At 47.0% G+C, this 57,671-nt stretch carries 43 protein-coding genes, 1 tRNA gene and 5 pseudogenes (2 of these 49 cut by a window edge); 19 read left to right on the top strand and 30 right to left on the bottom strand.

Annotation, left to right across the window (positions count from 1 at the left end):
- Together ACIDITHRIX25_RS99380 and ACIDITHRIX25_RS99385 are read left to right on the top strand one after the other, a co-directional pair.
- Window positions 1-86, top strand: the 3' portion of a protein-coding gene (locus ACIDITHRIX25_RS99380) for a zinc ribbon domain-containing protein (protein WP_201731835.1). Its footprint begins 1,390 nt before the window's first position; only the last 86 of its 1,476 coding nucleotides appear in the window; the start codon falls outside the window, past its left edge; it ends in the stop codon at window positions 84-86.
- Window positions 87-272 carry a hypothetical protein gene (locus tag ACIDITHRIX25_RS99385; protein WP_201731836.1) on the top strand — a complete coding sequence of 62 codons (186 nt, stop codon included), beginning with the start codon at window positions 87-89 and terminating at the stop codon, window positions 270-272. It begins immediately after the preceding gene.
- Window positions 273-848: 576 nt separating this feature from the next.
- Here the strand turns inward: ACIDITHRIX25_RS99385 and ACIDITHRIX25_RS99390 are convergent.
- Window positions 849-2,006 carry an aminotransferase class I/II-fold pyridoxal phosphate-dependent enzyme gene (locus ACIDITHRIX25_RS99390; RefSeq protein ID WP_200891327.1) on the bottom strand — a complete coding sequence of 386 codons (1,158 nt, stop codon included), beginning with the start codon at window positions 2,004-2,006 and terminating at the stop codon, window positions 849-851.
- Window positions 2,007-2,218: 212 nt separating this feature from the next.
- Here ACIDITHRIX25_RS99390 and ACIDITHRIX25_RS99395 point away from each other — a divergent pair, with 212 nt between their 5' ends.
- Window positions 2,219-2,512, top strand: coding sequence for an EthD family reductase (locus ACIDITHRIX25_RS99395; RefSeq protein WP_052607006.1), 294 nt, complete (start codon window positions 2,219-2,221; stop codon window positions 2,510-2,512).
- Window positions 2,513-2,866: 354 nt separating this feature from the next.
- Here the strand turns inward: ACIDITHRIX25_RS99395 and ACIDITHRIX25_RS99400 are convergent, their stop codons facing one another.
- From ACIDITHRIX25_RS99400 to ACIDITHRIX25_RS99410, 3 genes and pseudogenes are all read right to left on the bottom strand, one after another.
- Window positions 2,867-3,205, bottom strand: a complete 339-nt coding sequence (locus tag ACIDITHRIX25_RS99400; RefSeq protein WP_201732140.1) for a chloride channel protein — start codon at window positions 3,203-3,205, stop codon at window positions 2,867-2,869.
- A 310-nt stretch (window positions 3,206-3,515) separates the two neighbouring features.
- Window positions 3,516-3,824, bottom strand: a pseudogene (locus tag ACIDITHRIX25_RS99405) (chloride channel protein); the annotation flags it as partial.
- Between the two features lie 94 nt (window positions 3,825-3,918).
- Window positions 3,919-4,305: a hypothetical protein gene (locus ACIDITHRIX25_RS99410; protein WP_201731838.1), complete on the bottom strand. Its 387-nt coding sequence runs from the start codon at window positions 4,303-4,305 to the stop codon at window positions 3,919-3,921.
- Window positions 4,306-5,171: 866 nt separating this feature from the next.
- Here ACIDITHRIX25_RS99410 and ACIDITHRIX25_RS99415 point away from each other — a divergent pair.
- From ACIDITHRIX25_RS99415 to ACIDITHRIX25_RS99440, 6 genes and pseudogenes are all read left to right on the top strand, one after another.
- Window positions 5,172-5,341 (top strand): annotated as a pseudogene (locus ACIDITHRIX25_RS99415) (IS1595-like element ISAxf1 family transposase); the annotation flags it as partial.
- A 288-nt stretch (window positions 5,342-5,629) separates the two neighbouring features.
- Window positions 5,630-6,043, top strand: coding sequence for a hypothetical protein (locus ACIDITHRIX25_RS99420; RefSeq protein WP_201731839.1), 414 nt, complete (start codon window positions 5,630-5,632; stop codon window positions 6,041-6,043).
- On the top strand, window positions 5,970-7,127 hold the full coding sequence (locus ACIDITHRIX25_RS99425) for a Mu transposase domain-containing protein (RefSeq protein ID WP_201731840.1): 1,158 nt from the start codon (window positions 5,970-5,972) through the stop codon (window positions 7,125-7,127). The genes ACIDITHRIX25_RS99420 and ACIDITHRIX25_RS99425 overlap by 74 nt, the downstream gene beginning before the upstream one ends.
- A 35-nt stretch (window positions 7,128-7,162) precedes the next feature.
- Window positions 7,163-7,890: pseudogene (gene istB, locus ACIDITHRIX25_RS99430) on the top strand (IS21-like element helper ATPase IstB).
- Entirely contained in the window at window positions 7,887-8,264 is a 378-nt protein-coding gene (locus tag ACIDITHRIX25_RS99435; RefSeq protein ID WP_201731841.1) for a hypothetical protein, read from the top strand. The pseudogene istB and the gene ACIDITHRIX25_RS99435 overlap by 4 nt, the downstream one beginning before the upstream one ends.
- A gap of 1,081 nt (window positions 8,265-9,345) precedes the next feature.
- Window positions 9,346-10,186: pseudogene (locus tag ACIDITHRIX25_RS99440) on the top strand (IS1595 family transposase); the annotation flags it as partial.
- A 53-nt stretch (window positions 10,187-10,239) separates the two neighbouring features.
- Here ACIDITHRIX25_RS99440 and ACIDITHRIX25_RS99445 read toward each other — a convergent pair.
- The 8 genes from ACIDITHRIX25_RS99445 to gnd all read right to left on the bottom strand — a co-directional run bounded on the left by ACIDITHRIX25_RS99445 (window position 10,240) and on the right by gnd (window position 21,249).
- Window positions 10,240-10,620 carry a DUF302 domain-containing protein gene (locus tag ACIDITHRIX25_RS99445; protein WP_160291680.1) on the bottom strand — a complete coding sequence of 127 codons (381 nt, stop codon included), beginning with the start codon at window positions 10,618-10,620 and terminating at the stop codon, window positions 10,240-10,242.
- A gap of 157 nt (window positions 10,621-10,777) precedes the next feature.
- Window positions 10,778-12,349 carry an acetolactate synthase large subunit gene (locus ACIDITHRIX25_RS99450; protein ID WP_201731842.1) on the bottom strand — a complete coding sequence of 524 codons (1,572 nt, stop codon included), beginning with the start codon at window positions 12,347-12,349 and terminating at the stop codon, window positions 10,778-10,780.
- A complete protein-coding gene (locus ACIDITHRIX25_RS99455) occupies window positions 12,350-13,669 on the bottom strand; it encodes an FAD-binding oxidoreductase (protein WP_052604057.1) in 1,320 nt (439 codons plus the stop codon).
- Window positions 13,670-14,035: 366 nt separating this feature from the next.
- Window positions 14,036-15,811, bottom strand: a complete 1,776-nt coding sequence (locus tag ACIDITHRIX25_RS99460; RefSeq protein ID WP_201731843.1) for a matrixin family metalloprotease — start codon at window positions 15,809-15,811, stop codon at window positions 14,036-14,038.
- A 1,153-nt stretch (window positions 15,812-16,964) separates the two neighbouring features.
- The gene (locus ACIDITHRIX25_RS99465) at window positions 16,965-17,867 is read right to left on the bottom strand and encodes an ROK family protein (protein WP_052604048.1); all 903 of its coding nucleotides are present in this window, start codon (window positions 17,865-17,867) and stop codon (window positions 16,965-16,967) included.
- 71 nt (window positions 17,868-17,938) lie between these two features.
- On the bottom strand, window positions 17,939-19,390 hold the full coding sequence (zwf, locus tag ACIDITHRIX25_RS99470; protein ID WP_052604056.1) for a glucose-6-phosphate dehydrogenase: 1,452 nt from the start codon (window positions 19,388-19,390) through the stop codon (window positions 17,939-17,941).
- Between the two features lie 99 nt (window positions 19,391-19,489).
- Window positions 19,490-20,176: an HAD family hydrolase gene (locus ACIDITHRIX25_RS99475; RefSeq protein ID WP_052604047.1), complete on the bottom strand. Its 687-nt coding sequence runs from the start codon at window positions 20,174-20,176 to the stop codon at window positions 19,490-19,492.
- Window positions 20,177-20,229: 53 nt separating this feature from the next.
- Complete coding sequence (gene gnd, locus ACIDITHRIX25_RS99480) at window positions 20,230-21,249, bottom strand: phosphogluconate dehydrogenase (NAD(+)-dependent, decarboxylating) (RefSeq protein WP_052604046.1); 1,020 nt, start codon at window positions 21,247-21,249, stop codon at window positions 20,230-20,232.
- 1,657 nt (window positions 21,250-22,906) lie between these two features.
- Between gnd and ltrA the strand changes: the two genes are divergently transcribed.
- On the top strand, window positions 22,907-24,148 hold the full coding sequence (ltrA, locus tag ACIDITHRIX25_RS99485) for a group II intron reverse transcriptase/maturase (protein WP_201731844.1): 1,242 nt from the start codon (window positions 22,907-22,909) through the stop codon (window positions 24,146-24,148).
- A gap of 189 nt (window positions 24,149-24,337) precedes the next feature.
- Here ltrA and ACIDITHRIX25_RS99490 read toward each other — a convergent pair.
- From ACIDITHRIX25_RS99490 to ACIDITHRIX25_RS99510, 5 genes are all read right to left on the bottom strand, one after another.
- A tRNA-Pro gene (locus ACIDITHRIX25_RS99490) sits at window positions 24,338-24,414 on the bottom strand.
- A 148-nt stretch (window positions 24,415-24,562) separates the two neighbouring features.
- Entirely contained in the window at window positions 24,563-24,976 is a 414-nt protein-coding gene (locus ACIDITHRIX25_RS99495; protein WP_052604045.1) for a response regulator, read from the bottom strand.
- 69 nt (window positions 24,977-25,045) lie between these two features.
- Window positions 25,046-26,146, bottom strand: a complete 1,101-nt coding sequence (locus ACIDITHRIX25_RS99500) for an ArsA family ATPase (RefSeq protein WP_201731845.1) — start codon at window positions 26,144-26,146, stop codon at window positions 25,046-25,048.
- Between the two features lie 9 nt (window positions 26,147-26,155).
- Window positions 26,156-27,061, bottom strand: a complete 906-nt coding sequence (locus ACIDITHRIX25_RS99505) for an ArsA family ATPase (RefSeq protein WP_201731846.1) — start codon at window positions 27,059-27,061, stop codon at window positions 26,156-26,158.
- Window positions 27,062-27,141: 80 nt separating this feature from the next.
- Window positions 27,142-28,029, bottom strand: a complete 888-nt coding sequence (locus ACIDITHRIX25_RS99510; RefSeq protein WP_052604042.1) for a DUF929 family protein — start codon at window positions 28,027-28,029, stop codon at window positions 27,142-27,144.
- 529 nt (window positions 28,030-28,558) lie between these two features.
- On the opposite strand from ACIDITHRIX25_RS99510, the gene ACIDITHRIX25_RS99515 reads away from it, so the two are divergent.
- Both ACIDITHRIX25_RS99515 and ACIDITHRIX25_RS99520 read left to right on the top strand, forming a co-directional pair.
- The gene (locus tag ACIDITHRIX25_RS99515; RefSeq protein WP_201731847.1) at window positions 28,559-29,353 is read left to right on the top strand and encodes an alpha/beta fold hydrolase; all 795 of its coding nucleotides are present in this window, start codon (window positions 28,559-28,561) and stop codon (window positions 29,351-29,353) included.
- 187 nt (window positions 29,354-29,540) lie between these two features.
- Entirely contained in the window at window positions 29,541-30,563 is a 1,023-nt protein-coding gene (locus ACIDITHRIX25_RS99520; RefSeq protein ID WP_201731848.1) for an NUDIX hydrolase, read from the top strand.
- Between the two features lie 140 nt (window positions 30,564-30,703).
- Here the strand turns inward: ACIDITHRIX25_RS99520 and ACIDITHRIX25_RS99525 are convergent, their stop codons facing one another.
- Both ACIDITHRIX25_RS99525 and ACIDITHRIX25_RS99530 read right to left on the bottom strand, forming a co-directional pair.
- On the bottom strand, window positions 30,704-31,483 hold the full coding sequence (locus tag ACIDITHRIX25_RS99525; RefSeq protein ID WP_201731849.1) for a P-loop NTPase: 780 nt from the start codon (window positions 31,481-31,483) through the stop codon (window positions 30,704-30,706).
- A 23-nt stretch (window positions 31,484-31,506) separates the two neighbouring features.
- Window positions 31,507-31,932: a metal-sulfur cluster assembly factor gene (locus tag ACIDITHRIX25_RS99530; protein WP_201731850.1), complete on the bottom strand. Its 426-nt coding sequence runs from the start codon at window positions 31,930-31,932 to the stop codon at window positions 31,507-31,509.
- A 332-nt stretch (window positions 31,933-32,264) separates the two neighbouring features.
- Between ACIDITHRIX25_RS99530 and erpA the strand changes: the two genes are divergently transcribed.
- Window positions 32,265-32,630: an iron-sulfur cluster insertion protein ErpA gene (gene erpA, locus ACIDITHRIX25_RS99535; protein WP_052604038.1), complete on the top strand. Its 366-nt coding sequence runs from the start codon at window positions 32,265-32,267 to the stop codon at window positions 32,628-32,630.
- A gap of 543 nt (window positions 32,631-33,173) precedes the next feature.
- Here the strand turns inward: erpA and ACIDITHRIX25_RS99540 are convergent.
- The 5 genes from ACIDITHRIX25_RS99540 to ACIDITHRIX25_RS99560 all read right to left on the bottom strand — a co-directional run bounded on the left by ACIDITHRIX25_RS99540 (window position 33,174) and on the right by ACIDITHRIX25_RS99560 (window position 39,222).
- Complete coding sequence (locus ACIDITHRIX25_RS99540) at window positions 33,174-33,848, bottom strand: winged helix-turn-helix domain-containing protein (protein ID WP_052604036.1); 675 nt, start codon at window positions 33,846-33,848, stop codon at window positions 33,174-33,176.
- Window positions 33,849-35,189 (bottom strand): glutamine synthetase family protein, encoded by a 1,341-nt coding sequence (locus ACIDITHRIX25_RS99545; RefSeq protein ID WP_200891150.1) that lies wholly within the window; start codon window positions 35,187-35,189, stop codon window positions 33,849-33,851.
- 1,678 nt (window positions 35,190-36,867) lie between these two features.
- On the bottom strand, window positions 36,868-37,986 hold the full coding sequence (locus ACIDITHRIX25_RS99550) for a branched-chain amino acid aminotransferase (protein WP_201731851.1): 1,119 nt from the start codon (window positions 37,984-37,986) through the stop codon (window positions 36,868-36,870).
- Between the two features lie 517 nt (window positions 37,987-38,503).
- Entirely contained in the window at window positions 38,504-38,680 is a 177-nt protein-coding gene (locus tag ACIDITHRIX25_RS99555) for a hypothetical protein (RefSeq protein WP_160291677.1), read from the bottom strand.
- A 32-nt stretch (window positions 38,681-38,712) separates the two neighbouring features.
- Window positions 38,713-39,222 (bottom strand): hypothetical protein, encoded by a 510-nt coding sequence (locus ACIDITHRIX25_RS99560; protein ID WP_052604034.1) that lies wholly within the window; start codon window positions 39,220-39,222, stop codon window positions 38,713-38,715.
- A gap of 191 nt (window positions 39,223-39,413) precedes the next feature.
- On the opposite strand from ACIDITHRIX25_RS99560, the pseudogene ACIDITHRIX25_RS99565 reads away from it, so the two are divergent.
- Window positions 39,414-40,275: pseudogene (locus ACIDITHRIX25_RS99565) on the top strand (IS1595-like element ISAxf1 family transposase).
- Between the two features lie 121 nt (window positions 40,276-40,396).
- On the opposite strand, the gene ACIDITHRIX25_RS99570 reads toward ACIDITHRIX25_RS99565, so the two are convergent.
- On the bottom strand, window positions 40,397-40,921 hold the full coding sequence (locus ACIDITHRIX25_RS99570; protein ID WP_052604033.1) for a GNAT family N-acetyltransferase: 525 nt from the start codon (window positions 40,919-40,921) through the stop codon (window positions 40,397-40,399).
- Between the two features lie 771 nt (window positions 40,922-41,692).
- On the opposite strand from ACIDITHRIX25_RS99570, the gene ACIDITHRIX25_RS99575 reads away from it, so the two are divergent.
- The gene (locus ACIDITHRIX25_RS99575) at window positions 41,693-43,513 is read left to right on the top strand and encodes an NAD+ synthase (RefSeq protein WP_082058367.1); all 1,821 of its coding nucleotides are present in this window, start codon (window positions 41,693-41,695) and stop codon (window positions 43,511-43,513) included.
- Between the two features lie 830 nt (window positions 43,514-44,343).
- Entirely contained in the window at window positions 44,344-45,282 is a 939-nt protein-coding gene (locus ACIDITHRIX25_RS99580; protein ID WP_201731852.1) for a sigma-70 family RNA polymerase sigma factor, read from the top strand.
- 116 nt (window positions 45,283-45,398) lie between these two features.
- Here the strand turns inward: ACIDITHRIX25_RS99580 and ACIDITHRIX25_RS99585 are convergent, their stop codons facing one another.
- Window positions 45,399-46,205, bottom strand: a complete 807-nt coding sequence (locus ACIDITHRIX25_RS99585) for a thioesterase family protein (RefSeq protein ID WP_052604030.1) — start codon at window positions 46,203-46,205, stop codon at window positions 45,399-45,401.
- A gap of 547 nt (window positions 46,206-46,752) precedes the next feature.
- Here ACIDITHRIX25_RS99585 and ACIDITHRIX25_RS99590 point away from each other — a divergent pair.
- Window positions 46,753-48,297, top strand: coding sequence for an MFS transporter (locus ACIDITHRIX25_RS99590; RefSeq protein ID WP_201731853.1), 1,545 nt, complete (start codon window positions 46,753-46,755; stop codon window positions 48,295-48,297).
- A 529-nt stretch (window positions 48,298-48,826) separates the two neighbouring features.
- Here ACIDITHRIX25_RS99590 and ACIDITHRIX25_RS99595 read toward each other — a convergent pair.
- The 4 genes from ACIDITHRIX25_RS99595 to ACIDITHRIX25_RS99610 all read right to left on the bottom strand — a co-directional run bounded on the left by ACIDITHRIX25_RS99595 (window position 48,827) and on the right by ACIDITHRIX25_RS99610 (window position 53,735).
- Complete coding sequence (locus tag ACIDITHRIX25_RS99595) at window positions 48,827-49,651, bottom strand: HAD family hydrolase (RefSeq protein ID WP_200891149.1); 825 nt, start codon at window positions 49,649-49,651, stop codon at window positions 48,827-48,829.
- 170 nt (window positions 49,652-49,821) lie between these two features.
- Complete coding sequence (locus ACIDITHRIX25_RS99600) at window positions 49,822-52,101, bottom strand: Zn-binding domain-containing protein (protein WP_213333471.1); 2,280 nt, start codon at window positions 52,099-52,101, stop codon at window positions 49,822-49,824.
- 300 nt (window positions 52,102-52,401) lie between these two features.
- Window positions 52,402-53,076, bottom strand: a complete 675-nt coding sequence (locus ACIDITHRIX25_RS99605; RefSeq protein WP_052604027.1) for a potassium channel family protein — start codon at window positions 53,074-53,076, stop codon at window positions 52,402-52,404.
- On the bottom strand, window positions 53,073-53,735 hold the full coding sequence (locus ACIDITHRIX25_RS99610) for a potassium channel family protein (protein ID WP_201731855.1): 663 nt from the start codon (window positions 53,733-53,735) through the stop codon (window positions 53,073-53,075). The genes ACIDITHRIX25_RS99605 and ACIDITHRIX25_RS99610 overlap by 4 nt, the downstream gene beginning before the upstream one ends.
- A gap of 129 nt (window positions 53,736-53,864) precedes the next feature.
- Between ACIDITHRIX25_RS99610 and ACIDITHRIX25_RS99615 the strand changes: the two genes are divergently transcribed.
- Window positions 53,865-56,288, top strand: coding sequence for an amino acid permease (locus ACIDITHRIX25_RS99615; RefSeq protein ID WP_052604025.1), 2,424 nt, complete (start codon window positions 53,865-53,867; stop codon window positions 56,286-56,288).
- 196 nt (window positions 56,289-56,484) lie between these two features.
- Window positions 56,485-57,671, top strand: the beginning of a protein-coding gene (gene topA / locus ACIDITHRIX25_RS99620) for a type I DNA topoisomerase (RefSeq protein ID WP_201731856.1). It continues 1,591 nt past the right edge of the window; the window shows 1,187 of its 2,778 coding nt (coding positions 1-1,187); it begins with the start codon at window positions 56,485-56,487; its stop codon lies off the right edge, out of view.

The following is a 57,671-nucleotide window of genomic DNA, read 5'->3' on the forward strand; positions in this document are numbered from 1 at the left end:
AATCAAGGATCCAAGATCACCAGATCGACCGGTTCACTCCCTACACGGAAGTGAGAAAGATTCTTGACGCGAGGTTCCTACGCTAAATGGAAAGCCGGAACATCCTCGAAGATGCCAAGGATAGCGCTCACGGCAGGACTCCAAGGATACCACGACAACGCGAGTTGGACGTGGGAGGTGTGCAACCACCGACTCGCCCTAGTTCTGTCCCCGTGGATGGGGCAGAACACGCAAAGGCGTCTGGAGAGCGAAAACAAAAGAGGTGCATATGAATGTATATGTATTTCGGAGCGGGTTGAAGAGAGACTCGATAAGCCTCTCTAGCTTCTAATTTAGCTTGTCGGTGTGAGTTTGTCAGAGCCCCTCTCGTGGCCTTCGAACAAACTCAGGTAAACTCATTTGAGGGTAATGACTATTTCCATAACTAACTTTCTTCTTGATTTTTCCGGACCTAGATAAATGAAGACAAAAATGCTGTTATTGGCTCGCCCTAGAGAGACGAAGGATCTCACTCCCAAGAAAGAGACTTTATATTTTGGCCTCTTAGATCCAAGGCAAATGACGATGAAGCGGCTCAAATGAGAGTAAAAGGGCTAAGAAACCTCTGGATGTTGACTCCAAAAGACCTCTGTTTTATTGGCCTTTATTTTATTGGCCTTTATCGGTGAGGGCTAGTTGCCAAATAGGATAAATAACTCTATTCTATTTGTGATTGTTTGGGCTGATCTTTGCCTCAAATCAAATTGCGAGAGAGCTAATCCCCACTCGGACTGGTTAGGTCGGGGTCATCTTCTTTATCCTTAGAGAGCATCTCAATATATGAACCTGGGCGAACTGAGAAAGCTCTCTTACTTGATCACCTTCAGGCGCTCCATGGCTTCAGAGATAATCTGTGGCCTCTTGCTGAAGGTCCACCTCAGGAGCTTTGATCCATCACTTGGTCTGGCGTAGAAGGTGGACGATGGAATAGCGACCACCTGTGCTTTGTGGGCTAGTTCCATGCAGTAATCGAGTGCATTTAGATCTGTCTTTGGTGAGATATCTGTGGTGACAAAGTAGGTTCCGTCCGATTTGATCGGATCTAGACCGAAATCTCGGAGACCGTCGATGAGAATCTCTCGAGATGGAGCCAATTGTGGCGCGATCATATCAGCGAAATAACGCCCTTTTGAAAGGGCGAATGCGATTGCTACCTGAAATGGCGCGCCATTTACGTAAGTTAGAAACTGTTTTGCTGTTCGGACTGCCCCAACGAGTTCGCTAGGTCCGGTAATCCATCCTATCTTCCACCCGGTAAATGAAAAGGTCTTGGCTCCGGAGGAGATTGTGAGGGTGCGTTGAGCCATTCCATCAAAGGTTGAAAGTGGATAGTGGGCTCCCCTGAAGATTATGTGTTCGTAGACTTCGTCTGTGATCGCCACAATGTCGTGTTCTATTACAACCCGGGCAATCTGACTTAATTCCTCACGAGAAAAGACTTTGCCTGTTGGATTGTGAGGCGAATTGATTAAGATTGCACGAGTTTTTGCTGTTATGGCATTACGGAGTTCTTCGGGGTTGAAGCTCCAATTTGGCCCAGAGAGGGTAACTGGAACGACTCGAGCACCGGCCATAGCGATTGTGGCCGAGTAAGAGTCGTAGGAAGGGTCAAAGACGATGACCTCATCTCCCACCTCACACAGGGCCAAAAAAGTAGCTGCTATCGCTTCGGTGGCACCTGCGGTAATCAAAACTTGATCGTTTGGATCAAGGTCAATAGAGTAGTAAAGCTTTTGATGCAGAGCTACCCCAGCGCGTAAATCGGCGATTCCAATGCCAGGAGGGTATTGGTTATGCCCCTGGTTTATGGCGTCAATGGCAGCTTTTGCTATTTCATGGGGGCCATCTGTATCTGGAAAGCCCTGGCCGAGGTTGATTGAGTTAGTCTCAATCGCTAGGTTTGACATGGTCGCAAAGATGGTGGTTCCAAAGCCCTGAAGGCGAGAGTTCAAATATGGAAGTCGCATTGACATTCCATGAATCTTATTCGTTGCGCCTTGCTAGCGTTGCCTAAATATAGAACGAAATGGTTCTGTAACGCTCAAAGTGTCGACGCGGTCTTCGCAGGAGGATTTTAGCCAGCCGACCTCGATGGTAATGTGGTAAATTTCAAATTGGCCAATATCTATAGACCACTTCGATGAGTTTTGGATTATCAGGATTAGGAGAGAGAATATCTATGGTTAAGTTGATTGCAATCTGGTCAAAACCTTTCGATGTCGATGGTTTTGAGGAGGATTATCTGTCGAATCACCTACCGATTGCCACCTCGATGGAGGGGCTAGTTTCAGCTGTCGGAGCCAAGGTCTTACTCGGCGAGGGATACAGAATTGCAGAGCTGACCTTTGAGTCGATGGAGTCTCTAGGTGCGATCATGGGTTCTGCATCGGGACAAAAGCTTAGTGAAGATTCAGATCGCCTTCAAAAGAAGTTTGGCGTGAAACTGACAACTTTGATAGCCGACTATTCCTAAGCGAGATCAAAGCTTGGTGGTGGTTTCAATTGGCGCTCGATGCGAGCCCTTTTGTAGCCACCAAAGAAAATTACCTAGTTAGTTACCCAGTTAGATTGATGGGACTTTTTAAACAACCGTTCCGTGATCTCCCCAGGGTGCGGGTCCCGAGCTTGATGTGGTTGCTGATGGGTCACAGTTTGAGCTTGGAGAACCTTTGCCTTTGCAACTGAGAGGATCTCTTTAGGTGTCGTTGTTGGGCGACATTTTTCCCAGCATTGGTAGGCGGTGGTGTGGCTTAGCTCTGGCTTATCTCCTTCTTGGGAAAGTTTAGGAGTTTGAGATAGATTCGCTTCGGTCATGAAGCTGTGACACTTAGATGGTTGCATCAAAATGCGACACTATGACGGAGGCGATTCCGATGGTGAGTATGGTAGGTGTGAGCGCTGAAATGCTATTAGTCAACTCGGCGACCATTATCATCAATGCGATTGGGATTCTTGCTATGCTGCCAAAGCAGGCACTCATTCCTACAATTACCCATGGTGTTGGAGAGAGCCCCATGGAGGGCACCAGGTGATGGAAGAGGCTCCAAAATGCACCACCTGTAAAGGTGCTAATTACCTTTCCGGGCCCAAAGGCTCCACCGGATCCGCCGCTTCCGATTGATAGCGAGGTTGCTATGATTCTAAGAAATGGAGTAGCAACGATTATCTATAAGGGAATCGAAGATATCTCTTTTTCATAGCGCAGCTTCTGTAACATAGCGCAGCTTCTGTAACATAGCGCAGCTTCTGTAACATAGCGCAGCTTCTGTAACATAGCGCAGCTTCTGTAACATAGCGCAGCTTCTGTAACATAGCGCAGCTTCTGTAACATAGCGCAGCTTCTGTAACATAGCGCAGCTTCTGTAACATAGCGCAGCTTCTGTAACATAGCGCAGCTTCTGTAACATAGCGCAGCTTTTGGATTCATCCATATCCGGTTCCCAATACCTCCGGGGCAATAAGTGCGAGTGATCCCACTAGTAATCCGCCAAGAGATGGGCGTAATATCCGGGAAAATGGCAGCTTCTTTGCAAGGGCAATTGTACGATAAAATACCTTCGAGTAGGCGCGATTCCTATCAAAGCACAGACGACACCGAAGATTGCGAAATATAAAAGAGAAATCGGTGAATTGACGAGATTTGATGCTGGAATGGAAAAGATTGGGTGGCAGCCCGTAGTGGTTCCAAAGATTGCATATGCGATTGACGATGAGATAAGACTAGGAATTATAGCGCTATATTCGAAGTCTTTGCGGTCGATTATCTCCGCCGCCATGATTGCTCCGCCAAGAGGTGCTTAAAAGATTGCACCAAGTCCAGAGCCCACGCCGATCGAGACAGCCAATCGAGCATCAGCCTCATTTAGGTTTAGGCTACGACTAGGGATCCAAAGCCAGCAGAGATCTGGGCCGTTGGTTCCTCTCGACCACCAAAGCAGCCACTACCAATTGTTTTGCAGATGCGATGATTTTTACGATTACGGTTCGAACCGCTATCGAGCGTGGATTGTGGTGTATGGCTGCATCGGTTCCGTAGCTCTCAGCCTCGGGCGCGAAACTAAAGACTATGAGACCTGAGATCAGTCGGCCTAATCCAACGATAAGGGGGATCAAAAACGGATGGATAAACGAGCTTGATCCTGAGTTGTTACCTTCTCCAGCTGGAGTGGGAATGGAGTATGACCACAGTTCTTTCAAGAAGATAAAGGTACCAAGCTTCAAAGCCTGATAGAAGACGATTGCACCTAAGCCCGAGACGACTCCCACTTAGACCGCAAGCATAAGTTGTCTGGCTAGTTGTGATTTAGAGTTGAACCATTTTGCAAGAGAGTTAGCGGGTATCGGGCTTTCTTTGAAGTCTGACAATGCAATGGTCCTTGAGTTTTTCGCTGTGTAAAGCTTATTGTGAAATAAGGATTTTGGGGTGGTTTTAGGGATTCGATTTACATATAGGAATCCTTGGCCTCTGTCATCTGGAATTTATTTGAGACTTTATAGTACTAGGTATGGGGTGTTTTTTTTATTTGCCTTATCGTCTGGCGTAATTTGATGTAAATTGTAGGACGAGCGAGATATCGGCTCAATATTGAATCGTATATTTGCTATTGCCTCTAACAATGGCCCCTTGTAATTACTGGGTGCGATCACTGGATGAATCCATATTCATAGTGCATAGACGATTCTGGTGGTTGCATTTATTGAGCGTAATTGACCTTAGTGATTTCAATAAAAAATAATGAAGTTGTCTATATCTAGGGGTTTGACGTAGTGAATGATTTGATTACATGAGCATTTCTAGAAACCGTATCAAGGAATGGTCATACTGACTAAAGCAGTGGATCGCGATTTAAACAGAGTTATATGGAAAAGTTGGCTTTTGACCAACATGGGCACTTTATTTTGGAGCGGCAGGCAGCTAGTTTATCTGTTTTCATTTGAGATTGCATGAATTTTGAAAAGTTGCAATATGGCATAGATATTAGATCCAACTCGGTTTGGATCGCGGCGGATGCGATTTTGAGAGATTTTAGATCAATTCAAAACATACTTATCAAGTTTCGTAAGTTTCGCCTTCACCGAGACCAGATTGGAGTTAATCCTTAGTAGAACAGATGTTCGATAAAGCTGTCTTGGTGGATATCTCAGGCTTTATGGTACGCTTCGCTTCAGAGGGAGCATGTGAAGATCATTTGATCAAATTGCTTATGCTATGAGGGATTTAGATGCCCAAAGTGTGACTCTGACCAATTTACTTTAGTAAGGCCAAATCATTTCAAGAAATGCAGCATCTCGAGCTCCACTTTTGTCAACGGCCATTTGAAAATGCATGAATATGGCCATTTGGCATGAATGAATATGGCCACGAAAATTGCATACAGGATGACCGCCTAGCGTGACGGCCCACTCTCGGGTCCCCCGGACCCGAGAGTGGGCACGCAAAGGCGGTCTGGCTATCACTTTTTGAGAAAAAAGAAGAATGAAGGCCCTTATCTTGGGGCATTATGGATTTATCCAGTTCCTAATGCCAAGAAAGGGCCCAAAGTGAAGGATAGCAAAGAATCCATGGAAATTATTGAGGCTTACGATCTTTTTGGATCGTATAACGGAGCAGCGCAGTTCGTTGGCTGTTCTCCTAATACCCCTAAAGAAGTATGTTCAAGCAAGAAATGCCGGACAACTGATACGACAGGGTCAATATGAGAGGCGTCCTAAGGCCACCGATAAGTACGCTGGCGTAATTGAGGAAGCCGTTGACAAGTCTAAGGCTAAGGTCCGGGCTAAGGCGATCCATGTCAGGCTGGTGGCGCTAGGTTATAACGGTTCAATTCGAAGCACTAGAAGAGCTGTAGCTACAGCCAAGGTCGCCTGGAGGAAATCTACGCAAAGAATCTTTTGGCCTTGGATTGCCGAGATGGGGAAATGGGCACAGTATGACTTTTCTTCATGGTCCTGTGATCGATGGGAAAAAGACCACACTCTTTCACTTCTATCTCCCTTTCTCTAAGGTGAGGATCGTTAAATGGATCCCGGATCAGTCACTGCCCAATGTGATTATGGCCTTAGATTACTGCTTTAGGTACATAGGGGGTATTCCGGCTTATGTACTCACCGACAACGCTAAGACTGCTGCGGTGAAGCATATCGCAGGGGTGGCTGTCATTAACCCCAAGATGGTCTCCTTCGCTAGTGCGTATGGCTTTAGTATCCAAACTTGCGTTGTCTATGATCCAGCATCAAAAGGTGGAGTAGAAGCTGCAGTTAGGGTGGCAAAAGAAGATATCTGCCCAAAAGACACCAACCTCGTTCAAAACTACAGGAACATCGCTGAACTTGAAGCTGCATGTGCCGCCTATACCACTTCTATCAACTCCGTTGTCCACTCAACCTCAGGCAAGATCCCATCAGTGGTACTTCAATCTGAGGCTATGACATTTCATAGCCTTCCTAAAGTGCCTTATCTCGGTGCTTATGGAGTGATGCGCAAGGTAGAGCCAAAGATGCCCATCGTTAGGTTCAACCACTGTGGTTACTCGGTACCAGCGAAATATCGTCGCGAAGTAGTCTATGTTCGCAGCGTTGGGGAAGAAGTGGTCATCGTAGCCCAGGAAGAAGCTGGTGGATATGTTAACGAAATAGCTCGCCATGCAAGAGGAGAAGCTTTCAGCTATGTCATTGACGATTCTCATAAGGAACCAGATCATCCCAATGGCCCACTTGTGAGGATGCCGATTCCGACCAATGAAACTCAGGCTAAGTTTCTTTCAATTACACCTGATGCTAGCCAATGGCTCATTAGGGCTTGTAATAGTGGAGCCAGCGGTATTGAAACCTCGATAGCAGATCTAGTGGGCTACGCCAATAATGAAGTCTCCTCTTCAATAATTGAGGAGTCACTTCGTCTTGGAGCCTTCAATCACTCGGTAATAGCTGATCTCTTGGTAATTCACAAAAGGTCAGCTCGTAGTGGAACTAAGGCCACTTCACCACAGAGTTCCAAACCACAGAGTTCTAATGGTGCATCTAGCTCACCACAGGGTCCCTATGGTGCATCTACTGACGCCTGGTCCAAACTTGCGGCGGTGTCATAATGGCCGATAATATAATCCAAGACGAGATCGAAGCTATGACCAAGCGTCTTAGGCTTCCTCATATTAGGCGGAGCTACTATGATTTAGCTCTTTCGGCCCGAGCACAGCGATGGGATCCCATGGAGATGATCCGGCTGCTATTGGAAATCGAGCTAAAAGGCAGAAATGCTTCTACGTTAGAGATTCGCCGCATAGCAGCGAATCTCCCCTCCAATCGAACCCTAGAGGGGTTTGACTCATCCATATCATCGATTCCAAATAGAACCATTATGGGATTGTCCAACTTGGAGTGGGTAAGACTAAAGAGAACTTACTGGTTCTTGGTCCTCCTGGAACGGGTAAGAGCTTTCTGGCGGAGGCACTTGCAAGTGCTGGAATCGAAGCAGGTTTCAGGGTAGCTTGGTACACCCCTGAAACTCTGTGTCGTTATATGGATATAGCTAAGGCCACTGACACCTTGGCGAAGATGATGCTCAAATTGATGAGAATGGATTTGATTGTCATTGACGACCTAGGAATACTTCCTATGAACTCTATGGAATCAGAGTCTCTCTATCGGGCGGTCGATGCTTGTTATGAGAAGACTTCAATGATTGTGACCTCGAATTACCCTATAGCGTCCTTCGACGAGATCATCACGCCTAGATCTCTCGCTGCAGCACTTGTTGATCGTCTGGCTCATCATGGCCATCTCATAGAAACCAAAGGAGACTCTATTCGCCTTAGCCAAGCTCTTTCGGGTAAAGGTGTGGTGCCACTATGAGCCAGAGACCAGCGTTAGATGATCCCTCCTATCACAACGATAGAGAGGCGTTAGATGATCCCTCTCTAAAGAAGTCCTGTCCTATCTGTGGAGGTCAATTTGTCTCAATCGGTCGACGCATCTATTGTTCGGCAACTTGTAAACATAGAGCCTATCGAAGACGCCATCAAGGATTGGTGAGCAATGCCATAGTTGGAATAAGTAAACCTCGTCGAAATATCAGTATCTATGAGTGTCCTTCTTGTGGAGTGCACGAACTCGGCATACAACGCTGTAGCGATTGTGGAGTCTTCATGACTCGCGTTGGCATTGGCGGGCTGTGCCCTCACTGCGACGAGCCTCTCGCAGTAGGCGAACTCATGGGAGAGATATAGAGATAACACTCTTAGAAACCCAGTAATAATCAAATAAGAGCCCAACCAAGGCCTAACATAGTCCTTGGTTGGGCTCTATCTATATAGGACTCTATCCGTGTAGTGCTCTATCTATATCGGCGACTATCAGGACGATTGATATATCCATTCGGTTTCTCGATTGATAGCTGCTGGTGCCCTACTGTCACCAGACTCGGAGAAATCTCCGTTCCTCATGAATCAAATGACCACACATGGATCTCACGCTTTAGACCCCACACTTTAGAGAACTAATGACGATATGTCTTAGCTCTTGACCAAAGAGAACCAACAAGGATAGCGAATCGTCACCATATAGACAAAGCCCACGGGATCCAACCCTTGTCGCGAATGTTCCACGATCTCATTGATTCGCCATGTCAACTGATTCGCCATGTCAACTTCATGCCCAAGAGCTGATGGGGCCAATTTGTTCGATTGCAAGCAAACCTATCGTCGCTCTATCGTCGCGTAACGGGCCATTGGGGTTCACGATGGAGCCTCTTGGTTGGCTTGGGTAACTTGCGGTGCCGTCAATACTCGCTAGTTCTCTAGAATCTAGAATCTAGAACCTCCACCTATCCAGGAACGTAATGGGGGTTATTGAGTTGTGGACGATTGCTACGCAAACGAAAGTTGAAATGTGGAAAACGCTTCGCGTTTACGCACAATCCAACGATCTTCGCCCACGAGGCTCTTTCAACCTGTAGCTACTACCCATAAAAAAGAATAATAAAGAGATCTTTTCCAAGTCGCCCTCAACGAAATCTCAACCCTATCTAAAAATCACACTGCGCCTCGATGGAGCACTTTCATCTAATCGACAATTAACTCCTCTTGGATGCAAGTTGGAGTAGTTAATAGACCTTTGCGACCAAAGGTTACATTATTTCACCTCCTCGACAAGAAATGCCCATAGAAGGACCGAATGAAATAGCTACTGTAATAGTAAAAAAAGCGGCCTCAGATAAACGCGAGCTGTGGTAAAATGTGCAAAAGTGATGGCCACTTGTATGCATTCTTCGTGTCCACCAACTTGCAGTTCTCAATGGCCAGTAACACACTTTTTCAATGTAAATCTTGTCGACGTCAAACTAGCGTTACCTCCGGGACTATCTTTCATCGAAGTCATATCTCTTTTTCCTAGTGGTTTTCTGCTATCTATCTATTGTCCAACGACAAGCGTGGTCTTTCAGCTACTACCTCCCCCAGCCATCAGAGCCCTTGCTAAATTCGTTCAAGTATCTTATTCGACTGGCTGGTTGATGCTAAATAAGCTACCTAAGGCAATAGCTGAGCGTAATGGCTGAGCGTAATGGCTGAGCGTACCGGCTGACCGAGATGGTTTATACAAACTTGGAGAAAACGCCTGAGTAGATGAGTTCTTTTTAGGTGGTGAGAGCCATGGCGAAGGCTAACGAGGAAAGGGAACAAAACAAACCAATGTTCTAATTGGAGTATCGATTAGCAATGGTGCTCCTACTCATTGCTTCATGGAAGTAATCAAAGATACCACTGCTAAATCACCCAAAGATGTTTTTGTGAGACGTTTAGATTCTAATACCAAGCTGATAAGTGATGGTAACCCAAGTTACGGGGTATGTGCTGAAAGACCTTGGACTAGCGCATTTTAGTCACTTTATCCAAAGACGAACAATCACATGTAACATTCAAATGGCTCAAGATCCTCAATTGTAAACTCCAAGAAATTTATCGACGGAACCTACCACGGACTCACCAAGAACATAAGCAACTTATGCCTCGAGGAATTCGCATACCGATTCAACGCAAGGCACTTTGAAATGTCCTTGGTAGAGCGACTTCTCAATACATGTGTGTTTGCGTCTCCACATCCGCTACTCCGCGAATCTGATTCCAAAATGGCTCTTGCTTACGAAACTTGATAAGTATGATTCAAAATGGCATCTCTTTAATGTGTGGTCAAGTGATTATATGGTCAAGAGCCAATAACAGATGTGATCGCATCCTCCAAAAGAGTCCGAGCTTGACTTCCAAGGGTCTCCAACTCTGGGGTTGACATGATCTTTAGTGGGTCCAACCCCGTGATTTGAATCCCCTCGGTAACTTCTTCTAATACAACATTGCAAGGTACGTAAAGCGCGACGGAGGTGTCGATCTCTAAAGCTTGGTTTATAAGTTTTGGATTGCAGGCGCCTAAGACTTTCATAGGGGGCCTCTGGACTCCTAGTTTCTCTTTTAATGTAGCAGATATGTCGATCTCAGTGAGAACGCCGAAACCTGATTTTGAGAGGGCAATACGCACCTCGGCCTCCACTTGCTCCATGGTTCCACGGACTATCTTTTGAAGTTCGGCCATCTTTTTCTGCTTTCGTTGAAGGTTTTTTGAAGCTTGCTTTACTAAACCAATCGTAGACCTCATTTATTCGAATAAAAAGTTTCACCTCAAACGGTGGGTTTGGCCGAAGTGCGCGGTTGAAAATAGTTAATACCAGTTAGTTAGTAATATTTCGAGATCAGGAGATGCCAGGCGGAAGAATCGCTTCAATCAAAAATGGCCCAACGCTGTCAAAGGAGTGGGTGATAGCTTTTGCGAGTTCGGATACGGTTCGAACTGTTAGCGACTCTACCCCCATTGCTTGGGCGAGTTGGCTAAAACTGATGGAAGGAGGTTTGAGCTCCAACATGGCTCGCGCGCTGGGACTGGACTCTAGCGCTCCGACCTTGGCCAATTCGAGTTCAAGGATGGCGTAGCTTTGGTTATTAAATAGGACCGTTGTAACGTTTAGCTTTTCGCGGGTTTGGCTCCAAAGCGCTTGAAATGTGTAGATCGCAGAACCATCAGCCTCAAGGCAAAGTACTCGAGAATTTGGGTCTGCTACGGCTGCTCCGGTCGCCAATGGAAGGCCCTGGCCAATTGCGCCTCCGGTCAAGGTCAGCCACCTGTGGGCAGGTGCGCCTTTGGTAAAGGATGGCAGAAAGAGACCTGAGGTATTTGATTCGTCAACTACTATCGTACCTTCCCTTAACAGCGCGCCTATGGTTTGGGCTGCTTTTGTTCCCGTAAGATCCCCGTCGGGAAGTTCTGGAGTTTGATAGGCAACCTTGGCAAGTGGGGTCTTTGCCCCTAAATAGTCACACAACGCGTCTAGCTTTTCTAACAAGTTTTCATTGGGAGCTATAAAATGGTGCACCGTCGCGTTCGCTGGAGCTAGTTGACTTGGTGTATTGGGATAGGCGAAGAAGGAGACGGGCTCGTTTGCGTCGATTGTGATTACGTGACTAGCGTTAGCAAGTTGTGCGACAGCCATTTCGCCCAGATATGCTAGGCGGTCGATGGAGAGAAGGTCCCCTCCGCGTTCGAGGACCGAGGGAAAAGTCTCTGCCAATATGGAGACATTGTATAGGGAAAGAATCTTTGAAATTGACCTAAGCCCCCCAGCGCTAAGTGCTTGGCCGCCTAGCAGCAGCATTGTTTCGTTGCCACGTTCTAGGAGTGCTTTCATCTCGGTAAAGCCGATCGTCTCGATTGTCTCGACCTCTTTGTTCCAAAGTTCCCTCCCAAAGTCCATCGATTTTTCTGGCGTGAGCTCATTCCAGCTGGCATCGGCTGGAACTATGACAGTCGCGATTCCACGTTGATCCATGGTCGCAGCTTGGAGGGCTAATTGTGCGGCCGGTTCTACTTGGTTCGGCGTTTTGGGCGTGACTACAAATTTTGAAAATGACTTTGCAATTCCTTCGATGTCACTAGTCAAGGGAGCGTCATAGGCTAAGTGGGTGGTTGCGTGATCGCCAACGACGTTAATTATCGGAGTCTTTGCTCTGCGTGCATTGTGGAAGTTGGCGAGAGCATTTCCCATGCCTGGGCCAAGATGAAGAAGGGTTGACGCAGGTCTTTTGGCGATTCTCCCATATCCGTCGGCGGCCCCACTGGCTACGCCTTCAAAGAGGCATAGAACGCCTCGCATCTTGGGTACCCTATCTAAAGCGGCCACAAAGTGCATCTCAGAGGTGCCTGGATTGGTAAAGCAGACCTCGACTTTGTTAGCTACAAGGGTGTTTAGGAGTGATTCGGCACCGTTCATTTAAAGGACCTTTCCCGGGTTTAGGATCCCGTTGGGATCGAATGCGTACTTTATTCGTCGCATTAGTTCTAGTTTTGTTGGATCTTCTAGATCCAGGAAATATGGACGTTTAGCAGTTCCGATACCGTGTTCAGCGGAGATAGCGCCACCTAAGTCGAGTCCAATTCGATAAAGTTTCGACATGATTGATCCTTTGATGGCATGGTCGTTTTCAAATATCGAGAGATGGATATTGCCATCGCCTGCGTGACCAACTGCGCTAATAATCGTTCCATATTCTTGGGCTATTAGGTCTATCTGATCCATGAAGTTTGGAATTTGTGCTCTTGGCACGACGATATCTACTATATCGGTCGCGCCAAGTTCTTTTGTAACCCAGAATGCTGCTTCTCGGACCCGTAAAAGGCGCAGTGCCTGACTTTTGGACAGCTCATAGACGTCCAGAGCCCCATTTTCAATCATTTGGTTTGATATGATCAGCTGTTGTTTTTCGAGGCCCTCTGGGTCTGCTTCTTCGAGCATGCAAATTAAATAGGCACGAGCCTCATCTTGGATGGCTTTTGGCAACCCTAAGTCGAGCCCTTCCCTAGATGCCATTACCTTCAACCCCACGGCATCTACGTATTCGAGTATTGAAGGTGTGCAATTGGATCTAAGTATTTCAGGTATAGCCACTGAGATAGACGAGAGTTTGTCAAAGGGGATCAGCAATGTCACTGAGGCCTGTGGTATTGGCGTAATGGCGACTATAACCTTCGTTACGAGGGCTAACGTTCCTTCGGATCCGATTACAAGTTGTGTTAGGTCATAGCCAGATGATGATTTGACGAATTTTCCACCGCTAGAAATTACATCCCCAGTTGCAGTCACAAATTCAACACCCAGGACGTTATGACGAGTTACGCCGTATTTGACAGCTCTCATTCCGCCCGCATTCGTAGCAACGTTACCACCTATGGTCGCGGACATTTCGCCAGGATATACCGGATAGACAAAGCCCACTTCGGCGAGGGATAACTCAAGTTGTTCCAGGGTTACCCCAGCTTCGAGAGTTGCAGTGTGGTTTTGAGTATCAATCTCTAGAATCTGATTCATTTTTTCGAACGAGATTACGATACCACCCTGAATTGGGAGCGCTCCTCCGCTAAGACCACTGCCACTTCCTCGAGCTGTAACTGGGACTTTGAGGTCGTTTGCTGTCGCGATGACTTGCGCGCATTCAAGAGTTGAGGTCACATATACCAGGCATCGAGGTGGAACTGGAGTCGTTCCAAGGCTCTCATCGTGGAAATAATCTATTGAGATCGCGTCTTCAACCATTAAGCAATCGTCTCTGAGTATCTCGCGGAGTTTCGTAACTAAAGGATCAATGGATTGCAAAGAGGCCATATCGGTAAATGTAACACGTACAGAGTCGAGTTTTCGCACGGAATCGTAATTTTGACTTCCAGCTCAGATCTATCTATCTTTGATGCTTATGGTTTGTTGGTTCGCTGAGATGCCCAGGTAATTGCCAGAGTCTATAGTTACTTCGATTTGTGAGATAGCGGCATGAGATGGGACTTTTTGGGATTTTGATACGCACAAGGCTCTTGGTGGAATGCCAAGAGCCTTGTGCGATAGATCAATCTATAACTTGAGGTATTGAATTCTTCTGTAAATCTTCTTTGTCTGGGAGTTCCATCTTTAATATGCAGATGGAAGGCAACCTCGGGCAAGTCCGAGGTTTGCTAGACCGCTAAGATCTCCGGTGGAGTAGGAAGTTACACCGTTGTCATAGGGGTACATTACATTCTGGGGGGAGCTGCTATGGTCCAAACCGATAGCATGGCCGAGTTCGTGAAGCAGGAGTGACTGTTGGGTTGATGACGATAGGTTCAACCAGCTTTCGTTGTTTAGCTCTACGATGCCAGATACGTAAAGTGTTATTCCTGATGAAGTTGTCTCTGCTACGGGACCGCCAAAGCCAAGGTAGTTCGGACTCAATTGGTAGGTGGAGCCGATTTGAGCCTGTAGGTGAGCAATTGATGGCCAACTAAAGAGGATTGAGCCATAGGGTAGCGAAGAATTTGAATAAGCCGTGGTGGTTTGTAGGGGTGCAAAGCTAAGGCCAGTGGCAGCGGCTACCTGAGCTAAGGCGTCTTGGACCATTGCCGTTGCAGAAGCTTGCTCGGCAGGTGTGGTTGGTCCTGCGGTGGGATCATCGGTCATATCTATATAAGGATGAATCACTTGGCAGGGGTTCCAGCGGACAGGAACCGCCGTAGGCGAATGTGAACTGGTGCCAATCTCAAACATCGGAGCCCACGTTGGGGGCAGGGCCGGAATGTTTTCATCGTTTGGTTCGGTTTGCCATATGGAGCCAAGTGTCGGATAGACACTGTTGTTAGACGTTAGGCCAAATGAATTCCAAGTTCCCGAAGGAAGGTTAGAAGGCATGCAATTGTTCTCGGTTGCTACGGTTTTGCAGTTGATCGGTGATGGCAGGACAACGGCTGTCGGCGTCAAGCTTACATTAGCTGGAGCTGGAGCTGGAGCTGGAGCTGGAGCGTTCGAGGAGCTAAAGGAGAAGGCTTGGCCAGTTTGAGTAACCACCCAATAGCCAGTTCCACCACTGGTTGGTGATATTCCCATAATGGGCGAAGATGCGCCAGCATTGGCAGCAGATCCATAAAAGCCCGCGTCACCAAAGGTGAAGATTCCACCATCAGCCGCCACTAACCAATAGCCCTTACCATCTGGGGTGGCGGCCATTCCCACGATAGGTCTATTTAACTTTAACGCCCCAGCGGATCCATAAAAGCCCGCGTCACCAAAGGTGAAGATTCCACCATCAGCCGCCACTAACCAATAGCCCTTACCATCTGGGGTGGCGGCCATTCCTACGATTGGGCTATTGAGAGCGATTCCGCCCGTAGATCCATAAAAGCCTGCGTCACCAAAGGTGAAGATTCCACCATCGGCCGCTAATAACCAATATCCTTTGCCATCTGGGGTGGCCACCATGGCCACTATCTTCCTGAAGAGGTGCATTCCGCCCGTAGATCCATAAAAGCCTGCGTCACCAAAGGTGAAGATTCCACCATCAGCCGCCACTAACCAATAGCCCTTACCATCTGGCGTAGCGGCAATGCCCACGACTGGTTGATTAAGCTTGGTACCTGACATGTCTCCATATGACGTTACTGCGCCATATGAGGAGACCTGGCCTTGGGCATTGGTGATCCAATATCCGGTACCATTTGGAGCAGGGGCGATTGAGACAGCTCCACTGATTGCGCTCGGATCGAGCATCCCCATGAGAGAAGTGTGTGTAATAGTAGTTTTTGCCGGTGCATTGCTAGTTGCGAACATGCCTACCAATGAGAGTGATGCCGTGGCGACCGCCACGCTAGCGATACGGAAGTTCGGTCGCTTCACTATATTTCGTGACTTTATTACGGAGAGTGAGGTTTTGCTCATGTATTCTATATCGCAACTTCTCATCTGTTCTTTAGGATTTTGGGAATTTTATTGGAGGCAGGGGTCATTTAGTGCCTTTGAACTGGTGTTATATTGCGTTTGGGAGATGACTGATTTTGGATTGGTTATGGAAGCTATGGTTTTTCATACAACCCAATGTGGTTTTAGTCGCGTTAGACTCTGGAATCTGAATGCTTTGAGTGGTCTATGTGGTTTTGCGCGTGACTTTTTACAAAAGCGTTGATTCTGGTACAATCGACGACTTTTTCGGGTGACTTCGATCGCTTTTTACGACGAAGATCGTTGCGCCTTGTTACTAGGTTCAGCAAGTTAGTGCAATTCAAAGTCGACTATGTCTAATGAGTCGATTCTCTTTTTGAAGATTAAGATCCGATTCATTGCTACCCTATGCCATTGCAGTTGCCAGTTGGGTGATGATTTTTCCTTACGGATCATTATTCAAATAAGAAGAATAACTCAGGAGGTAAATCTATAAATTTACCTATGATATGTACGCAAGGGCCATTGGGTGTGCCAGGAGTGTGGTCGATCGTCGAGATATCGATGCCCAAAGTATCGCAAGCTTCCTAATAGATTCCCAACTTTTGAGTAGCGCTCAAATTGCGACGCTTTTTTGACCCTAGTCGTGGCTTAGTCTTACTGCGGTTGGGTGAAGTCCCTAGGTGTAAGGGCAATGGTAGGTTTTATGATTTGGAAATGAAAGCACGTGGATTCATAAGGTTTAGTGTAAATGCGGTTTGAAGATCATAACGATTATGACTATCGCAATAATTGATTCACTTAATATTTGCGAGAACGTTGCACGTTGTATAGATTGATTTTTGGCAATGAAATTGCCTAAAAATTATGGTCGTCCTCTAAGTCGCTAGGTGGCTTATATTGGGTTACGGATCGCATGGCCCCAATCTTTTGAGAAGGTTCATGCTCCTTTATGTCTCCCATGAGTGCTCACATCGAAAGAAAACGGCACCAAGGAATAACCATGTCATTGGTCGGTTGTTGTTTTATTTTATGTAAAAAGGTCACTTATGGAGGCTAAATGAGCTAGGAGGCGAAGACTAGGTGTACTGGAGAGACGGTCCCCATGGCAGGAGTTGTCACGTCTCTCATTATCAATTGGCGAGGATCGACTCTATCCAGATGGTGATGTGAAAGCGGCGATTGCTGCGGCGCATCCCCGCAGCGCAGCGTCATCTCCTAATTCTGCTTTGGCTACTTCTACCTCTAGATAACTTGGCTTTAATTCTTGAAATGATTCCTCCACTAAGTTGAAGATGAAGTCTCCAGAGAGGATTACACCCCCGCCAAGGACAAGCGACTCTATGGAAAATAGATGAACCATGTTAGCAAGTGCTACTCCGACATTGTGTGCCATCTCTTTGACAATTAGTAAGGCATTTGGCTCGCCGGCTTGAGCGGCTACCACCAGTTGTTGGTTTGTGAGGCTGAGACCGGCCTCTTTCGCGGTTCGTGCTAGCGCGGTTCCCGAAGCTAGATATTCAACCGAGCCCCGACCATTTGCTAGCGCATCGGAGGCGTCTATAAAGCTGTGACCTAGTTCAGCTATGGAATATCGCGTTCGGATCAGCTTTTTATCTACGGTTACAGCGGCTCCAATACCAGTTGAAATGGTTACATATGACATGGATTCTTTAGTCCGACCAGCTCCAAAGTGCGCCTCGCCGATGGCTGCTAGGTCAGCATCATTCACCAACAAGACCTCGCGTCCGAGCAATTTGGCAATCTTTTCACCGCTTAGCTCCGGTATGAAGTTTTGTGGCAGATTTGGGGCAAAGATGGCTTTGGACTCGCGATAGTCAACCACCCCGGGTACACCAACGACAAAGGATTTTGCCTTTTTGGTTGGATCAAGTATGTCGGCTAACTTCGTAAAGCCCTCTTGGGCGCTAGCCAATGTGGCGGTAGGTAAAACTTGGTGAGCTAGCAGTTTGCCACTGGCATCGCAAAGTCCCATTCGAAAGTGCGTACCGCCAATGTCGGCACCAAGAATTAGCTCGTCGTTACTTTGATTCAAAGTTTCCACCTAGCCCTTTTGAAGCGTTGTTCTTTTGATATTTTTGGATTATTTTCTCTGTGGTATAGATTTTAGTGAAGGTACCAGCGATACGGACTTATGAGGGTCTCTAGTGCCTCGGGTGGGCCGTATGAGCCTTGCTCGTAGGCTAGGGGTCGGGGAGGATCCGATATCAACGGCGCAGAGGCTTCCCAAAGTGTCTCGATTCCTTCGGCCTCATTGAAGAGTGCTCGGTCGCCTATCATAACATCATGAATTAGACGTTCATACGCCTCTAGTTCGTAGGCGACATTGAAGTTGTCAAGAAAATTGAAGTTCAATGATGCGCTAGCGAGCGTTAATGACGGTCCAGGTTTTTTTGTCATAAAGTTGATTTCAATTGATCCAGGGTCGGCCATGTCGATAACGAGCTCATTTGGACTGCTGTGCTCGTTTGAAAGGCCTGATGTGTGGAATCTATTCAAATCTGGTACTTTGAATCCAAGAGTCAAGAGCCATCTTCCTGTTGCCATTGCCTTGCCAGTTCGCAAGTAAAAGGGTACTCCAGCCCAGCGGTCATTGTCTATCCATATTCGACAGGCAACAAAGGTCTCAACGCATGAATTTGGAGCTACGCCAGGTTGGTCAAGGTATCCGGCGTATTGGCCATAGATGACGTCATCTTTAGTAATCGGTCTCATGGCTTTAAAGAGGCTAGTTTTGGCTTTGTTTAGCGATATCCCATCTAAGCGCTCAGGCGGATCCATTGCCAGAAAACCTAAGACTTGGAAGAGGTGGGTTACCACCATGTCTCGGAACGCCCCAGTCTTTTCGTAGAAGGCGCCTCGGCCTTCGATCGTGAGAGTTTCTGGGATGTCTATTTGGACGTAGTCGATTGAGTCATGGTTCCAGGATGGCTCGAAAATCCCGTTCGCGAATCGAAGTGCCAGAATGTTTTGGACGGCCTCTTTCCCTAAGAAGTGGTCTATCCGGTAGACCGACTCCTCGTCGAATGATCGATGTATGGCCGAGTTGAGCTCCTTCGCGGTTGCGAGGTCTGATCCAAATGGCTTTTCTATCACCAATTGAGCTTCTTTGGCGATCCCACTCGCTCCTAGTGCATCGATAACCGGAATGAAGGCAGGGGGAGGTATCGCTAGATAAAGAATGGTTTTAGCGCCCTCGCTCAGCGCTGCCTTGTTGGCGTGAATGGCCTCTTGCAACTTGGAGAAGTCAGTGGTGTCAGCTGGGATATAAGAGATTTTTTTGGAGAAAATAGAGAAGGACTCCTCCTCGATCTCTTTTCTTCCAAAGTTGGCGAGTGATTCATGGACGTGAGTTTGAAATAATTGGGTTTCCATTTTGATCTCGGTCGGTGAGGTTCCGATAATTCGAAAGTCCTTGGGCATCAAACCCGCCAAGTACAGGTGGTAGAGGCCCGGTATGAGTTTGCGTTTAGCTAGATCCCCCATAGCCCCGAAGAGCACAAATAGAGCATCCGTGGTAGGTACTGTTTGGTCTGACACTTGGTCTTGTGGTTTCATCTTCTTTGCCCAATCGATCGAGGGGTTGAATGAAAATTTTGAAGCGTTATTGCAGCTTTTCAAATGCGGTTTTTGGCTCTTCGTCCTTGGTAGGTCGCTTCACATCTTCAATTTGAATGGTAGTTCATCTAAAAGGCTTGCAAGAACAAAGTCAGCACCAGCGGCTTTTAGGGTGTCTACATCATATTTATGGCTGGCAACCGCAATGCACTCGATTCCGGCTTCGTGTGCAGCGATTATATCATTTGGAGTATCGCCTATTGCGATGAATTCATCATGGGTTATCGATCCTCCGTATATGACATTGGCACGGCGCATGGCTAATATTGTCAATTCGGTTCGACTTGGGGAATCAGAGCCATATCCACCAAAGGAGAAGAATCGATTGAGCGAGGCTCTGTGGAGTTTTATGTGTGCGGCGGCTTCGAGGTTGCCAGTAACCAGGCCAAGTAGATACCCTTGTGCTATGAGTTTTGGCAGGAGATCTTCGACACCAGGAAGGACGTGATAGCCTTTGGAATCTTGAACGCTCTCGGTCAGATAGTGCATTCTTCGTTCTAAGAGTCGTGAAAATTCGGCCTTTGTTGGAGCTCGACCAATGACTGCTTCAAAGGTGCGACGAGCTACCTCTGGGTCGGTCATTCCAATGTCGCTATATCGATCGATTTGTGCGTCTATGTTATAGATTTCTTTGAACGCCATAGACCAAGAGGTAGAACCGGCACCATCTGTCACAATTAAAGTTCCATCGATATCGAATAAAATGGCTACTTTATCGCTTGTCATCGTCCTGCTTTCCGAGTTGGATAGACCAAGCCAAGTCCCTATTTGACCGGTAACTATTGAGCCGACTTTTCATTGTGGCCACCAAATCCCTTTCGCATCGCTGAAAGGATTTGATTTCCAAATCGATCTAGGTCTCGTGATGCAAATCGAGAGTAGAGCGCTGATGTTAGGACTGGAGCAGGAACTCCTTCTTCCACTGCTGCGAGAGCGGTCCAGCGACCTTCGCCGGAGTCTGATACCTTTCCGGAGAATTCACTGAGATCTGGCGATTCAGCCAGAGCTAAGGCGGTTAGATCCAAAAGCCAAGAGGCAATTACGCTGCCGCGACGCCATACTTCTGCGACGTCCGCTATGTTGATGTCAAATTGGTAATATTCTGGGTGATCCAATGGAGCTGTCTCAGCGTCGGCATCTCGCTGATGTTTTCCTATATTTGCATTTTTTAGAATGTTGAATCCCTCAGCATAGGCAGCCATAGCCCCGTATTCAATGCCGTTATGAACCATTTTTACGAAGTGGCCAGCTCCGTTTGGGCCGCAGTGGAGATATCCTTTTTCTGCTGCTGAGATCTCGCCGACTCGGGTAGCGCTTCTGGGAGCTGCATCATAGCCAGGTGCTATTGTTTCAAAGATTGGATTGAGGTGGTTTACTGTTTCTACCTCTCCTCCGATCATCAGGCAGTAGCCTCTCTCTAGGCCCCAGACGCCTCCTGATGTGCCTACGTCTACATAATGGATGCCCAATTCGAAGAGGCGATGAGCGCGATCGATATCGTCGCGATAGTAGGAGTTTCCTCCATCGATGATGATGTCGTCTTTTGTCATATGACTAGCCAACTCTTCGACAGTATCATGTGTAATCGAACCGGCAGGTACCATTATCCAAGCTGCTCTTGGTGTGGATAATTTAGATACGAAGTCAGCGATTGAATCTGCTCCGATCGCTCCCTCTTTGACTAGCTCATTTACCGCATCTGGATTGACGTCGTAAACGACAGCCTCATGTCCGTCGCGCATTAAGCGTCGAACCAGGTTTGCACCCATTCTGCCTAGTCCAACCATTCCAAGTTGCATAGTAATAATGCCTTTCGTTTAGCTGCTGATGAGTACCAAAATTAATTGTAGGTTCGGTACTCTAATTAGAAGTTTGGGAGTAGTGCGATGAGATAAGCCGCCTTAGTAGACGTTGACTTTACCCCAACTCTGTCATTTTCAAAGATGCGATGTGTCGTCTTTGTTACCTCATTGTTTTTGCGTACGACTCCTTTAGATGTAAGCCTATAGCGAATATGGGTTTTTTTTCCTAAATTTCGAGTCGAAGTGGTTCTCCGATAAAAACTATGGCTTGACCGAGGAGGATTTATCCCTAGATGTCTTATTAATTTGGTGATGGTCGCGGCCGGCGACAACTATTTATCGTATTAGATCGCTCATCAAGCGATGTGTTATGAGAGATAGACCTGATGAGCTTTGCTAATTGAACCTGTGATTCCAACGCATAAGAAATGAATCCTAAGATGCCGTGGATGGGTGAGTCTTTCGATGTTTATCGAAGTTGAAACGGTTGCAATTCGTGGATGGAATTAAAGGATAGGTTAACTCTTTTATAATCGGGTAACCTTTATCGGCCATTTTTTGTTTTAGGCGACCAGTGATATGGGCCAGGGTGAGATCTTATTTAGAGGCCGATTCAATCTATCCTTTGCTCTACTCTTCATCACTAAAGGAGATGGCGCGATAGATATGGCGCGATAGGACCGGAGTAAGTTGCTGTCTTCGAGGATGAAGCTAGATGGTAGCGCGCCTAGGTAGAACGGATCAAAAAATCGATGAGAGCCAAGATGATAGACCGGCCCCTAAAAGAGGAAGTGAGAGACCCTGTTAATCGCACCTTTCGGCGAAGCAAAGTAAAGTAAGGATGAATGAAAATGGCGTAAAGCTTGTTTTGCAAATCTGGCCATAGCCTATAGGCAAAGTACCACTGATTTTTGGAAAGCTTTGAACTCCTATCTTTCCAAAGCGGCTATGGATGAATTTTCGCTAGGGTGAACTGCGCTTGGCTAGCCCTAAGCAGCGGCGTGCGTCATGAATGAAAGAGGTTGTAAATCATGTAGAAGCTGATAACAATCACACTGCAATGCTACATAGATGATGGAGGTAGGCCCTCCGGGATCGCCTTTTGGGAGGAGATTCCAAACCACCGTACGGGGCATTAGCTAAAGACTGTTGTCCAAAGCGGTACGGAAAAGTTAGAGCAATGACTCTTTCAGGTATGAGTTAAGAAGACGAGTGAAAACAAACCACTGACGAAGCGTTCGAAATTGGTATGGATGATGTCGAAACCGAGGGACGTCGAACTTTCGGGACAACTTGGAGACTAACCCAATTAGTGCTCCTTGGGCATCCGGCGTGTAGGTGGCGTGAGCTTAACATCAGGCGTTTATGTGGAACATGAGAACCCAGTCCTAGACGTTCTTGGCTAAGGCCACATGGGCTAAGCCCAAAGATGAGGAAAAACCTACAAGTTGCAGATCAACAAGAGGGAAAGTACCAAATGCCTATGGATTGGGGGCGGACCATCCCGTAGTAGCTACGAAGTCCTTGTAATGAGGATGGAGCCAAGGGGATGGAGTAAACAGCAGATCTAGTTGTAATTGGCAAATGAACAACTTCTCAAGGTAAAAGTTGAGAGGGAGGGATCAAATGACAAGACCACGACAAGAAAAAGCTTTTGACAAAAGACAAGTACGTCGTACTTAAAGCATACAAAGAGGCAAAAGCCAATCGAGGAGCACCAGGGATTGATAAGCAGTCCATCTCAGTCTTTGAGATGGATCTAAAGAACAATCTCTACCAACTCTGGAATCGAATGGCTTCTGGAAGTTATTTTCCAGCGGCAACTAGATATGTCGAGATAGACAAGTCAGATGGCGGTAAAAGAATCCTAGGTATTCCAACCGTCAAAGATCGCATCGCCCAAGGGGTAGCTAAAGCCTACATAGAGCCAAGATTGGAAGAGGTCTTCCACGAAGACTCCTATGGTTACAGGCCGAATCGCTCAGCCCATGATGCCATTGAAAAAGCACGCAAGAGATGTTGGAAGTACGATTGGGTCATTGATCTAGATATCAAGGCCTTCTTCGACACAATAGATCATGAACTGCTGCTAAAAGCTGTCTCTATGCACGTATCAGAGCCATGGATAATTCTCTACATCAAACGTTGGTTGAAAGCTCCAATGCAAAACAAAGATGGACAACTAATAGATCGAGAGCAAGGATTACCCCAAGGCGGGGTGATTTCTCCGATTTTGGCGAATCTGTTCTTACATTACGCTTTTGACAAATGGATGGTAAAGAACTTACCCTATGCCCCGTTTGAACGATACGCGGATGACCTTTTGGTACATGTGAAAACAAAGAAACGAGCCGAAGAGATCCTAGAGGCTATAGGTCAGAGAATGACGCAGGTCAAGTTGGAGTTACATCCACAAAAGACCAAAATCGTCTATTGTAAGGACTCCAACCGTAAAGGAGAGTTCGAACAAATACGCTTTGACTTTCTAGGATTTACCTTTGCACCACGCTACGCCCGCAATAAGTTCAAGCAGCAGTTTAACAACTTCCTGCCAGCGGCTTCAGATAAAGCGGTAGAAGAAATGGGCAGAGAACTTAGGCGGTTTCGTATTCACCTCCAAACAGGCCAAACCATAGCCGAACTCGCCAGGCTTTACAACCCGGTGATCTTAGGCTGGATCAACTACTATGGACGCTTCTACAAATCCAGATTAGGCCAACTCCTCCGTCGTATCAATATCTATTTGATTAGATGGGCACGCAAAAAGTACAGGCGACTTAGCATACGAGCAAATGCTTGGAAATACCTATCTCAAATAGCCGAACGTGAACCCAATCTTTGGGCTCACTGGTCATTTGGGGTAATACCAAAAGTCGGTTCGCTAGGAGCCGTGTGAATTGAGAGGTTCACGCACGGTTCTGTGAGAGCGGGGAGGGGAAGTTCCTCCCCGCCACTCGACACTAGGTGATCTAACTAGATGAGTAAAGTTGTCATCTAGGGTGGCTAAGTTCCACTCTTTTAGGAGCAAGTTATTAGAAGGTCAAAGTCGTTTTGGGATTTTGGTGTAACTCAAAAACAGTGACCTTGGTCGGGAAGGCGGGATTTGAACCCGCGGCCTCAGCGTCCCGAACGCTGCGCGCTGCCAAGCTGCGCTACTTCCCGCCCGATCCACTACGGTTTGTTTCCGTCGTGAACAGATCTTTATTCTAAGGCAAATTAGCTAGCCTACGGTCGAAGTTCGATTGCTTATTTAGGTCTGATAGCCTCCTAGGTTGGACCTTCAGATCTAAATCAAAGCTGGAAGATCGCTCTAGTGTGTGATAGATATTGGTTTGTAGCTCTCGTCTTGGTATCCCTTGCCACTTAGAACAGCCTTAGCAGCATTTGTTAGTTTGATAGAGTCAAGTGGCTTGACGAGGAATCCCTCGGCTTTGGATCTTCGCGCTAGAAATACATCAGGACGGCGATCTATCAAAATAAGTACTGGAATGTGGGGAAGTCGACCACCTGACTCTTCTAAATGGAGTTCAAGGCACGTCGCCATCGCGCCCATGTTGGTTACTTGGAAGTCCAAAACGGCAAGGTCTGGTGCTGACTTATGACACGCCTCCAAGAATTCTTGCGAACTTGGGAAGGTGGTGATGTCTGAGGTGATGAATTCTAAAGCGGATACGACTTCGGTTAAAACTTGATTCGCGTCGCTCACTACGTAGATGTGGGCCATAGATAAAGATCCTAGCCGGAGATGTAGGTTGATGCAAAAGTGTGCTTGGATATAGAGGGTTTTTTGGCATCATATTAGATAGCGGGCCATTTGAGCAAGGTCTTCTAAGTTGGCAATATCTCGATTCAGCGTGGGGATTCTTATGATTCTCTCGGAGTTGAGTGCTGCAGAGATCTTTTGAATTTCCCGGTTCTCAAACTCCTTTAAAACCTTCATTTTTGAAAGATTGTCCTGAAGTTTGGCGAGATCATCCTTTGAAAGGCCTTCATTTTGATCAATGGGTTCACCTGGAATCGAAAAGTCGGGGGTCTCCCTATTTGAAATCAATCCAGAGAGACTAAATCCAAAACCAGTCAACTTTTCCCCGAATGTCATGCTTTCACTGATGGTGTCGCCTCGGGGGGCGGTAACTAGAACGAATGCTGTGGTTTGCTCATGAAGAAGTGACTGGACCGCCTCAGCCCGCGATCTAAAGCCGTCTTCCATGCCCTCGAAATCCTGAAAGAACGCAACGGCCTCATCGACAATCTCTGACCCAACGACACGCGATATGGTCCGTAGCACTGCCTTAGTGGCAAATGTGAGGGGTCGAAGAATTGCTGGGCCCGGTGTCATGATGAGCCGAAAGACCCGATTGTCGAGAAATGACATTAACCTGCGCGGAGCATCTAGAAAATCCAGGGCGTTATAGCTAGGGGGAGTGTCGACGATTAGGAGTTTGAATCTTGAGTCGTTGTGTAGTTCGAATAACTTCTCCATTGCCATGTACTCTTGGATTCCAGAGAGGTTTTTGGTTAGATTTTGGTAGACGCGATTCGACAGGATTTTGCCAGCTTGTTCTTTTGTCTTTGCGTACTTGACTATCAATTCATCAAAGGTTGCATCTGCGTCTAGCATTACCGCGAAGAGTCTTCCTGGTGAACTGGTTCCGATCTCAACTGGATCGTTTCCTATCGTCTCGATACCCAGGGCATCAGCAAGACGTCTGGCGGGGTCTATCGTTACAACACATGTGTCAATACCTGAAAGAGCTGACCCAATGGCTAATGCTGCAGAGTTTGACGTTTTACCTACACCGCCCGGCCCAGTCATTATGATGACAGTCTTTTCCCGAATCAGGCTGCTTAGTTTTGAGGTGTTGATGGCGATTGCATTTTTGTTCGCGTCCAAGATGACCTTCTATCTGACTGATGGCGAATTGAGCAAGCGAGCGAGCTCAACGATATGTTGAATCCGAATTTGTGTTGTGAACAAAAATGGCAACTGAATCGTATCGGTTTCATTTAGGGAGCGACCGAGTAATTCTAGATTGCGGACTTGCATGGCTGAACGCGATGCAATGTATTGATAGGCTGCAGCGATCGATGTAGACCTTGCGGAGGCCTCGAGCGTGGCCTTGGCTTCATCACTCAAGGAAGGAGGATTGATGACTTGATTTATAATTACCGGCCCAAGGTTTATCACCGAAAGGTCTCGCAGTCGTGAGATCGTCTCTATCGTCTCTAGAACCGGCGTCTCTTCGGCAAGGCTTACCATTATGAGTCGAGATCGACTTGGATCTTTAAGAAGTTCCTCTACCTCCTGGGATTGTGTCTTGAGTAATCCTACATTTGCGATATTACTGAGCCCCTTTGGGCTAGATAAAAAGGTCAAGAGGTGACCTGATGCTGGTGCATCTAGGACAATCGTGTCATATTCGCCCGAGCGTTCCATCTGTTTTAGCTTGGCCAGAATTAGTAGCTCTCTGATTCCAGGAACGGCTGTGGCTATTACTGATACAACTCCGCTTGAAATCAGCCTTCGTCCCATAGAGGCCATTCCATGGTCCTCTAGATACTCAATAAGTATCTCTTCAGGCCTTAGCTTTAGGATATCAAGGCGTAGATCATCGTTGAATGGCTCTGATTTTGATTGAAGAGCAACACTTAGCTCGGCTGTAATTGGGCTTTCGCCCAGACATACAAGAACTGTTTTTCGTTTGGCGAAAGCTGCGGCACTGGCGATCGTGGCAGCAAGTGTTGATTTGCCCACGCCGCCTTTACCCGCGACAATTAAGACCTTGGTCTTTTGGATCGTCTCGATCACTCTACTTCTCCATAATGGCCAAAGGGCGCGCCAGGGACCCCCACAATGCCGCTTTTAGGGCTATACCCAAATCTTGATAATTACTTAAGTAGCTTTTCTACGGTGGCAACTGGCGCCATCGAACAAATAGAACCCGGTTGGTTTTTATCAATCTTACAGATGCTTGCAATTATAAGGTTGGCCGATGGCAGAATGGCCTGATTGGTTACCGTTCCTGTAATGGTAAGGCTGCCAGCTATTGAGGCTCTCGAAAGACCGGCAAGAATTGCAGGCGAGTAGGCTGGTCCGCCCTCGATCAGCTGATTGCCATAGTCGATAAATGGGATACCAGTCGCAGTCGCAGTGTAAGGAGGTTTGTCGTATGTATTGAAGATATTATTTTGCGCTGTTGTTGGAGTTTGAAGTGTGGTGTAGCTTCCGTTGGATGGAATATTAGTTTGCATCTCGACGCTCTGGAAGTTGATATAGGGGCTTGAGTACGACGATCCATAGAAGCTGAAGGTTTGAGTGTTGGGATAGACGTCAGTGCTTGACGAGGACGTCGTATGCAGATTCTTGAAGGTTCCAAATTTTGATAGAGCAATTATGAGGGGCCAGCGTTGCGCTGCACAATAGGGGCAGTAGTCGGCGCCCATGTAAAGCACTACTGGTTTTGAATTACTGGTGAGTAGCGCGGTGTTCTTTACAGCATATGGAAGTGGAATTGAACTAGTGGGCACGGTTGCTGCTGCAAGTGCAGAGTTCGGCACCTTCGTTACAGCTGAAACAACTGCAGCTGGCGCAAGCGAGTTTGTCGCGGTCGCCGATGATGAACTTTTGTTTAGCTTGATTAAAATAAAGGTCGCAATGACTGCAACGATTACAACTAGGGCGGTAGCCGAATAGACCATACCCTTTTGTGATCCACTATTTTTCGCGGCGGTCACTTGACGTGAGGACTTCGTTGACTTTTTAGCTTTTTGTGCCATAAATTTTTTCAAGCTCCTTGTAGTAGCACGATAGCGCCGTCAATAACTCGCCCAGTGGCTTTGACTCTTGCCATTTAACCTAGTACCCTTTGGGTTTTTAAGAGATAATTCGAGGCATTTATCCACTTCAAATTGGTTGTCAATCAGAAAATCAAATGAAGTATTAGCGTTTTTTCAGCGCTGTTGGGCCGACGCTGCTCTATTGGAATTGGCGATTCGATCTAAAACTTCACCTGGGGGATTTCCTTTGATTTTTAGTGCATGGCAGTTGATGAGTGCCGGGTCGCTTCAGGACCGCTTCTGTTTAGGGCGCACCCTATCTCGCTGGCTATTAGGTTCACATTGTTTGAAATGTGAAGCTCAGGGTTACTTAAAATTTTAAAACCATTAAAAAACATCGTTATCAAGGTTGTAGCATGTGTCGATATCGGTTTTGAGAGACCCAGATTCTCATGGCCGATTTTTGCTTTAGGGTCTGGTTGTGGTTCGCTATCCATAGCAAGGGAGGTGAGTAGAGGTGGTGTTGGATTTGACGCGACAGAGTGTTAAGTCACAATCGATATTTCTGGATGGTTCCAAAGTTTCATTCTTGGACGTAGGAACAGGAGGAAATGTCTTAATGGTTCCAGGATGGTCTCTCTCTCCCCGGATCTATTGCGATAGCGTCTTAGAACTTGCTCGCCAAGGGTATCGGGTGGTTGTACCTGAGATCTACGGCGGCAGTTCAAAGATAAACCTCGACAACGGTCTTAGCTCCTTGAGTAATTTTGTTGCAAGGTTTGGCGAATTTGTTTTTGGCGGAGAGACCTTTAGTTTGATTGGTCACTCACTTGGTGGCGGCATCTCTACTTCTTTGGCCGCTAACCACCCTTTGCTTGTATCGAGACTGGTATTAATAAGTTCAGTTGGTCATCCCGACTGGATAGATCGCAAGGGTTTGAGCTCAACTCTTGGCAACCGTTCAATTAACGATTGGGCCGGAGCTTTTTTGGTAGATTTACGACGAACCAAGGAGCGTTCCTACCTGCCTCAGGTCATCGTAGAGGCGGTTGGTGAATTTGCTAAGAATCCCGCAAGAGTCGTAAAGTGTGCACTGATTGCAAAGGCAGTTGACCTAAGGGCTGAGATGGCCCAAATAAAGAGTCGCCAACTCCCTGTCCTTTGCATTTGGACCAAAGACGATGTTGTTATTCCACGTGAGAGTTTTTTGGGCTTGGTCGACGCTATTGGGGCCAGTTCTGTCGAACTTGATGGAACACATAGCTGGGCTTTCGAGGCGCCCATGCAATTTTCGGGGCTGATTAGTGGCTTTTTAGCGGATTAGAAGATAACTCTCAGCCTAACGGACCCATAGTTCAACCGCCCCTTAACTCGTTGCGAGAACTGTTCAATATTGCAATTTGACCTTTTGAGCTCCCTACTGTGATTTGAATGTTATGGGGATCGATATCAGTGTTGAAAAATGCCGAACATAAGTCCAAGACTTTCGCTTTGTTTGATCGGTTCTAAGGGTGAGTAACTTAGATCGAGTCGCTCTTACTGGGGAATATGACTACTTGGAGGAGCTCATTAGCTGTAATTTGAGCTATTTTTACAATTTTGAAGATGAATTACTATTTCCAACTATCAATTTGAAAGAATCTGAGGTGATATACGGACTAGGTTTATGGGTTATGGAGCCTCGTGATGCAGCAACTGTAATGCTAGTTAGGAATAGTGACAACTCTTCGGAAGGTCCAATTGAGGTCTTTATGCTCCGGCGTAATCTCAATCTTGACTTTGTCGGAGGTGCCTATGTCTTTCCTGGGGGAGCAGTGGATGAACTTGATCAAGCCATCGCCGACGATCAGGAATTGGCTGGACGCCCCGACCATAAGTCTGGCTCACTTCTGGGAACCAATGATGGAGGGGTCAAGTTTTGGGTCGCAGCAATAAGGGAGTGTTTCGAAGAAGCAGGAGTGCTGCTGGCGCGAAGAAGCGCTTCCGAGGGGGTGCTTTCACTCGTAGATGCAGGTGATCGCGCACTTTTTGATGGCTATCGTCAAGCGTTGAATCGAAAGGAGGCAACCTTTGAATCGATACTTCGCGCAGAGGGTTTGACTTTACTATCGGATTCAATCTTTTACTTTAGCCATTGGATAACTCCCGAAGGAGCTCCAAGGCGCTACGATACGCGTTTCTTTGTCGCTGTTGCTCCTCCAGATCAAGTTGCTTTGCACGACAATGGCGAGACCGTCGCTAATTGTTGGATCTCGCCAAATGACGCCTTAAATCGCCATCGCAATTCGGAGTTCGATTTGATCCTTCCAACGATCAAAAATTTGGAGGCTTTGGCAAGGTTCTCAAATGTGGCGGAGGTGATCAGTGCGGCCAGCGCCTTTGAAACCATCCCGACCGTTCTTCCTCGAATGGTGCCAGATGGTAACGGAGTTCGGATACTCCTCCCAGGAGATCAGGGATACGAAGAGGCACTTTCGGCGGAGTTCTCTCCGACTAGGCCATTGCCTGGGCGCCCTGGCGGTCCTGCAATTTAGAGCAAACAACAGCTTTTAGCGCGAAGTCCGAGACGAAGCTCCGAAGCTTCTTCTTCTATTGAGCTTTTGGTTTGCCTATATGGATTTTAGGATGATCGGTGGCACTGGCCAAGGCAAACTAGCGATCTCATCTAGGGAATTTACTCTTTTTTGTCGAGCTCTATCTTTTTTAGGAGTTGCTCAATTCTCGAAGTACAGCCGGACATCTCTTGAATTGGTGCAATTTCTGTCGTTAACTGTTTTGCGAACTTCCTCATCACTTCTACGGAATGGTCGGGGTCGTTCGAGGTCCACTTTGCTCGCATGTCATTTAAGTTCAGATCTGAATTTGCTTTGGAGATTGGAATTCTTGCCAATACCTCAATGTCCTTGGTAGCCATACTTGAGTCAAGGCCGCTCTTGCCAAATATTTCGTAACGTTGACCGTGGTCGCAAAGAAAATAGGCCATATTTTCTATGAAGCCGAGCACTGAGAGATTCCCCCGTTGAGCCATATCTAGCATGCGTATTGCAACTTCGTTGGCTGCGTCACTTGGGGTTGTGACGATTATGACCTGAGCTTGTGGCAGCATCCTTGAAAGGCCCATCTGAATATCTCCGGTACCTGGAGGCATGTCTATAAGCAAATAATCGATGTCACTCCAATCGACATCCTCTATGAAATGTTGGAAAGCGCGATTTAGAACCAATCCCCTCCACATTATCGCCGAAGTGGGGTCTTGAGAGAGAAATCCCATGGAGACCACCGAGATACTTCCATCGCCGAACTGTATCTTTAGAGGATCAATCTTCCATTGGTCTGTCGTCCCCGACGCCGAGACTTTAGCTTGCATTCCGAGTATCTTCGGTATCGAAAACCCCCATATGTCGGCGTCAAGAATCCCGATGCGATATCCAAGTTCTGCAAGACCGAGAGCCATTGCACTTGTGGTGGTGGATTTGCCTACGCCCCTTTGCCTGAAGCTATTGCGATTATTCTCGCATTGGAGGGAATTGAGTTATTGGGCGCATTTTTGCTTGCAGCCGAGCGAGCAAGTTGCATTGCCTTTGCCTTGTCGGCTTGAGACATAGCTATTACGTTGAACGATACCTTGGCGTTGGGAAGCAGTGTTGAGATCTTTGATGATATCTCTTTTTGAATCTGGCTTCTCAGTGGGCATGCGATCGTCGTCAGGGCAAGGTCGATCTTCACTTCTCCCTCTATGAGATCTATCCCTCCGATCATCCCGAGCTCAACGATTGAGACCTTTAATTCTGGGTCAATAATTGGACTAAGTGTCGCTCTTATTTGTGATGCAATCGTTTTGAATTCAAGGTTTTCTATCATTGCGCTGTTTGTGATCTCAATCGAATCTTCACGAGATGACATAATGAAAGTTCCTTCCAATTTAAGTTTGGTTCGCACCCTTGCATCAAAGCCGCTATAAATGTCTTCTACCAGCAATAGGTTCGTCTTATTTTAAGATCTTGGACTCTTTGGTCTTCTATGGATTCGCTGATTTACTCTGGACTTCTCTGGGTAGGTTGGTTCGGGCCGACCATTATCTTTTACTCAGAGCCTACCTATAGTGAAAAAGTATTGTCCTATTTCTCCTATCTGTGTAGAATAAATTATGAAATACAAATGAATTGGAATTTTTTTGGTAGTTCGCTGGTAGATACTGTTCTAAACAGGATCGAATCTTTGAAAGGACTGGTCATATGGCTTCAGCAAGCAGCATAAAGATTGGTAAGAGACCTTCGTCAATTTTGGTTACGCCAGACGCAGTGTCTAAAGTTGCCGAATTACTCGCAGAGGAAGATGGCGCAGAGGCGCTATTTCTGAGAATTGCAGTAAAGCCAGGCGGGTGTTCAGGTTTTTCATACGATATGTTTTTTGATTCTGAACTCGCTGATGACGATAACGTCAGCGAGTTTGATAATGTCAAGGTCGTAGTGGACTCTTCGTCTCTTTCGTTGATAAAGGGCGCAACGTTGGAGTATCGTGACGGTCTGCAAGGCGCGGGTTTTCACATTTCCAATCCGAATGCATCTAGAACTTGTGGATGTGGATCCTCGTTTTCCTAGTCAGCAAGGTCCTTTGGCTAATCTAGCTTCTCGTGTTTACGGTGAAACCTAGACGTTTTGTCTCTCGGGATTTATCTGGGAATATTTATCTGCGAATTAGAGCCGATCAGTGTGGCTGAAGTGTTCAGCTTAGCACTGTTTTGGCTCTATGGCTTTTTAGACTTAGAAGTGTTGATAGCCCTCACCTGGGATTGTGACAATGTGGAGCCAGGTGGCTCATTCGATAGGTCATATACCTGTTGAATATTGTCATTTTTGTGATCTTTATATTGGTGTTGTTGAAATTATCCGCCAGGGCGCCGATCTTTTTGCCTCATTACCAAAGAAGATCGCACTTAATCTAGCCGATCTCTTTTGCCAAATCTTTAGACCGAGCACACGATCGAACTAGTCTCAACCTAGAAGATTGAGATAACCGCATCTTTTGTCGAAGCAAGGCGTCCATGCGGACGCGGATTTGGGCGAGTCGTTTCAATGCTTCTAGGTAATTCTAAAGACTGTTGATAAGGTCGGATGTTTTGATCCGAGGGGCCTTAACAAAGGTTACTTTTGATGACGGCCAAAGCGATAGCCTACGCTTCGAACCGTTTCAATCATTGATTCGTGTTGCTCACCGAGTTTTGCTCGAAGGCGACGGATATGCACGTCGACTGTTCTTGCACCACCGTAATATTCATACCCCCACACCCTAGAGAGAAGGGTTTCTCTATCAAAAACTCGGCCAGGATGCGACGCCAAAAAGGTTAGAAGTTGATACTCCATATAAGTTAGATCTAACAATTTTCCGCTCACAGAGGCTTGATAGGTCTCCAAGTTGACTTTTAGAGGACCGTATTCAATTAGTTCTTGAGTCAAACCTCGGCCAGTTCTAAAGAAGAGTCTCTGGAGGCGAACTTGGAATTCTCTAGGATCAAGAGGTAACGTTACAAAATCGTCGAATAGATCTTCGCGCAGCTCAAGCTTGTCGAGGTTGGTCCTATCCACGATCAGCAGCAGCGGAGAAATCTGACGTTCTTTGGTTCGAAGGTGACGGCAGATGAAGAAGGCATCGTCGAGATTTTGATCCGCACATATGATTGCTCCAGACCATCCTTCTTCGGGCTCCAGTTGGGTAATTCGCGATATGAGGCCGACCGGTATAAATGGGTAGCCGCCCTCTTCTAGCGTTTTTACCACGTGAAAGGGTGCTGATTCGGGGTAAATAAGTAGTGGTTCCATCTACAACTGCTCTAAGTATCGGTCTAGTTCGAACTGAGATACGTGTGTCTTATAGTTAGACCATTCGTCTTTTTTGTTTCTAACGTACCATTCAAAGACGTGTTCGCCAAGGACTTCTCGCGCAAGGGATGATCGCTCCATCTCTCTTACAGCTTCGTCAAGGTTCCCAGGAAGAGATTCAATTCCAAGAGCATCCACTTCTTCGGTAGAGAGCTTGTAGAGATTGTCTTGGATTTGTGGGGCCAGTTCGTATTCTCCTTCAATGCCAGCCAAGCCAGCTCCTAGTATCGCCGCGAATGCTAGATAAGGATTTACGGCTGGGTCCAATGCCCGATATTCAATCCTTGTGGATTGTGAGTTGGTCGTCTTTGGTGTCGGAACTCTTACTAGAGCCGATCGATTATTGCGTGCCCAGGAGATGTAAACGGGTGCTTCGTATCCCACGACGAGACGCTTGTAGGAGTTGACCCATTGGTTTGTAATCGCGGTAATTTCAGGTGCGTGATGAAGGAGCCCGGCGATAAAGTGTTTTGCGACCTTTGATAAGCCAGTCTCGTCACGATCGTCGTAGAATGCATTTTTGTTATCCTTGAAGAGCGAAAAATGTGTATGCATTCCTGAACCTTGAACTCCAACGATCGGTTTTGGCATGAAGCTCGCCAAAACGCCGCTCGCCGCAGCAATCTCCTTGATGATAAGGCGGGAAGTCATAATGTTGTCTGCCATTGTGAGGGCATCTGTATAACGTAGGTCGATTTCGTGCTGACTTGGTGCGTCTTCATGTTGCGAATATTCGACTGGTATTCCCATATCTTCTAAGGCGAGGACGGTTCTTTTTCGAAGTTGCGAGGGAAGGTTCGAGACTGTAAGTTCAAAGTATGATCCCGAGTCCAAGGGCTTGGGGCCGTTGGATACGTCTTTGTCGAAATAGAAGAATTCGAGTTCGGGGGCTGCGAAGAATGAGTAACCTAAGCTGTGTGCATGATCCAAGGCCCTTCGGAGGGTATTTCTAGGACATCCTTCGAATGGGCTGCCATCGAGATTATAAATATCGCAGAAGACCTGTGCGACGGTTTGGTCCGATGGCAAAAGGCTAAAGGTAGTGGGGTCAGGTAAGGCGATCACGTCGCTCTCTTGAATTCGAGAGAATCCGTCGATAGCCGAACCGTCGAAGGTCATCCCTTCTTCGAGCGCGCTGGAGAGTTCTGCGGGAGTGATTTGAAAGCTTTTTGGAGTTCCCAGGATGTCGGAAAACCAAAGTTGGATGAAACCAACTTTCCTCTCTTCAACAGTCTTTAGGACGTACTCGATCTTTGATTGTTTGTCCGATTTAGTTGCCACATAGTTATTACTAGTAGATGGATTGCAACTTCCCGCTATTTGACCCCTTTATGGGTCTCTCAGTTAATATAGTATTTACAATTGGCCACTTTTTTTATAAATATGACTCAGTTTTGTTGCTTGACTATAACGGTTGCGGATTGGTTTTTGGTTGTGGGGCGCGCTCACCTGAGCATTGGCCCTAAGCCGCTAAATGTCGGCCAACCGATGCGACAAGTTTGTTGTCATAATTGAGGAGGCTGTTGGTAAACCCAAGGCCAGGCCTTCAACGTTGTAGATCCATGTCAGACTGGTTGTGGTAGGTGATAGCGGGTCTTTTCGCTTCTAGTACAGGATCCTCCCCCATGTGTTACTTGCCTCCGCCCCGATGATCGGGGTACCGTTGGCACTTGCTACCTGAAGAGCCGAGGAGCCCATTGTCTCATGCGTTTCCATTTCGGCCTCCGAGGCCAACTATGCATATTAAGCAGCCGATCTGCGGGAGTTTTGGATGGGCTATTTCGTTGGCGGGGCGACCGATGGGAGCGGTAGATGTTGGGCCGATGATGGCAAGCTGGTTCAACTTCGCTCCTGTGTTCTCATCCGCCAATGGACTTTGCCAACGACACTAAATTGGCCCACCACCAAAGATCATTTGCAAAGTCGAATCGGGATGCTGAGGAGGTCGAATGTGAGAACTGGCATCAAGGCGTAAAGAGTGCGATGAAATTGACCGGCCCAACAGATAATACTTTGGAGCGATAAATCTAATTTTATGAAGGGGTTTTAAATATGCACTGGTAGGTAACTCATGAACATAGTTGATCCAAATGCGTAAGGTCTTAGTTGTCGATAAATTGCTCGAGAAATTGAGACGTTCAAGAAACACCACAGCTTAATTTCAAAGATATGAATGAAACACCAAGCCAAGCAAGACAGGGCTATAACGAATATCAAAGCTTGCTCCCTCCAAAGATGAAGGAAATCGGCTTGTATCGAAGAGACTTCTTGGCGTTCCGGTAGTTATGTTTAGAATTGCTCCACTTGGTTACGCAAGTAAAAGAGCATTTTGATAACCTAGCTCAGAGGTGTCAGACCGTCTGCCAAACAAACGGATCGCTATCTTGAAATTGCGGTGACTGTCGTAGCCAAACCCCAGGGTGGAATTTTGGCTAGAGAATATAGATTCATTCACCGAGTTGATTTTTTCCTCCAGGAGTCCCCAGGGAACGTTGCGGTTGCCTGTCAAGAATTTGAGTAAGACTAATGCTTGGGTGCAACCGGTTGGCAAAAAACTGTCACTCCTGGTATCTATTTGGTCAGGATTGTCAGATAATGAGTAATTCTAGCTTTGGCGTAACAAGTTGTTTCAGGGAGATCCTCGCTCTTTCGTTTGAGACAGTGGATGTTGAAATTAATTTTGCGTCGTCTAATTTACCCCAATGCAACACCGTTTAGAAAGTAACACTTTGATATTGGTGTGTTCCTTTCCGAACGTCGGCGAATTGGAAGTTAGTTCAAGTGGCCTATTTGACCGCCATGTAAGTTTGACGACGTGAGCAAGTACCCAAGTTTCAATAGCTGAGAATCTTAGCGATAATAGAAATCTGCGCGATAGAAGTCTTACCGCCACCCATTCATTGCTCGACGATGCCTCCGTGTCACTGAAAGAGTTTTCGCCGCTGAGTTGTTGGATCGGTCACATCTCTTCCATCCAGCCGTGCCTATCTTCACTGATCCCGTGCTGGATATCGAGAAGTGACTTCCGTAGACGCATCGTAATGGGTCCAGCACCTCCATCACCTACAAGCCATGAGGACTTTGAAGACCTAACTTCGCCAATTGGAGCGATCACGGCCGCAGTTCCACAAGCAAATGCCTCGGTAATAGTCCCGCTAGCACATCTATCCCGCCATTCGTCTACTGAGAGGTCTATCTCGGCTGCTTGAAAGCCTGCGTCTGCGGCCAACTGAAGGATCGACAGCCTAGTAATTCCAGCGAGGAGTGTTCCCGTTAATCTCGGAGTCACTATACGTGTTTGGTCGCCAGATTGCTCCACGAAGAAGAGGTTCATGCCGCCCATCTCTTCGACCTGCGTTCTGGAGATTGCGTCGAGCCACACGACCTGATCACATCCTGCATCAAAAGCTTCGGCCTGAGCGAGTAGGCTCGCGGCGTAGTTTCCGGCGCATTTTGCCTCGCCGGTCCCTCCTGGGGCTGCTCTCACATATTCATGAGTAATCCAGACGCGTAGCGGGGTCGGCTCCGCGGAGAAGAACGGATCAGCAGGACTTGCGATCAAGATGTATTCATATTGATCCGACGGTCGCACTCCCAACATCGGCTCTGATGCGAACATGAGCGGACGAAGGTAAAGGCTCTGTCCGAGGTTTTTGGGCACCCAATCGCGATCCACATGCAAAAGAGCGCGGATCGAGCGTATAAACAAGTCATTCGGAAGTTGTGGCATTGATAGTCGTGTTGCTGAACGGTTAAAGCGGTTGGCATTCTCCATAGGTCTAAAGACGGCTATCGTGCCATTTGGCTGGCGATAGGCTTTCAACCCCTCGAAAATTGCTTGACCGTAATGTAGCACCATCGCTGTTGGGTCTAATACTATCGGACGATAAGGATGAAGTGATCCGGCGTCCCAGCCTCGCTGACGATCATATGAAATTGAAACCATGTGATCGGTGTGTATCCGCCCGAACCCCGGGCGAATTAAGTGGGAATTGCGCTCTTGCTCGCTGGCTCGCACTCCCAATTCGAACGAAAAGCCATGGACCAGATCGCTGGAATCTTGAGATGTTTTGGTCATGCCATCACGGAGCTTTGTGGCGATTTACGGTTGTGGTACATGAAAGATAGTCCTTTGTGCTGGGATCTCTCGATCGATTGGGTCGTTTCTATTTCTTAATATGCACAGTCGGGTCGCTCAAGTTGGTGAACCGCCGATAGCATTGAAGTCAGGCCAAAATCCTAAGATATCATCATATACAATTCCAGCCAGCCAAGTTGGCTTGAGGCCAAACAGTTGCAAACTAGATTTACCAAATGCAACTCCATGGAGGAATTCTGGCCATCGACCGCGCCATGGCGAATGCTAGTGGCCAATCGAACAACTTTTAACGATTTTAGGCTGGAAGCTTTCTATTGCGAAATGGATCGAAAACCATCGTCGATTTGTGATAGCGGACCTAATTACGGATTATAAATCAGAGGAGTTTCAACTGCGTGTCTTTTTTCCAACTCTAACGACGTTCCCTGAGCTCCGCGAGCCACTACGAACACCGTACCAAATCCGAGGGTAGGATTAAGAACCAGCAATAAGGTGGTCATTCAGTCGCCTTATGAGCGACGAAGCCTTCAGTCAGGGGTCCGCCAGCTAAGTGTAGAATATCGCCCACTACCTCGATCATCGGTTCCTTCCTGTCATCGACTAGCAGTGACGCGAATGCGTCAGCAAGGCGGTTTGCGAAGCCATCCGGTGCATCCATGAGGTGGCGTGCCATCCACTTGCTTACACCCAGCCACCGACATTCACTCAGTAAAGCGAGTCCCCGGCTTCTCTCAATAATTGACTCGCTATAAAGACAGTCTCAACATGGTCTGAAGTACCACGAAGATTCTCGAGCAGGTCGGTCAGCCGATACCGACGTCGAGCTCGATCCTCATTCGTCAAAGCGGCGGGGCCAGCATCGATAATTGCCCGGGCCTCTTCTTGTATTTCAGTCACTTCATAACCATTGCTTCGTGGCACATAGCCGTTCGCACTCATGTTGGCCAGCGTGCAGGTTCGCGATTGTGCATCCAGGCCATAGAAGCGCGTCAACGAGTCTCGTGAATGGACGAATAATTCAGTGATCCAACCGTGAGATCGAATCTTTTCCCGGTACGGAGCTGGAGGGCCGTCCAGAACCACAACGATGTCGAGGTCGGAAGTTGGGGTTCGGTGAGAGGTCAGCACGCTCTTCGACAAGAACGCCCCCCGACACTCTGGAAAGCGCTCATTGACGATTTGAGTAGCTGCAACGATCGGGTCGGCGGTTTCCATCTCTCAACAATACTTTAAAGGAGTTGTAACACAACAAATTAGTAAAAACTCATCAACTTTCGTAAGTTTCGACTCCACCGAGACCGCAATGGAGCTAATTCTTGGTAGGGCAGATGCTCGATTGAGGTGATACGGTGGATATCTCGGATGTTATGGTAGGTTTCTCTTAGCAAGAAGCATGCGAAGATCATTTGATCAAATTGCGATCAAAAGAGGGCATTAGATGCCCAAAGTGTGACTTCGATCAGTTGCCTTAATTAGACCAAGCCATTACAGGAAATACAGCATCTTGAGCTCTACTTTTTCAATGTAAATCGTGCCACTGTCAAACTTCAGTTACATCGAGGTCTATCTTTTATCGAAGTCGCATCTCTTTATCCCAGTGGTTCTTCGCTGCCTATTGTCCAACGACAAGCGTGGTCTTTCGGCCACCACCCTAGCTAAATTCGTCCGAGTCTCATATCCGACTGGCCGGTTAATGCTAATAAAGCAACGAAAGGCAATGGGCTAGGAGTAATGGGCTAGGAGTAATGGCTTATACAGACTTGGAGCAAACGTCTAGTTAGGTGAGTTCTTACTTCGTGGTGAGAGCCACAGCAAAGGCAGAAGAGGAAAAGTAACGACCCGCACCAATGTGTCCTAATGGAATGTCGATTAGCAATGGAGCAGAGGTCTAATTGTTTTTATAAAGGTTATCAAAGACACCACCGCCAAATCGCCCAAAGATGTTTATGCAAAGCCCCTAGATTTTGAGACGAAGCTGATATGCAATGGTAACCCCAGTTGTGAAGCATGTACTCAAAGAACTTGGGATAGCACATTCAGTTACTTATCAAAATACGATTCGTAACATGCAACATTTAATTGGATCAAGATCCTCAATTGGAAACTGTAAGAAATTAATCGACAGAACCTACCACGGACGCTGGGAACGTAAGCAACTTGTGCGTCGAGGAATTTCTATAACGATTCTACTGAAGGCAGGTTGAAAAATCCTTGGTCGAGCGACTTCTCTATAGATGCGTCTTTGATTCTCCCCATCCGCTACTCTGAGAGTCTGACTCCGAAATAGCTGTTGCTTGTGAAACTTGATAAGTATTAAGTGAAAGCCACCGACCTATAGTGTTTGGTTAATTTTGGGTGCATTGAGCTTATAGGGTTTAAGGCTGGGTGGTCATAAGGCAAGTTCGTAAATGTACTCTTGACCATCGACCTCGTCGTCTCGAACTCCCGTGATTACAAAACCCAACCTCTTTAAAACTCCAATTGAAGCAGAGTTGCCCGGCGAGACTGAAGCGAAGACGACGGCCGACCCTTGCAGCCGCGCCCAATCTGCTAATCCCCGAGCTGCCTCTACCGCGTATCCCTGTCTGCGATATCCAGACAGGATAGTGTAACCAATCTCAGTTTTACCAATGATCTCGGGAGGGCCATGAAAACCACAATGCCCGATGACTTCGCCATCTTCTTTGCGAACAATAATTCGAACACCCCATTCCTGGCTGGATGGTCGTGACTTCATCTGCTCGAGCTGTATATATAAGAAAGTCTCATCAGCTGATTCAAGGAACTCTTTGCAAAAAACAGTCCCTTGGATGCTTTGGGCACTCGCAATATCATGAGCGAGTAAGGATTCGATCGTTTCGGGATAGAGCGCCTCGAGGCGGAGCCTTGAAGTGATAATTGGTGCTGCTACCATATCAGAAAATCATATCATATAACGCGCCTTCATTTAGGATGATCTTGGCTAGACGGCTCTATTTGCCCAACCAGGTCTTTTAGATGCGAAAGTTTGCTCCTGAATCAATTTGGACAAAGATTCGAAGTCGATCAACCCCTTGTCTGATATCGCCTAACTTCTAGTTGATAGAACCTTATAATTTTGACTTTAGGTTTGCACGTTTAGCGAATTGATTCTATTTCGAGATAATTATCACAATTAGGGCCTAAACGACAGGTTGATCGATTTGAAATTAGCCCTAAGAGCTTTTGGATAAATTGCTGACAAATCAGTCGTTTGATGTTTTTTGGTAAGCGGTCTATAAATGTCGTTGCCGATAATTGTTTGTTGTCTTGGAAATAATTATTTCTGTTGGCTGCGCTGCCATAGGTGCGATATGTCTAGATAGTAAAGGGAACAATACCGTTTTGAATATCGACGGAGTTTGTTTTCAATGATAGCTAGTTCGAATATCTTTTCTAGTTGTTAGGACGAACCCATCACTTGCCCTCAAGTACCGATAGCAAAGATTGACGTAGGCGCACATGCCATGATCTCTTGCTCGCAAGTTTGCCTAGGAATCAATTCTAGGATCCAACGACTTAGCTGGGGTTGCCCAGAGAATCGCAATAGCTAGATTCTCAATGTCATCTCTTTTCCAGAGTTATTTTGTCGCACGTAACTTCATCTGCTAACTCATTGCAAGGATTACGACTTTTGGGTAGTAGCATTCCATCTGAGGTTCGAAGTATGTCAGATATTGAACTCGCCTCGATTCGGATCGGTATTTGTCAAATCAATCCGAAGGTGGGCGATTTAGAAGGTAATGCCAACTTGATAGTCGAAACGGCTAGGAAGGCACATTCGCTAGGTAGTCAAATTAGCGTCTTTCCGGAGTTGGCACTTTGTGGCTATCCGCCAGAAGATTTGCTTTTGAAGCCTTCATTCATAAGGGCGACCCGTGAGCATTTGAATGAGATTGCTAAAAGTGTCCCCGAATCTGTTCTGCTTATCGGTCATCCAGAAGAAGATGGGCGTCTCTATAATTCAGCCTCGTTTACCTTTGGCGGTGAGGTCTTTGAGAGTTACAGGAAGCGATTACTCCCAAATTACGCGGTCTTTGACGAGCAAAGATATTTTGTGGCAGCTAACTCACCTGTCAAGCTCTTTGAGATCTGTGGTGTCAAGGTGGGTGTCTCGATCTGTGAAGACATCTGGAGCCCGATAGGGCCAGCGCTAGATGAGGTTAGAGGTGGAGCAGAACTCATTTTAAATTTGAATGCATCTCCATTTTCTATCGGTCGACGCTGGCAGCGCGCAATGATGCTATCGGTTCGCTCGAGCGATCTGTCAACTCCGATAGTTTACGTGAATCTAGTTGGGGGCCAAGATGAACTCGTCTTTGATGGGGGATCTATGGCATTTGATCAAAGCGGATCCTTGATAGTGAGTGTCGAAGCCTTTGTCGAAAAGGTGGAAGTTGTCTCGATAGACCTAGTAGGTCGAGGTCGGAAGTTTCAACTAGATCCTAGGGGTCTAATGAGCGACCTTGATCCGGAAATCATCAAAGTGGTAGATAATCAGCCTTCGTTAGAGGTGCCATCCATTTACCCAAGTGACCAGAGTTCTTCCAATAATAACGCTGCATTATGGACACATCCAGCGCCTCGTTTTGACTTGAATTGGGTTGATTCTCTGGATAATTATGATCTCGGCGAGACGCTTTCGGCATTGATTTTGGGCCTTAGGGATTACGTAAATAAGAATGGATTTCGCTCGGTAGTCATGGGGCTATCGGGAGGTATAGATTCGTCATTGTGTGCAGCAATCTGTACCCTAGCGCTAGGAAAAGAGCGGACCTTTGGTATAGCGATGCCTTCGCGTTATAATGCGGGTTCATCTCTTGATGACGCGCAGATTTTGGCGGATAACTTGGGAATCGCGATGAATGTCGTCGCGATATCATCTCTTCATCAAGAGTTTCGAGGTGTATTGAAGGGCCTTTTGGGATCAGATCCCAAAGGTCTGACCGATGAGAATCTCCAAAGTAGAATTCGTGGAGTCCTACTGATGGCATACTCGAATGCAACCGGCGCAATGGTTATAACAACTGGCAATAAGTCTGAAATAGCCACTGGATATTCCACTCTTTATGGAGACAGCGCTGGTGGGTTTGCTTTGATAAAGGATTTGCCAAAGCTACTTGTATTCAGGTTGTGTAGATATATCAACGAGGTGGCATTTGGTCGCGAGGTCATTCCTGAGTCGGTGATCATAAAGCCTCCCAGCGCTGAGTTGCGTCCCGATCAGCTCGATCAAGACTCGCTTCCTCCTTATGAAGTGCTAGATCCAGTTTTAATGGCGTTGGTGGAGCGAGACATGACGACGAGCCAAATGGTCACAAGTGGATTTGATCCCGAATTGGTTTCTGAGATATCGACCTTGATCGATAGGAGCGAGTATAAAAGGCGCCAGGGTGCACCCGGGGTTCGAGTTACCCCGAGAGCGTTTGGCAAAGATCGGCGAATGCCTATAACCAATGGCTTTGACCAGCGACGCTATGGCCTCTGAATTGCTTTTTGACGAATAGAGGCATGCGTGGACTATGTATGAGATATGTGGGCTATGGATGAGATATGTGGTGATTGACTGGAATCAATTGGTTAGCATATGGTAAGTCAATCTAATCCGATAGGAATTTCGAGGGCTTTATCTCTTCCACGTCTCTTCCACGTCTCTTCCACGTCTCTTCCACGTCTCTTCCACGTCTCTTCCACGTCTCTTCCACCCTTCTGCTGGGCTGGGCGAAGCGATGTGGATTTGTTGGATCGTAATGTGATCGTGTGGGCGCTGTATCTACTTTTTTGTCACATTGGTCTTATTTTGAATCAGGATATTATTGTGAATGTTAGCTTTTGAGGTCGGTAGCCCAAGTCGACGCTAACCTATTTTCTAAATGGAGCATGATACTTATGGTTAGATACTGTTTCATTTCGAATTTGTCACGGTGCTTTGGGCTTTAGATTTGTTGAATATGATTTCAAGCCATGCTAAACCGTTATTGGGGGTGACCTAACTTCAAGGGTTCCTCACAAGTTAGGAGTAACTGATGAATCAGTGCCGAACTTGGAAAGGCAAATCGAGATATTTTGAAATGGATGGGGATCTTCAAAACTCAATGATTGCAATCTTAATGAGATAGTCGATATGGCGCACTTTTTACTGGATTAATCCAAGTCCCGATAATTGCACTGATGGATTTTTATCAATAGTAGGTAAAATTCTATCGATCAGTCAAAATGCCGTCGGACTTGAGATTCGGAAATAGTCGGCCAACTAGTTTGGTTTGAATTTTGTGAAGATATTTAATTTTCACACTGCTTTGGAAAAGGTGGGACTTGGTGGCCAAGGACCGGATTGATAAGGACGAAGAAGACCTCGTCAGGATGTATCTGACGGATATAGGTCAATATCCCCTTCTATCAAAAGATGACGAAGTAAGGCTAGCTAAGGATATCGAGCGTGGCGCTAAAGCTCAAAAAGAGCTTTCGTCCAGGTCTAAAGATATGCCTATCGAGCGTCGATCAAGCTTAAAAGTCGATATTACTATGGGTAATTCGGCAAAAAGAGCCTTTGTCCAGTCGAACCTACGGCTGGTGGTATCTATCGCCAAGAAGTATCAGGCCTCTGGACTGCCTCTTTTGGATCTAATTCAAGAGGGTAATTTAGGACTAATGCATGCAGTTGAGAAGTTCGACTGGCGTAAAGGTTTTAAGTTTTCCACCTATGCGACCTGGTGGATACGGCAAGCCATTACCAGAGGGATCGCTAACACTGGCCGGACTATACGACTTCCTGTTCATGCAGGAGATACGCTTTCTCGTGTTCAAAAAGCTTCAGCGCGTCTAGAGCTCAAACTGGGTTACCCACCTTCCTTGGCCCAGCTAGCTAAAGAGGTTGAAATAGATGAAATTAAGCTTTTGGATGCTCTTAAGTTTCGTGCCGAGCCTCTCTCACTCTCAGAGCCACTGAGGGATGATGGTGACGCGGAACTCGGAGACGTCGTGGAAGATCGCGCTGCGGAATCTCCATTTGAAGTCGCAGCGACGACGCTGTTACCAGTCGAGATTGCTCGATTGTTGGCACCTTTGGATGATCGTGAACGAGATATATTGAAGTTACGTTTTGGTCTTGACCGAGGTGAACCCAGGACTCTAGTAGAGGTGGGGGAGCATTTTAATTTGACACGCGAGCGAATTCGACAGATAGAAGCCCGAGCCATGTCAAAGCTTCGCCATCCTTCCTCGGATACAGGTGCGAGAGACTTGTTAACTCTTTAGTTGCTTAGTTACATGAAATTTCTTTGTCGTGGGTCGTTGGATTAAGATGCTGGTTTTCTTTGGCTCAAGTCGCCACTAAAGCCAGCATCTTATTTTTGTGGACCCTGCGAGGACGACTACATTGGCGCTAAAAGTGCAAGTTGTCGTGATTGGGCCAGAAGTCTGCCGCCGGGGTCGTAGATCTCGCCGTCTTCTTCTATGAATCCGCCGTTTGCTAATTGTGATTTGAACTTCACAAAGCAAAAGGCATCTTCATCTAGATCTAACGGATCACAATCGGAGCGAAAGTGAATCGTTAGATCTAGAGTTGGAACGGCGAAGTCCCCATCCAACTTCGTGAAGATGGATGGCAACCAAGCATCGCTATATGCCGCGAGAAGCAAGGAGTCTGTTTTTCTATTTTCACTTAGGCGAAGCCAACCACTGCTCTTAGCTAGTCTCCCACTGGGAAATGACTCTTTATCAGGAACCACCTTGGAGATATATCGTTCATGCATTTCGACCAGTCGACCTTCATTTACTCTTGAAGGTGCAATTTGATTCGGTCTGGGAGGCTCCCCTAGTTGAACGTCTTGAAAGAAAGGGCCGGGAAGGTTGATGGCGAATGCCCCGAATGCTTTGGCGACTACTCGTTCTCTTTGCCTCATAAGAGCGGTAATAAAGGTAGCTGATCTCCCTGATTTTTCAGTCTCTAGGGTTATTTCATATTCGCCTAATGATGGTGGGGAGAGATAATGGGTGGTGAGTGACCTAATCAAACGTGTGGGATCGTCGATCGTTTTGTTCATCGCAGACATAAGACACGCGGCGATGTATCCGCCGTTGGGGCCTCTTCCAGTTGACCATCCGGTTGCAATTTCTCCGAGAAACTTATTGTTTCCAATCGACGAAGCTTCTATATCTTTGTCAAATTTTGTTAGCACTCGAATCACCTAGCTCATTTAATCCACATTGGCTAGAAAAAGGATAGTAAATGAACTCGACCAAAAACTGCCAAAATACGTGTGGGCTGTGATGAAGGTAAAATTTCTACCTCGGACCCCGAGATTTTCAACGTAGATTTTAGAACTTTGGCCAGGAGTGATCGATTGCAGATAGAAAAGCACTATTCATTCTAACGAGGGGTCGAATTTGCTTATCACTTCGTGTAAAGTTCTACCTCGGAATGTAGGGGCCAAAAGTTTTGCCGCTAGGCGATAGTTTTGGATACAGTTTGATTCTTCAACCTTTGGTAGATGCCAACTTGGTTGATTTCTCTCAGCTTTGGGGGAATTTATAGTTTGCTTGCGTCGTTAGTTGCAATGCGAACTATTCGATTGCCCAATTAAATTGCTGGCATGAGTTGATTTGCATAAAGCACAAAGAATACCTAGATGGGCTATTCAATGTTTTGTGCTCCATAAGTTGGCAACATTTTAAAAGTATTCGGCAGTGAATTACAGATTTTATAGATAGAACGGTTTGGTACGGATGACTCCAACAACTTCTCAGGGTAGCGCTCGCTCAATGCGCCAACGCTTTAAAGGTAGATCGGAAAGTATTTCGACCCATAAGGGTTTGATTTTAACGATCGCCTGTGTGGCTCAGTTCATGGTGGTGCTCGATGTCTCGATTGTGAATGTCGCTCTACCGTCGATTCGTAACTCCTTGGGATTTAGTCAGGTTAACCTGCAGTGGATCCTAAATGCATATACCTTGAGTTTCGCGGGGCTTTTATTGCTCGGTGGCCGCCTGGTAGACATTATCGGTCGACGCAAAGTCTTCTTCAGCGGCATCTTTCTCTTTTCGGTGGCTTCGCTCGTTGGTGCTATCGCTACGTCACAAAGGGAGATCATCATTGCTCGAACGCTTCAAGGCGTCGGAGCAGCGATCCTTTCTCCATCGACATTGACGATTATTACTACAACCTTTGAAGAGGGCCGTGAACGAGCTAAAGCTTTGGGTGCCTGGAGTGCCGTAGCGGGCGCAGGTGGTGCTGCAGGTGCTCTCTTTGGCGGTATTTTGACTGATTACTTGAGCTGGAGATGGACCTTTCTCATCAATGTGCCAATCGGCATCTTCGAAGTCGTTCTGGCATGGATGTTTCTCTCTGAATTCAAGAGAAGCCAAGCAACAAAAGGAGCGCGCCTTGATGTTGTGGGTTCTGCCTTAATTACATTTGGCCTCACGGCGGTCGTCTATGGCCTAGTACAAGGGGGAAATCTAGGCTGGGCTAACGTTGAAACCCTCGTAGCGTTTGCTATTGGGGCAGCCTCGATGATGTTCTTTGTCTATTATGAAGCCAAAATCGCTGGAAGCCCAATCATTCCGCTCGCTATCTTTAGACATCGGGCTTTGAGTGTAGCCAATATTGCCATGTTCTTGGTAGGCGGCTCAATCTTTGCGAGCTGGTACTTCTTGTCGCTATTTATGCAGGAGATCCTCGGCTATTCCCCATTAAAGGCAGGTCTTGCCTTCGTACCTCAAACCTTGGCCATCATTACCGGTGCACAGATATCGTCTCGATTGATATCTAAGATCGGGTCGCGGCCACTTGTGATTGGTGGTCCGATAATAACTGCTATAGGTCTTTTGATGTTGGGTAACATCTCCCCAACTTCGAGCTATTTAGGATCTCTCTTTCTTCCAAGCATCTTGGTGACACTCGGGATGGGGCTTTGTTTCACTCCATTGGCCTTTTCCGCTACGACGGGAATCGATCGTCACCTCGCAGGATTGGCTTCAGGCGTTTTGAATACTGCTAGGCAGGTTGGAGGTGCGGTCGGGCTTGCGGGGCTCTCTTCGCTGGCTTTAGCGGTCACTAATTCGAATCTGAGCTCGCTAGCCTCAAATGTGCACGTGAGCCATCATGCCGCAGTTTTAATGGCTGCCTCCCATGGGTACGGTGTCGCCATGACAGCGTCAGCGGTAATTGCAGTATTCGCCTCGCTTTCCGCATTGATGCTACCGAAGTCGCCAAAGCGACTTGCTGAGGCGATTGACGAAGAGTTGATTCTTGGCTTTGAGGGCGCCTAGGCTAGATTGACGAGTAGGAATTGTTTTTTCAATCAGAAGTCGGGCGAATCTGGAGCTTGCTTTCGGATGGATGATCGTTTTTCGAACTTTAGTTATCGGGGTTTTGGAGTCGATGAGATAGGCGACCTAAAATAAAGAGAAACTAGGATTGATGAAATATTGTAAAACTATAGATGTATTGAAAGATTGAGGCTGTTTATGAAGAAGCTAATATTTGTAATTTTGCTTGCGGGCCTTGGAGCGCTTGCTGCCAAGAAACTTCGTGCCACTGCGTAGGCTAGATTCGTCTTTTTCGGCGGTGATCGCTTTGTCTCATAGATTCAAGGGACCAACGATATGAAGATATCTATTGGATGAGTTGTCTTGTGTCAAATTGATAGCAGGCGAACGATTCGAATATTTAATGTAAAAAAACTGGTGTCCGGTGGCCTTTTGGCTTGCCGGACACCTTGTTAATTTAGCTCATAACCCTAAAGCTCAATTACGGATCGACTATATCGATAGCTCGACCGCGCCAGAGACCTCTTTTTTAATCTGCCGCTGACAAAAGAATGGAACGAATCTGAGCAGACAAACGTCGTACTCGATAGAGCAGGTAGAAGCTTGAGGCCGCGACGGATGCGATTCCCAGGGTCAATGCTACAAGTGCGGTTGGTGTAGATGGTCGGACGCGTCCTTCACGAACTCGCACGGGATTGGTGAAACTGAGTATCTTCCAGGATCGATCTTTGGCAATTTTAGCTAAGACTCGATCTGGATTGACTACGACTGGATTTCCTACGGCTTCAAGCATTGGGAGGTCAGTGTATGAGTCGGAATAGGCGTACGATTCTTCTAGAGAAAATCCATATTCTTCGGCCAACTTTTGCATGGCTTCGGCCTTGTATGGGCCGTATGCATAGAACTCCATCTCCCCGGTGTATCTTCCGTCGGCGTCAACCTTTGATATAGTCGCGATTACACCGTCGACGGCGAGTCGTTCACCAAGGGGAACTACGATCTCGCTGGGCGATGCCGAAACAATGAATACAAGGTCCCCATTTTTTTTATGTTCTTCTATCAAGTCGAGGGCTTCTTTGAAGATAAGAGGCTCCACTATCTCGGTCATTGTCTCCGAAACGATTGCTGAGACCAATGACTTTTCCCAACCCTTGGTCAGAGAAAGAACTGTTTCTCTGAGCTTTTGAAGTTGTCGCTCGTTTGCCCCGGTGTATTTATACAAGACCTGGGCATAAGCGGAGCGCATAATGGTTCGGCGGGATAGTAACCCCTCTTTGTAGAAGGTCCTTCCAAAGGCGAGCATAGATGCTTTGGCAATTACAGTTTTATCAAGGTCAAAGAAGGCAGCTCTCACAATAACATCCTAGTTGCAACCTCTCTTTGGTGATTTGGTAAATTATTTGGTTGACTTTTATTTGGGCTAACGCCCAGGTCTCCATGAAGTGGGATTGCTAGTGGACGGTTCTATCATTCTTTGGTGACTTACCTTACTCTGAGGTTTGCAGATTAATGATCGCCTTGAGATTAGGATCCTTTGAGATTTCTCTTGCCTGCTAAGGAATCTGCGACAAGTCGTGTCAGTTCTAGGGCTCCGCGTTTTGATAGCGGCTCATTATTGTTTCCACACTTTGGGCTTACTATGCAAGAGGGACATCCTGTGGTGCAGGGACAGTTGACGAGAGTCTCAAGGGTAGAGGCCATTAAAGTAGCTTGGGCTTCGTAGGTGGCGTAAGAAATTCCAACTCCACCAGCGTAGCCATCGTAAATTGCCACAGCGCCGGAGATTTCGTCCAGATCAAGGCCGTTAGCAGAGCCTGGTGAGGCCACAAAGGAGACGCCTCCGACGTCCCATCGATCGCAGATTGAAACTATAGGAAGTATTCCAATGGCACAATGTTCCATGGCATGAAGGGCGCCTGGAAGGAGTTCGGTCTCAATATCAGAGGTGGCATCATCACTAAAGGAGATAAAGAATGCCTCAGTATCTAACTCTTTTGATGGAAGGCGATTTCGCTGAATGCCCAAGAGTGCTCCGGCCTCAGAGTAGGTCTCATATCCAAGGTGTGTTTCGGTGACGAAGAGGTCGGCTACGCCAATCCAAAGGCCAAGCGATGGAGAGGTAAGTAATCTCATCTTTGAAAATTGGTAGTTGGATTCGATGAGTGCTTTTGTGTAAATTTGATCTTCGGTCTTTTCGACGAAGATAAAGCTATTGTCATCGTCGATCGCTACGATCCTGAATCTTGCTCTGCGATGGCGATAGACCGCTCCAATAAAGGCGCTCGTTGGAATTTGATCTTCGTTTATCTCTTCTAGCACTTCACCAGTAGTGGTGATCATTCGGTATTTCCGACTTATGTAACCCCTGAGACCATAGTTTCTTGTTGGTTGCCTTGAACCTACATATTGATATCCCAACGGCGTCTTTATCAAGGTCGATTGGGCAACTAGTTGCTCGAGTGAATCGGTTACCTCTCTAATTCCATTTTCTCCCCTAAGGTAAGAACTCGCAGTGATCGACCTTTCTGAAGACGCTGCGATGAGCTGGTGGTGGCATACACTTTTATTGAAGGGGTTGATGGCCGCCCCCTCATTTTTACGTGTGATGATTTCGTGGGGATTTCTAGTTATCCAACGGTCTAATTGATCTGCGGAGGCGACCAAAACTATCATCCCGCCCGCCTTTGAAATTCGCTGAAAATCGCGCCGAAAACGAGCAATCGTGCCTGGAAATCCAACTAAAACTACTAGATCAAAGCGGGTCAGATCTCGAGCTAGGGCGGATGTGGCTACTGCGATCTTCACCCTGTCCACAAGGAGTCGCTCTTCTAGCTCGACTCTCAATTCCCCCAAGTATCCTCCTCGATAGAGAACGAGATCTTCTGCTGGAATGTTACTGGATGATTCGATTATGAAGTTGGAGATTAGCTCTGCCTTGAGTCGCGATGAGGTGATCACTGCCGTCTTTAGATTTGCCTGCCATCCGAGTCGAGCAAGTTTAGAGGCGATTGTAAGTGCAGAAGAAGGATCTACCTCGATATTTGGATCGATAAACCCAATTGAAATAGAGCCCGGTCGGTCAGGTGGTAGATAGATTTTGGCGAGTTGGTCGCCTCCACAGTCAAATAATTCACACGCAAATCGATCGGCGTCGCCTAATTCAATTCCGACCCCAACAAGGGAAATATCTCGGCCGAGATCTTTAGCCGCGAGTTCGAAGCGTTTTAGGATGTGAAAAAGGTTTGAACCTAAAAGACCACGAAACTCCACCATATCAAAGATCCATAGTGACGAAATCCGTTGGATAATACGATAGAGGCTGAACTGTTCAGGGAGAAGTTGTCTATGGATTGATTCGGGTGTCGCAATTATTAGATCGGCCCTTAGGCCATTTGTGGCGAGACTCTTTTGGGAATGTTTTTGCGATAGATCCAGAATCTCCAACGAAGCGTTCTTTGCCTTTAGGATCCGAAGCGTGCTTCTTGCACTTGATGCGCCCTCAACAAAGACCAAGATCGATTCGTTAGATCTCTTTGTGATTTGTATCGCATCTAGTAGGAGGTCTAATGCATCGGTAGTCTCAGAGCACTCTATGACGCTGAAGCGACTTTGACTAAGTGGACCGATCTGATTGATTGACTCTAGGATCTTTTCGGTTATCTCGGTGGCACCGCCTTGTTCATCGGTGGGAGTGTTCGATTCGATGACTATTTGCGTGCCTTGAGCGATCATCTCTTCAAGTAGTGAATAAGCCTTCTGTTGTGCAGCATCCAGAGATCCTCTAGCCATAATATCCTTAGCCATTTGCAGTTTTGGCTCTTGTGTTCCAAGAATATTTAAAGATTACGCCAAAATTTAAAGGTTCCCCAGAGGTGTTAGTTGGGACTTTTAATATTGCATTTTTGTCAGAAGTCAATTGGGTTATTCCACTTGATCTTTGTGCAAACCATGAATCTTTCAATCGATTCAAATCCCTACTTCGTCAAATTTTCTTGACGAAGTAGGGATGAAGTAGGGATTTAGGGTAAAGGTGGCAGTTTTTTTTTGGAGAGACTGGCATTGGTAAAAAACTCTAGAGCTTTGCAGCTAATTTGTTAATCTCTGCTAGCCCATGGGGGCGGTGCCGATCAAAATTGCCTTCAACTCTGCCTCGGAATCGATTGTCACGAGTGCTACAACTTCGTCGCCACAGCGAAATATCGTCTCTCCTCGAGGTACGATAATGCTGCCGTCGCGAATAATAGCGACGATCGAGGCCTCTTTGGGGAAAGCAAGCGTTGCTAGTTCAAAGTCATTGGCTGGAGAGTTATCTGCTAATGTAACTTCGACGAGGCGAGCACCACTCTTTTCAAAGGAGAGCAACCTTACAAGCGATCCTACTGATACTGCCTCTTCGACCAACGAAGAGAGAAGGTGAGGTGTTGAAACCGAGACGTCCACGCCCCATGTCTTATTGAAGAGCCAGTGGTTCTTTGGATTGTTCACACGCGCGACAACTCTGGGAACCATAAACTCCTGCTTTGCGAGGAGCGAGATGACAAGATTATCTTCGTCATCACCAGTCGCTGCTACTACGACGTCGGTATCTGCCAAGCCGGCGGCTTGAAGCGATGAAACTTCACATGCGTCGGCGACAGAGAATTTACATCCGATGTGATCTTTGAGTTTGGCTACTTCGTCACCGTTTTGTTCGATGACCATAACGTCGTGGCCAGCTTCAAAGAGATCTTGAGCGATGAACGCACCCACGCTTCCAGCACCTGCGATTACGACTTTCATTGCGTTTTTCCAATCTCGAAAAGCGCCTTGTCGAGGCCTTGAATCGATCCGCGTTCCACCATGAAATGAACTACGTCACCCTCTTGTGCGACCAGCTCATTATTGAAGAGCTTTGCAGAGGTTCCCCGTGTCAATAGAATCGGAAGGGCATTTGGTATTTCGGTTAGGTTTGTAAGACGATGGCCAGTCATGTGAAGCGGAAGGCCCCTCTCCAAAAGGACATATCCACCGTGTGGTTCTATCCAATCCGGCTGTGCATAGTCTTCGAAGAGGCGACGCATAGCTTGTTCTGTCGTCCAAGTAACCGTAGCTACCGTAGCGATCCCAAGTCGCTGATAGATCTCGGCTCTTTTGGGGTCGTAGATTCTGGCAACTACCTTTGGGACTTCAAAGGTCTCTTTTGCAATTCTTGCAGTCAATATATTTGAGTTGTCTCCACTTGTGACTGCCGCTAGTGCGTCGGCGCGATCTATCTCTGCTGCCTCGAGGCGCTCTCGGTCGAAACCGAGCCCCGTTATGGTCTTTCCGTTAAATGTCGGACTTAGCCGACGAAAGGCTGATGAGTTCTTGTCGATAATTACGGTTGAGTGGCCCTCGTAGGAGAGTCGTGCCGCTAATTCAGATCCGACGCGGCCACATCCTACAACAATTACATGCACGGTCTATCACCTAGTAATCTATTCTGGTCGCGTTGAGTATTTTAGAGATTCTGTGGCTAGATTCTAGACACAAAGACGCGACACAGTATAAATGCTATTTATTAAAATTGAGTTCGGAGGCTTTTTCCCTTGCCAGAAAGCAATCCAAAAGTTCCCCCCTTATCTAAAGGTGAAGAGGGACCAGCCGGTGACGGTCGTGGCGAACGTTTTCGCGGTGCGCGGAGTTTTGAATCGCAGCCAACTACTCTTGCGCCTTTGGGCTCTTATGATCTTCCAGAGTCGAGAATCTATCGCCTGAAAAATAAGTTCCTAGGCAAACCACTTGTCAACGAGGATTTAAAGGGAGAGCGACTCGGAAACTTTACCGCAATGGCGGTACTGTCATCTGATGTCATCTCATCTTCTGCTTATGCGACAGAAGAGATTTTGACGATTCTGGTACCGGTAATTGGCGTAGCTGCCTTTTCCATGGTTTTGCCGATATCAATCTTGATCTTGATAATTTTGGTAACGGTCGCTGCCTCGTATTTTCAGGTTATCAAAGCATATCCAAAGGCCGGTGGCGCCTATGTGGTAGCCCGTGACAACTTTGGACCACGAATTGCACAGATCGCCGCGGTCGCGATCATGATTGACTATACGATCACGGTAGCTGTGTCGGTTGCCGCTGGAGTCGATGCGATATCATCGGCGGTTCCAGCTCTAGCTCCATACAATCTTGAACTCTCGCTCTTATTTGTCCTAGTTCTTGCGTATGGAAATTTGCGCGGGATCAAAGAGGCCGGCCGGCTATTTGCCCTACCTGCGTATTTCTTTATCTTGAATATGTTTGTAATGTTGGGCTGGGGAATCTATAAGGCTCTAAGCGGACAGCTACACCCACTTTCAACCCACGTTCCAGGCGGCTATCACCTTGGTCATCCAGGATCGGGCCTTTTGATGGGCGCTTCACTATTTATCTTTCTTCAGGCCTTTGCCAATGGTGGCTCTGCGGTAACGGGTATTGAAGCCGTTTCAAATGGAGTTTCGCTCTTTAGGGCGCCTCAATGGAAAAATGCACAACGGGTGCTTATGTATATGGCTATTATCCTGGGAACTTTGTTCTTTGGTCTGTCAATTTTGGCTTCGTACATTCATCCAGTTCCAAGAATCTCTGGAACGCCTACCGTAATTTCCGTTATCGCTAAGACCGTGTATGGCTCTTCAACCTTTGGTACTGTCATGTACTACTTATTGCAGATTGGCACATATCTGATCCTTATATTCGCGGCGAATACAAGTTTTAATGGATTTCCATTTCTAGTCTCCTTTGCGGCAGAGGACTCGTTTTTGCCTCGACAATTTCTAAGGCGTGGCCACCGACTTTCATTTTCAAATGGGATTATTCTCCTTACGGTAATTGCTGAAGTTATTCTTATCGGAACTAATGCGAGCGTAAATGCACTAATCGGCCTCTACGCAATTGGAGTCTTTACCGGCTTTACGATGGCCGGAACGGGAATGCTAAAGCATCACCTCAGAGAGAAGGAGCCGGGTTACAAACGCGGCTTCGTTGTAAACCTCATTGCTTCAATCCTCTCCTTTATCGTGGTCATAGTCTTTCTGGTAACCAAATTTACCCAAGGCGCATGGGTTGTAGTTGTAGTTGGGCCAATCCTTGTTTATCTATTCATTCGTCTCAACCGTCAATATGTTGCTGAAGAAGAGCGCCTCGAAGGCGATGTCGCGCTCGCCTGTGAGGTGCCTGTTTTGCGAAAGCACAAGGTGATTCTCTTTGTGGAAGAGCTTGATTTAGCAACAGCTCGAGCACTTCAGTATGCACGAACTTTGGTTCCTGATGAGATTCGGGCAGTCCATATTGAGCTCGATGTCAAAGTGGCGAGGAAACTCGAGTCCGATTGGAGCCGTCTTGGTGTTCGAAGAATCGATTTGGAAGTTGTAGAGTGTTCCGATCGTCGGATACGTCGCGCCGCGCTTGATGTCGTTGCCGAAGCCGTCTCCCCTGGGGATGCTGAGGTTACTGCTCTTTTACCGCGACGCAGCTATCCGGGATTTTTTCGTCGAATCTTACACGATCGGACTGCGGATTCGATAGCTCGAGTTTTGAGCCAATTACCTCATGTAAATGCTACGATAATTCCTTTCCAGGTCAATTTGCCAGGCAAGGATCGCCTGCGCACGAGCCTTCGTCGTAAAAATGAGACTGAAAATGAGATCAAGCGAGCAGTGGGGAACACAAACACTTCGCCCACCTCCGATGTTCCCGGAGCGATTGCCATTGGGAGCGTTGTCTATCGACGTCCCGCAAAGGTGGTTGGCAGGGTAAAGTCAGTTCGCGTTCAATCTCTGGATTCAATTGCCTCGTTGGCGGTTCGTCTTGAGGACTCAAGTGGTGGACTTATGCTGGTCTTTCCTGGTAAACGCCGGGTGCCTGGCATAGAACCAGGTAAACGCCTAATAGCTCAAGGGACCGTAGGAGACATCGATGGGCACATAGCAATCATGAATCCAACCTTTGAACTTCTGGCATCTGAATCTGATGCCAGTGATTAAATAAAAAAAGTTGTTACGACTACAAGGTCCTAATCCGTAATGACCTTGTAGTTTTGTATTTGATAAAGTGCAATTGATTGAAACTTTGGTATTCGATCGCAGTAAATAGCGGTAGTTGACCGCAATTGCTCGTATGGTAATAGATCTGAGTCTGTTATGTGGGCACATTAAATATTGGGTAGGTTGAAGCAAACTGATGGCTAAGCCACTTGTAATCGTAGAATCTCCGGCTAAAGCTAAGACAATTTCGAAGTTTTTGGGATCAGAATTTCTTGTCGAGTCATCGATCGGCCACATACGAGACCTCCCAAAGAGTGCATCGGAGATTCCAGATTCGCTCAAGAAAGAGCCATGGGCTCGTTTAGGTGTAGACGTCGAAAATTCATTCAAGCCTCTCTATGTCATCTCTGACAAGAAAAAAGCTCACATCAAGCATTTAAAGTCACTTGTAAGCCAAGCGAGCGAAGTTCTTCTAGCAACAGACGAGGACCGTGAAGGTGAGTCGATAGCTTGGCATTTGGCTGAAGTTCTGGCTCCCAAGGTCCCGATTCGCCGAATGGTCTTTCATGAGATCACCAAAAGTGCGATATCTCAGGCGATTGAAAATACCAGAGACATCGACCAGCAGCTCGTCAGCGCTCAGGAGGCTAGACGGATATTAGATCGATTATATGGATACGAAGTCTCCCCGGTTCTCTGGAAAAAGATCAAACCCTCGCTCTCGGCGGGAAGAGTGCAGAGCGTGGCGACTCGAATTTTGGTGCAGCGAGAGCGCGAGAGGATGGCCTTCGTCTCTGCTGGTTATTTTTCGGTAATGGCTAATGCAACCAAGGCCAAGAGCGCATTCCGTGTTAATCTGATCGGTTTGGATTCGCTTCGAGTGGCAACAGGGCGAGACTTCTCTTCAGCTGGATCGATCGATCCAGCTCGAATTAAAAATGCTCCTCTTGTCGTCTTGGATGAGCCGTCTGCAATCTTGATCGCATCAGATTTGAAGAACAAAAGCCTTTTGGTTGAATCTGTCGAGCCCAAGCCCTATCGCCGAAGTCCTGCTCCGCCCTTTAGAACCTCAACGCTTCAACAGGAGGCCGGGCGGAAGCTCCGTTTTTCCTCGACTAGAACGATGTCGGCGGCCCAAAGGTTATACGAGGCCGGATTCATTACCTATATGCGAACGGACTCGACATACCTTGCCGATGCCGCCTTGGTTCAGACCCGCGAGATTGTAAAAGAGCTTTATGGAAATGAATTTGTTCCAGCTCGAGCCAGAGACTATAAAAATTCCGTGAAAAACGCCCAAGAGGCCCACGAGGCTATTCGTCCGGCTGGGGATCAGTGGCTAACACCGGCTCAGATTACATCTAGGGTATCTTCAGATGAAGC

Source organism: Acidithrix sp. C25 (assembly GCF_904848545.2).

Excerpts from the sequence above, each read along its gene's own strand:
- ACIDITHRIX25_RS99395 (WP_052607006.1), top strand. The coding sequence starts at position 2,219 with ATGGTTAAGTTGATTGCAATCTGGTCAAAACCTTTCGATGTCGATGGT.
- ACIDITHRIX25_RS99445 (WP_160291680.1), bottom strand. The coding sequence starts at position 10,620 with ATGGCCGAACTTCAAAAGATAGTCCGTGGAACCATGGAGCAAGTGGAG.
- ACIDITHRIX25_RS99425 (WP_201731840.1), top strand. The coding sequence starts at position 5,970 with ATGACTTTTCTTCATGGTCCTGTGATCGATGGGAAAAAGACCACACTC.
- ACIDITHRIX25_RS99550 (WP_201731851.1), bottom strand. The coding sequence starts at position 37,986 with ATGACCAAAACATCTCAAGATTCCAGCGATCTGGTCCATGGCTTTTCG.
- ACIDITHRIX25_RS99475 (WP_052604047.1), bottom strand. The coding sequence starts at position 20,176 with ATGACAAGCGATAAAGTAGCCATTTTATTCGATATCGATGGAACTTTA.
- ACIDITHRIX25_RS99390 (WP_200891327.1), bottom strand. The coding sequence starts at position 2,006 with ATGCGACTTCCATATTTGAACTCTCGCCTTCAGGGCTTTGGAACCACC.
- ACIDITHRIX25_RS99385 (WP_201731836.1), top strand. The coding sequence starts at position 87 with ATGGAAAGCCGGAACATCCTCGAAGATGCCAAGGATAGCGCTCACGGC.
- ACIDITHRIX25_RS99600 (WP_213333471.1), bottom strand. The coding sequence starts at position 52,101 with ATGGCTAAGGATATTATGGCTAGAGGATCTCTGGATGCTGCACAACAG.
- erpA (WP_052604038.1), top strand. The coding sequence starts at position 32,265 with ATGGCTTCAGCAAGCAGCATAAAGATTGGTAAGAGACCTTCGTCAATT.
- gnd (WP_052604046.1), bottom strand. The coding sequence starts at position 21,249 with ATGCAACTTGGAATGGTTGGACTAGGCAGAATGGGTGCAAACCTGGTT.
- ACIDITHRIX25_RS99450 (WP_201731842.1), bottom strand. The coding sequence starts at position 12,349 with ATGAACGGTGCCGAATCACTCCTAAACACCCTTGTAGCTAACAAAGTC.
- ACIDITHRIX25_RS99460 (WP_201731843.1), bottom strand. The coding sequence starts at position 15,811 with ATGAGCAAAACCTCACTCTCCGTAATAAAGTCACGAAATATAGTGAAG.
- ACIDITHRIX25_RS99530 (WP_201731850.1), bottom strand. The coding sequence starts at position 31,932 with ATGTCATCTCGTGAAGATTCGATTGAGATCACAAACAGCGCAATGATA.
- zwf (WP_052604056.1), bottom strand. The coding sequence starts at position 19,390 with ATGAAACCACAAGACCAAGTGTCAGACCAAACAGTACCTACCACGGAT.
- ACIDITHRIX25_RS99510 (WP_052604042.1), bottom strand. The coding sequence starts at position 28,029 with ATGGCACAAAAAGCTAAAAAGTCAACGAAGTCCTCACGTCAAGTGACC.
- ACIDITHRIX25_RS99560 (WP_052604034.1), bottom strand. The coding sequence starts at position 39,222 with ATGGAAACCGCCGACCCGATCGTTGCAGCTACTCAAATCGTCAATGAG.
- ACIDITHRIX25_RS99435 (WP_201731841.1), top strand. The coding sequence starts at position 7,887 with ATGAGCCAGAGACCAGCGTTAGATGATCCCTCCTATCACAACGATAGA.
- ACIDITHRIX25_RS99555 (WP_160291677.1), bottom strand. The coding sequence starts at position 38,680 with ATGGCACGCCACCTCATGGATGCACCGGATGGCTTCGCAAACCGCCTT.
- ACIDITHRIX25_RS99540 (WP_052604036.1), bottom strand. The coding sequence starts at position 33,848 with ATGGAACCACTACTTATTTACCCCGAATCAGCACCCTTTCACGTGGTA.
- ACIDITHRIX25_RS99605 (WP_052604027.1), bottom strand. The coding sequence starts at position 53,076 with ATGAAAGTCGTAATCGCAGGTGCTGGAAGCGTGGGTGCGTTCATCGCT.
- ACIDITHRIX25_RS99575 (WP_082058367.1), top strand. The coding sequence starts at position 41,693 with ATGTCAGATATTGAACTCGCCTCGATTCGGATCGGTATTTGTCAAATC.
- ACIDITHRIX25_RS99570 (WP_052604033.1), bottom strand. The coding sequence starts at position 40,921 with ATGGTAGCAGCACCAATTATCACTTCAAGGCTCCGCCTCGAGGCGCTC.
- ACIDITHRIX25_RS99495 (WP_052604045.1), bottom strand. The coding sequence starts at position 24,976 with ATGGCCCACATCTACGTAGTGAGCGACGCGAATCAAGTTTTAACCGAA.
- ACIDITHRIX25_RS99590 (WP_201731853.1), top strand. The coding sequence starts at position 46,753 with ATGACTCCAACAACTTCTCAGGGTAGCGCTCGCTCAATGCGCCAACGC.
- ACIDITHRIX25_RS99525 (WP_201731849.1), bottom strand. The coding sequence starts at position 31,483 with ATGGCTCTCGGTCTTGCAGAACTTGGATATCGCATCGGGATTCTTGAC.
- ACIDITHRIX25_RS99455 (WP_052604057.1), bottom strand. The coding sequence starts at position 13,669 with ATGGTTGAAGACGCGATCTCAATAGATTATTTCCACGATGAGAGCCTT.